Source organism: Variovorax sp. YR750, from assembly GCF_900109805.1.
GTDB lineage: Bacteria > Pseudomonadota > Gammaproteobacteria > Burkholderiales > Burkholderiaceae_C > Variovorax > Variovorax gossypii.
On sequence record NZ_FOBJ01000013.1, the window covers coordinates 113046 to 166983 of the forward strand.

Annotated in this window: 56 protein-coding genes and 1 riboswitch (2 of these 57 only partly in view); of the genes, 22 read left to right on the plus strand and 34 right to left on the minus strand. The window is 67.3% G+C overall.

All coding sequences use genetic code 11. The features are described 5' to 3' along the window. From BMY35_RS25060 to BMY35_RS25085, 6 genes are all read right to left on the minus strand, one after another. Positions 1 to 1105, minus strand: the 5' portion of a protein-coding gene (locus BMY35_RS25060; protein WP_093205199.1) for a M81 family metallopeptidase. The gene continues 398 nt to the left of window position 1, outside the view; only the first 1105 of its 1503 coding nucleotides appear in the window; its start codon is at positions 1103 to 1105; the stop codon falls past the left edge of the window. A 74-nt stretch (positions 1106 to 1179) separates the two neighbouring features. Beyond that, positions 1180 to 2796 carry a dipeptide ABC transporter ATP-binding protein gene (locus tag BMY35_RS25065; RefSeq protein WP_177213697.1) on the minus strand — a complete coding sequence of 539 codons (1617 nt, stop codon included), beginning with the start codon at positions 2794 to 2796 and terminating at the stop codon, positions 1180 to 1182. A gap of 2 nt (positions 2797 to 2798) precedes the next feature. Continuing rightward, positions 2799 to 3740: an ABC transporter permease gene (locus BMY35_RS25070; protein ID WP_093205204.1), complete on the minus strand. Its 942-nt coding sequence runs from the start codon at positions 3738 to 3740 to the stop codon at positions 2799 to 2801. 22 nt (positions 3741 to 3762) lie between these two features. Beyond that, positions 3763 to 4704 (minus strand): ABC transporter permease, encoded by a 942-nt coding sequence (locus tag BMY35_RS25075; protein WP_093205207.1) that lies wholly within the window; start codon positions 4702 to 4704, stop codon positions 3763 to 3765. Positions 4705 to 4706: 2 nt separating this feature from the next. Further along, positions 4707 to 6290: an ABC transporter substrate-binding protein gene (locus BMY35_RS25080; protein ID WP_093205209.1), complete on the minus strand. Its 1584-nt coding sequence runs from the start codon at positions 6288 to 6290 to the stop codon at positions 4707 to 4709. 145 nt (positions 6291 to 6435) lie between these two features. After that, a riboswitch (glycine riboswitch) is annotated at positions 6436 to 6559 on the minus strand. 166 nt (positions 6560 to 6725) lie between these two features. Continuing rightward, positions 6726 to 7517 (minus strand): hypothetical protein, encoded by a 792-nt coding sequence (locus BMY35_RS25085; RefSeq protein WP_093205212.1) that lies wholly within the window; start codon positions 7515 to 7517, stop codon positions 6726 to 6728. A 55-nt stretch (positions 7518 to 7572) separates the two neighbouring features. Between BMY35_RS25085 and BMY35_RS25090 the strand changes: the two genes are divergently transcribed. Next, entirely contained in the window at positions 7573 to 8211 is a 639-nt protein-coding gene (locus BMY35_RS25090) for an ABC transporter ATP-binding protein (protein WP_093205214.1), read from the plus strand. A 9-nt stretch (positions 8212 to 8220) separates the two neighbouring features. On the opposite strand, the gene BMY35_RS25095 is transcribed toward BMY35_RS25090, so the two are convergent. Beyond that, positions 8221 to 9090, minus strand: a complete 870-nt coding sequence (locus tag BMY35_RS25095; protein WP_093205217.1) for an oxidoreductase — start codon at positions 9088 to 9090, stop codon at positions 8221 to 8223. 117 nt (positions 9091 to 9207) lie between these two features. Here BMY35_RS25095 and BMY35_RS25100 point away from each other — a divergent pair, with 117 nt between their 5' ends. The 4 genes from BMY35_RS25100 (at position 9208) to BMY35_RS25115 (ending at position 13243) form a co-directional block, all read left to right on the plus strand. After that, positions 9208 to 10110 carry a LysR family transcriptional regulator gene (locus BMY35_RS25100; RefSeq protein ID WP_093205219.1) on the plus strand — a complete coding sequence of 301 codons (903 nt, stop codon included), beginning with the start codon at positions 9208 to 9210 and terminating at the stop codon, positions 10108 to 10110. A 175-nt stretch (positions 10111 to 10285) separates the two neighbouring features. Then, positions 10286 to 12517: an NADP-dependent isocitrate dehydrogenase gene (locus BMY35_RS25105; RefSeq protein ID WP_093205221.1), complete on the plus strand. Its 2232-nt coding sequence runs from the start codon at positions 10286 to 10288 to the stop codon at positions 12515 to 12517. 35 nt (positions 12518 to 12552) lie between these two features. Then, a complete protein-coding gene (locus BMY35_RS25110) occupies positions 12553 to 12894 on the plus strand; it encodes a DUF1161 domain-containing protein (RefSeq protein WP_093205224.1) in 342 nt (113 codons plus the stop codon). A 79-nt stretch (positions 12895 to 12973) separates the two neighbouring features. Continuing rightward, the gene (locus BMY35_RS25115; protein WP_093205226.1) at positions 12974 to 13243 is read left to right on the plus strand and encodes a hypothetical protein; all 270 of its coding nucleotides are present in this window, start codon (positions 12974 to 12976) and stop codon (positions 13241 to 13243) included. Positions 13244 to 13258: 15 nt separating this feature from the next. On the opposite strand, the gene BMY35_RS25120 is transcribed toward BMY35_RS25115, so the two are convergent. From BMY35_RS25120 to BMY35_RS25135, 4 genes are all read right to left on the minus strand, one after another. After that, on the minus strand, positions 13259 to 14140 hold the full coding sequence (locus BMY35_RS25120; RefSeq protein WP_093205229.1) for an alpha/beta hydrolase: 882 nt from the start codon (positions 14138 to 14140) through the stop codon (positions 13259 to 13261). A gap of 181 nt (positions 14141 to 14321) precedes the next feature. After that, positions 14322 to 14558: a hypothetical protein gene (locus tag BMY35_RS25125; RefSeq protein WP_093205230.1), complete on the minus strand. Its 237-nt coding sequence runs from the start codon at positions 14556 to 14558 to the stop codon at positions 14322 to 14324. 57 nt (positions 14559 to 14615) lie between these two features. Beyond that, on the minus strand, positions 14616 to 15650 hold the full coding sequence (locus BMY35_RS25130) for a DUF4034 domain-containing protein (RefSeq protein ID WP_093205233.1): 1035 nt from the start codon (positions 15648 to 15650) through the stop codon (positions 14616 to 14618). A 155-nt stretch (positions 15651 to 15805) separates the two neighbouring features. Continuing rightward, positions 15806 to 16354 carry a nucleoside 2-deoxyribosyltransferase gene (locus tag BMY35_RS25135; RefSeq protein ID WP_093205235.1) on the minus strand — a complete coding sequence of 183 codons (549 nt, stop codon included), beginning with the start codon at positions 16352 to 16354 and terminating at the stop codon, positions 15806 to 15808. A 198-nt stretch (positions 16355 to 16552) separates the two neighbouring features. Between BMY35_RS25135 and BMY35_RS25140 the strand changes: the two genes are divergently transcribed. Both BMY35_RS25140 and BMY35_RS25145 read left to right on the plus strand, forming a co-directional pair. Next, complete coding sequence (locus BMY35_RS25140) at positions 16553 to 16906, plus strand: Atu4866 domain-containing protein (RefSeq protein WP_256229506.1); 354 nt, start codon at positions 16553 to 16555, stop codon at positions 16904 to 16906. A gap of 163 nt (positions 16907 to 17069) precedes the next feature. After that, entirely contained in the window at positions 17070 to 17831 is a 762-nt protein-coding gene (locus BMY35_RS25145; protein WP_093205237.1) for an SDR family oxidoreductase, read from the plus strand. Here the strand turns inward: BMY35_RS25145 and cynS are convergent. From cynS to BMY35_RS25180, 7 genes are all read right to left on the minus strand, one after another. After that, entirely contained in the window at positions 17825 to 18268 is a 444-nt protein-coding gene (gene cynS, locus BMY35_RS25150) for a cyanase (RefSeq protein WP_093205239.1), read from the minus strand. The genes BMY35_RS25145 and cynS overlap by 7 nt on opposite strands. A gap of 50 nt (positions 18269 to 18318) precedes the next feature. Beyond that, a complete protein-coding gene (locus tag BMY35_RS25155; RefSeq protein ID WP_093205241.1) occupies positions 18319 to 19158 on the minus strand; it encodes an ABC transporter ATP-binding protein in 840 nt (279 codons plus the stop codon). Between the two features lie 31 nt (positions 19159 to 19189). Then, on the minus strand, positions 19190 to 20059 hold the full coding sequence (ntrB, locus tag BMY35_RS25160) for a nitrate ABC transporter permease (protein WP_093205244.1): 870 nt from the start codon (positions 20057 to 20059) through the stop codon (positions 19190 to 19192). 3 nt (positions 20060 to 20062) lie between these two features. Then, on the minus strand, positions 20063 to 21346 hold the full coding sequence (locus BMY35_RS25165) for a CmpA/NrtA family ABC transporter substrate-binding protein (RefSeq protein WP_371287193.1): 1284 nt from the start codon (positions 21344 to 21346) through the stop codon (positions 20063 to 20065). A gap of 227 nt (positions 21347 to 21573) precedes the next feature. Further along, a complete protein-coding gene (locus BMY35_RS25170) occupies positions 21574 to 22242 on the minus strand; it encodes a response regulator transcription factor (RefSeq protein ID WP_093205249.1) in 669 nt (222 codons plus the stop codon). Next, a complete protein-coding gene (locus BMY35_RS25175) occupies positions 22239 to 23441 on the minus strand; it encodes a sensor histidine kinase (RefSeq protein ID WP_093205252.1) in 1203 nt (400 codons plus the stop codon). Before BMY35_RS25175 ends, BMY35_RS25170 begins: the two co-directional genes overlap by 4 nt. 51 nt (positions 23442 to 23492) lie before the next feature. Continuing rightward, entirely contained in the window at positions 23493 to 23918 is a 426-nt protein-coding gene (locus BMY35_RS25180) for a nuclear transport factor 2 family protein (RefSeq protein WP_093205254.1), read from the minus strand. A gap of 86 nt (positions 23919 to 24004) precedes the next feature. Here BMY35_RS25180 and BMY35_RS25185 point away from each other — a divergent pair, with 86 nt between their 5' ends. Beyond that, positions 24005 to 24631 carry a TetR/AcrR family transcriptional regulator gene (locus tag BMY35_RS25185; RefSeq protein ID WP_093205256.1) on the plus strand — a complete coding sequence of 209 codons (627 nt, stop codon included), beginning with the start codon at positions 24005 to 24007 and terminating at the stop codon, positions 24629 to 24631. Here BMY35_RS25185 and BMY35_RS25190 read toward each other — a convergent pair. Then, on the minus strand, positions 24609 to 26270 hold the full coding sequence (locus BMY35_RS25190) for an L-lactate permease (protein WP_093205258.1): 1662 nt from the start codon (positions 26268 to 26270) through the stop codon (positions 24609 to 24611). The genes BMY35_RS25185 and BMY35_RS25190 overlap by 23 nt on opposite strands. 118 nt (positions 26271 to 26388) lie before the next feature. Here BMY35_RS25190 and BMY35_RS25195 point away from each other — a divergent pair, with 118 nt between their 5' ends. The 3 genes from BMY35_RS25195 (at position 26389) to BMY35_RS25205 (ending at position 30052) form a co-directional block, all read left to right on the plus strand. Continuing rightward, positions 26389 to 27273 (plus strand): LysR substrate-binding domain-containing protein, encoded by an 885-nt coding sequence (locus BMY35_RS25195; RefSeq protein WP_093205261.1) that lies wholly within the window; start codon positions 26389 to 26391, stop codon positions 27271 to 27273. A 151-nt stretch (positions 27274 to 27424) separates the two neighbouring features. Next, positions 27425 to 28582 (plus strand): alpha-hydroxy acid oxidase, encoded by a 1158-nt coding sequence (locus BMY35_RS25200; RefSeq protein WP_093205263.1) that lies wholly within the window; start codon positions 27425 to 27427, stop codon positions 28580 to 28582. A 132-nt stretch (positions 28583 to 28714) separates the two neighbouring features. Continuing rightward, positions 28715 to 30052 carry an MFS family transporter gene (locus tag BMY35_RS25205; protein ID WP_093205266.1) on the plus strand — a complete coding sequence of 446 codons (1338 nt, stop codon included), beginning with the start codon at positions 28715 to 28717 and terminating at the stop codon, positions 30050 to 30052. A gap of 35 nt (positions 30053 to 30087) precedes the next feature. Here the strand turns inward: BMY35_RS25205 and BMY35_RS25210 are convergent, their stop codons facing one another. The 8 genes from BMY35_RS25210 to BMY35_RS25245 all read right to left on the minus strand — a co-directional run bounded on the left by BMY35_RS25210 (position 30088) and on the right by BMY35_RS25245 (position 37541). After that, complete coding sequence (locus BMY35_RS25210; protein WP_093205269.1) at positions 30088 to 30528, minus strand: helix-turn-helix domain-containing protein; 441 nt, start codon at positions 30526 to 30528, stop codon at positions 30088 to 30090. A gap of 72 nt (positions 30529 to 30600) precedes the next feature. Next, a complete protein-coding gene (locus tag BMY35_RS25215; RefSeq protein ID WP_093205271.1) occupies positions 30601 to 30930 on the minus strand; it encodes an L-rhamnose mutarotase in 330 nt (109 codons plus the stop codon). Between the two features lie 29 nt (positions 30931 to 30959). Then, positions 30960 to 31736: an SDR family oxidoreductase gene (locus tag BMY35_RS25220; RefSeq protein WP_093205274.1), complete on the minus strand. Its 777-nt coding sequence runs from the start codon at positions 31734 to 31736 to the stop codon at positions 30960 to 30962. 26 nt (positions 31737 to 31762) lie between these two features. Next, on the minus strand, positions 31763 to 33040 hold the full coding sequence (locus BMY35_RS25225) for an L-fuconate dehydratase (protein ID WP_093205276.1): 1278 nt from the start codon (positions 33038 to 33040) through the stop codon (positions 31763 to 31765). A 26-nt stretch (positions 33041 to 33066) separates the two neighbouring features. Then, the gene (locus BMY35_RS25230; protein WP_093205279.1) at positions 33067 to 34023 is read right to left on the minus strand and encodes an ABC transporter substrate-binding protein; all 957 of its coding nucleotides are present in this window, start codon (positions 34021 to 34023) and stop codon (positions 33067 to 33069) included. Between the two features lie 47 nt (positions 34024 to 34070). Continuing rightward, complete coding sequence (locus tag BMY35_RS25235; RefSeq protein WP_093205281.1) at positions 34071 to 35108, minus strand: ABC transporter permease; 1038 nt, start codon at positions 35106 to 35108, stop codon at positions 34071 to 34073. Positions 35109 to 35127: 19 nt separating this feature from the next. Continuing rightward, positions 35128 to 36645 (minus strand): sugar ABC transporter ATP-binding protein, encoded by a 1518-nt coding sequence (locus tag BMY35_RS25240; RefSeq protein ID WP_093205284.1) that lies wholly within the window; start codon positions 36643 to 36645, stop codon positions 35128 to 35130. Further along, positions 36642 to 37541, minus strand: a complete 900-nt coding sequence (locus tag BMY35_RS25245; RefSeq protein ID WP_093205286.1) for an amidohydrolase family protein — start codon at positions 37539 to 37541, stop codon at positions 36642 to 36644. The genes BMY35_RS25240 and BMY35_RS25245 overlap by 4 nt, the downstream gene beginning before the upstream one ends. Positions 37542 to 37704: 163 nt before the next feature. On the opposite strand from BMY35_RS25245, the gene BMY35_RS25250 reads away from it, so the two are divergent. Further along, entirely contained in the window at positions 37705 to 38520 is an 816-nt protein-coding gene (locus tag BMY35_RS25250) for an IclR family transcriptional regulator (RefSeq protein WP_240652125.1), read from the plus strand. On the opposite strand, the gene BMY35_RS25255 is transcribed toward BMY35_RS25250, so the two are convergent. Further along, the gene (locus tag BMY35_RS25255; protein ID WP_093205289.1) at positions 38517 to 38957 is read right to left on the minus strand and encodes a helix-turn-helix domain-containing protein; all 441 of its coding nucleotides are present in this window, start codon (positions 38955 to 38957) and stop codon (positions 38517 to 38519) included. The two genes, BMY35_RS25250 and BMY35_RS25255, sit on opposite strands and share 4 nt — an antisense overlap. 75 nt (positions 38958 to 39032) lie before the next feature. Here BMY35_RS25255 and BMY35_RS25260 point away from each other — a divergent pair, with 75 nt between their 5' ends. Next, entirely contained in the window at positions 39033 to 39905 is an 873-nt protein-coding gene (locus BMY35_RS25260) for a class I SAM-dependent methyltransferase (protein WP_093205291.1), read from the plus strand. After that, entirely contained in the window at positions 39898 to 40401 is a 504-nt protein-coding gene (locus BMY35_RS25265) for a DUF2938 domain-containing protein (RefSeq protein WP_093205293.1), read from the plus strand. Before BMY35_RS25260 ends, BMY35_RS25265 begins: the two co-directional genes overlap by 8 nt. A 9-nt stretch (positions 40402 to 40410) precedes the next feature. Here BMY35_RS25265 and BMY35_RS25270 read toward each other — a convergent pair whose 3' ends face one another. Then, positions 40411 to 41406 (minus strand): SLAC1 anion channel family protein, encoded by a 996-nt coding sequence (locus BMY35_RS25270; protein ID WP_093205296.1) that lies wholly within the window; start codon positions 41404 to 41406, stop codon positions 40411 to 40413. 109 nt (positions 41407 to 41515) lie between these two features. Between BMY35_RS25270 and BMY35_RS25275 the strand changes: the two genes are divergently transcribed. Next, positions 41516 to 42469, plus strand: coding sequence for a GlxA family transcriptional regulator (locus BMY35_RS25275; RefSeq protein WP_093205298.1), 954 nt, complete (start codon positions 41516 to 41518; stop codon positions 42467 to 42469). Between the two features lie 20 nt (positions 42470 to 42489). Here BMY35_RS25275 and BMY35_RS25280 read toward each other — a convergent pair whose 3' ends face one another. Together BMY35_RS25280 and BMY35_RS25285 are read right to left on the minus strand one after the other, a co-directional pair. Beyond that, a complete protein-coding gene (locus tag BMY35_RS25280; protein WP_256229520.1) occupies positions 42490 to 42918 on the minus strand; it encodes an SgcJ/EcaC family oxidoreductase in 429 nt (142 codons plus the stop codon). 76 nt (positions 42919 to 42994) lie between these two features. Further along, entirely contained in the window at positions 42995 to 43966 is a 972-nt protein-coding gene (locus tag BMY35_RS25285) for a LysR substrate-binding domain-containing protein (RefSeq protein ID WP_093205303.1), read from the minus strand. Between the two features lie 182 nt (positions 43967 to 44148). Between BMY35_RS25285 and BMY35_RS25290 the strand changes: the two genes are divergently transcribed. The 5 genes from BMY35_RS25290 to BMY35_RS25310 all read left to right on the plus strand — a co-directional run bounded on the left by BMY35_RS25290 (position 44149) and on the right by BMY35_RS25310 (position 47554). Then, positions 44149 to 45495: an MFS transporter gene (locus tag BMY35_RS25290; RefSeq protein ID WP_093205306.1), complete on the plus strand. Its 1347-nt coding sequence runs from the start codon at positions 44149 to 44151 to the stop codon at positions 45493 to 45495. A gap of 35 nt (positions 45496 to 45530) precedes the next feature. Beyond that, positions 45531 to 46058, plus strand: a complete 528-nt coding sequence (gene uraD, locus BMY35_RS25295; RefSeq protein WP_093205309.1) for a 2-oxo-4-hydroxy-4-carboxy-5-ureidoimidazoline decarboxylase — start codon at positions 45531 to 45533, stop codon at positions 46056 to 46058. A 121-nt stretch (positions 46059 to 46179) separates the two neighbouring features. Then, the gene (locus tag BMY35_RS25300; RefSeq protein WP_093205311.1) at positions 46180 to 46689 is read left to right on the plus strand and encodes a hydroxyisourate hydrolase; all 510 of its coding nucleotides are present in this window, start codon (positions 46180 to 46182) and stop codon (positions 46687 to 46689) included. Positions 46690 to 46719: 30 nt separating this feature from the next. Further along, positions 46720 to 47055 (plus strand): hydroxyisourate hydrolase, encoded by a 336-nt coding sequence (gene uraH, locus BMY35_RS25305; protein WP_093205314.1) that lies wholly within the window; start codon positions 46720 to 46722, stop codon positions 47053 to 47055. A gap of 22 nt (positions 47056 to 47077) precedes the next feature. Beyond that, positions 47078 to 47554: a nucleoside deaminase gene (locus BMY35_RS25310; protein WP_093205316.1), complete on the plus strand. Its 477-nt coding sequence runs from the start codon at positions 47078 to 47080 to the stop codon at positions 47552 to 47554. A gap of 22 nt (positions 47555 to 47576) precedes the next feature. Here the strand turns inward: BMY35_RS25310 and BMY35_RS25315 are convergent, their stop codons facing one another. Genes BMY35_RS25315 through BMY35_RS25325 form a run of 3 tightly spaced genes read right to left on the minus strand, consistent with a single transcriptional unit; the run spans position 47577 to position 52683 of the window. Next, entirely contained in the window at positions 47577 to 48554 is a 978-nt protein-coding gene (locus BMY35_RS25315) for a tripartite tricarboxylate transporter substrate-binding protein (RefSeq protein WP_093205319.1), read from the minus strand. A 32-nt stretch (positions 48555 to 48586) separates the two neighbouring features. Further along, on the minus strand, positions 48587 to 49954 hold the full coding sequence (locus tag BMY35_RS25320; RefSeq protein ID WP_093205321.1) for an alpha/beta hydrolase: 1368 nt from the start codon (positions 49952 to 49954) through the stop codon (positions 48587 to 48589). Continuing rightward, positions 49951 to 52683, minus strand: a complete 2733-nt coding sequence (locus tag BMY35_RS25325) for a tannase/feruloyl esterase family alpha/beta hydrolase (RefSeq protein WP_256229526.1) — start codon at positions 52681 to 52683, stop codon at positions 49951 to 49953. The genes BMY35_RS25320 and BMY35_RS25325 overlap by 4 nt, the downstream gene beginning before the upstream one ends. 157 nt (positions 52684 to 52840) lie before the next feature. On the opposite strand from BMY35_RS25325, the gene BMY35_RS25330 reads away from it, so the two are divergent. Both BMY35_RS25330 and BMY35_RS25335 read left to right on the plus strand, forming a co-directional pair. Continuing rightward, positions 52841 to 53761 carry a LysR substrate-binding domain-containing protein gene (locus BMY35_RS25330; protein WP_093205326.1) on the plus strand — a complete coding sequence of 307 codons (921 nt, stop codon included), beginning with the start codon at positions 52841 to 52843 and terminating at the stop codon, positions 53759 to 53761. Further along, positions 53758 to 53938: the start of a Bug family tripartite tricarboxylate transporter substrate binding protein gene (locus tag BMY35_RS25335; RefSeq protein ID WP_093205329.1), read on the plus strand. It continues 812 nt past the right edge of the window; the window shows 181 of its 993 coding nt (coding positions 1-181); it begins with the start codon at positions 53758 to 53760; its stop codon lies off the right edge, out of view. The genes BMY35_RS25330 and BMY35_RS25335 overlap by 4 nt, the downstream gene beginning before the upstream one ends.

Here is a 53938-nt window from a genome sequence, read left to right on the forward strand (position 1 = left end):
CGCCGAGCGCGATGCGGATCCGCGCGCCCACGCCGGCCTCCTGCGCCGCCGCCGCGGCGGCCGGATCGAACATCAGGCCCAGCGCCACCTGCCCCGGGTAGCGTTTTCCCGCGCCTTCGGCCAGCAGCGCGTGCAGCATGCCCGTGGTGTTGCTGTCGGCGCCCGCGCCGGGGTTGTCCTGTGTGTCGGCGATCACGACCGGCCGGCTCTCGCCTTCCGCCAGTTCGAGCGCGCGCGCCACGGCCATGCGCGGCTCCAGCACGTCGAGCCGCCACTGCGAGCGCGGCTGGTCGATGCGTTCGTACAGCGCGGCCACCGCCGCGCCGGCGTCATCGCCATAGCCCCAGACCACCGGGCCGCATTCGGCGATGTCCGCGGCCGGGAAGCCGGTGGCAAAGCTCAGCACCGCTCCATGCTTCGCGTCGAGCTCCTTCAGCAGCCGGTACACCGAGGCCGCCGGCTCGATCATGGTCGACTGCACGTTCAGCGGCAGCAGGAAGCCGAGCCGGCGCGCATGCAGCGGCTCGCGCGAACCGCGCGCCATGCGGCGCTCCAGCAGCGTCGCGGCGAGCCGGCCGGTGTCGGCCATGTCCACGTGCGGGTAGGTGCGGTAGGTGGCCAGCGCGTCGGCCTCGGCCAGCATCTGCGCGGTGATGTTCCCGTGCAGGTCCAGGCTCGCGACGATCGGCACTTCCGGGCCCACCAGCTTGCGGATGCGCGCGATCAGCTCGCCCTCGGGGTCGTCGAGATGCTCGGTCACGGCAGCACCGTGCAGGTCGAGGTACACCGCGTCGACGCCGCCGCCGGCCAGCGCGGCCGCCAGGTCTTCGGTGATGGCCGCCGAAATGCGCTCGAAGGCGTCCTGCGTCACGTGGGCCGAGGGCGTGGCGCCGGCCCAGGCCGAAGGCAACAGCGACCAGCCCTTCTCGCGCGCGGCGTCGATGAACCCGCCCACCGGGATGTTGCGGCCGGCATAGGCCTCGACGATCGCCTCCCCGCGCCGGTACGGCGGGAAGCTCGACCCCGCATTGAACGCGGCCCAGTCGGCCTTGCTGGGCGCGAAGGTGTTGGTTTCGTGCTGGAAACCTGCGATGAAGACTTTCATGGATTCCTTGTCGTGGGTGAAGCGATGAGAGAAAGAAAGCAGCAAAGAAAGAAAAAGCAGTGAATTGCCCGGCCTCAGCTGCGCGCAAAGGCGAAGTCGCGGCCCGGCGCCGCAGCCAGCAGTTTGCGCGTGTACTCGTGCTGCGGTGCGAAGAACACATCCCTGACCTCGCCGCGCTCCACGATCTCGCCCTGGCTCATCACGATCACGCTGTCGCAGATCTGGCTGGCCACGCGCAGATCGTGGGTGATGAAGAGGATGCCGATCTTCAGCCGCTGCTGTATCTCGTCGAGCAGCCGCAGTATCTGCGCCTGCACCGACACGTCGAGTGCCGACACGGCCTCGTCGGCGATCAGCACCCTGGGCTCGCAGGCCAGCGCGCGGGCAATCGAGATGCGCTGGCGCTGGCCGCCCGAAAACTCGCTCGGGTAGCGGCGCAGCGCATCAGGCGACAGGCGCACCAGGCGCATCAGCTCCTCGGCGCGTGCCCAGGCCTCGCCATGCGGCACGCCGAAGTTGACCGGCCCTTCCACGATGGAAGCGCCCACGGTCTGTCGCGGGTTGAGCGAGCGGTACGGGTCCTGGAAGATCACCTGCACCGTGCGCCGGAACGGCGACAGCGCGCGCCCCATGGCATGCGCCACCGAGCGGCCGTCGGCGAAGATGTCGCCCGAGGTCGGATCGATCAGCCGCGCGATGCAGCGCGCCACGGTCGACTTGCCCGAACCCGACTCGCCGACGATGCCCACGGTCTCGCCGGGCCGCACCGCAAGCGAGACGTCGCGTGCGGCATTCACCGTGCGGCGCTTGCCCGGCCAGCTTCCGGTGACGTAGGTCTTGCAGATCTTCACCGCGTTGAGCAGCGGATAGGCATCCGCCACGGGCGGGCGCTGGTGCGCGCGGAGTTCGGGCACGGCGTCTAGCAGCATCTTCGTGTACGGCTCCTTCGGCGCAGTGAGCACCGCGGTCTTGTCGCCCTTCTCGATCATGGCGCCGAGCTGCAGCACCACCACCTCGTCGGCGATTTCGGCGACCACGCCGAAGTCGTGCGTGATGAAGAGCACCGCCGTGCCGTTCTCGGTCTGCAGCTCGAGGATGAGCTTCAGGATCTCGGCCTGCGTGGTCACGTCGAGCGCGGTGGTCGGCTCGTCGCAGATCAGCAGCGCGGGCTTCAGGATCAGCGCCATCGCGATCACGATGCGCTGCCGCTGCCCGCCCGAGAGCTGGTGCGGATACGAGGCATGGATGCGTTCGGGCTCGGGCAGCCGCACGCGCGCCATGATGTCCAGGATCTTGCGCCGCCGCTCGGCCGCGCCCATGGTCACGTGCTGCGCCAGCATCTCGTCGATCTGCGCGCCGCAGGTCATCACCGGGTTGAGCGCGGTCATCGGCTCCTGGAACACCATGGCCATCGACGGGCCGCGCAACTGGCGCAGCCGCCCCGGCGTTGCCTCGAGCAGGTTCTCGCCCTGCAGCGCGATGGTGCCACGCACGGGCGCGAGCCCCGAGGGCAACAGCCCCATCACCGCGTTGGCGATGACCGACTTGCCCGAGCCCGATTCGCCGAGCAGGCAGACGATCTTGCCGGGCGGCACGTCGAAGGAAATGCTTTCGACCGCATGCGCGCGGTCGCCGCCGCGCGGCAGCGCGATCGCAAGGTCGCGCACGGAAAGGACTGGTTCGTTCGCCATGCTCATCCTCCGCGCTTGTTGAACTTGGGGTCGAGCGTGTCGCGCAGCCCGTCGCCGAGGATGTTCACCGCCAGCACCGTGAGCGCCAGGAAGATCCCCGGGAACAGCACGTTGTGCGGGTACTGGTTGAACTGCGCACGGCCCTCCGCCATGATGTTTCCCCAGGTCGCCATGTCCGCCGGCAGGCCCACGCCGAGGAACGACAGGATGGCCTCCACCAGGATGGCCGAGGCGCACACATAGGTCGCCTGGATGATCAGCGGCGCGATCGCGTTGGGCAGTATGTGCCGCACCAGGATCTTCCAGGTCGGCGTGTCGAGCGCGATGGCAGCCTCCACGTAGGGCTCTTCGCGCACCGCGAGCACCACCGAGCGCACCAGCCGCGCCACGCGCGGTATCTCGGGCACCGCGATGGCCACCACCACCGTGGGCAGCGTGCCGCCGAAGAGCGCCACCAGGCTGATCGCGAACAGGATGCCCGGGATGGCCATGACGCCGTCCATCAGCCGCATCACCACGCTGTCGATGCGGCGGAAGTAACCGCCCATGAGCCCCACGAGCATGCCGAACACCACCGCCAGCGCTGCCACCGCGATGCCCACTGTGAGCGACACACGCGCTCCGTACAGCGTGCGGCTCCAGATGTCCCGCCCCAGGCTGTCGGTGCCCATCACGAAGAGGTGCTCGAAGGTGTCGCCGGCCAGGCTGTTGAACTCGCCGCGCGTGCCCGGAAGGATGTTGGCGCTGCCCGGATCGATCGCGGTCGGGTCGATGGTGCCCAGCCACGGCGCCAGCAGCGACGTGACCACCAGCAGCACCAGCACGCCGCCGCCCGCGCGCACCGACCAGTTGGCCAGGATGCGCCTGAACAGCGAGCGACGCCTCGGTGGCGGCAGAGCCTCGGCCCTCGCTTCGGGAGCAAGGGCAATGGATGAATCGGTCATGCTTTTCTTTCCTCCTTGCGGTTCAGTAGCGGATGCGCGGGTCGAACACCAGGTAGCTCAGGTCGATCAGGAGATTGACGAGCACATAGACGACCGAGAAGAACAGCGTGATGCCCTGGATCAGCGGAAAGTCGCGCGAAAGCACCGCGTCGACCGTGAGCTGGCCGAGCCCCGGAATGGCGAACACCGTCTCGGTGACCACCACGCCGCCGATGAGCAGCGCGATGCCGATACCGATCACCGTGACGATGGGGATCGCCGCGTTGGCAAGCGCGTGTCGCATCAGCAGGCGCTTCTCGGAGATGCCCTTGGCGCGCGCCGTTCGGATGTAGTCCTCGGTCATGGCCTCGGCCACCGCCGCGCGGGTCACGCGGGCGATCAGCGCCACGTAGATGATCGACAGCGTGATCGACGGCAGGATCAGGTGCTTCAGCCACAGCAGCGGCCCCTGGCTCAATCGGGCATAGCCCTGCACCGGCAGCCACTGCAGGTGCAGCGCGAAGATCCAGATGAGCACGTAGCCGATCACGAACGCGGGAATCGAGAAGCCCATGACCGAGAAGCCCATCAGCATGCGGTCGAGCCAGCCGCCGTGCCGCCATGCGGCGATCACGCCCAACGGCACCGCGATGAGGATGGTGACCACCAGCGTCACGGCCGCCAGCGACACCGTGGCCTCGATGCGCTGGCCGATCAGCTCCATCACCGTCTTCTTCATGAAGTACGACTCGCCCAGGTTGCCCTGCAGCAGTTGCACGCTCCAGTGGAAGAACTGCACCGGCAGCGACTGATTGAGCCCCAGCTGCTCGCGCACCCTGGCGATGTTCTCGGCGGTGCCGGCGTCGCCCACGATCGCGGCGGCCGGGTCGCCGGGCGCGAGCCGCAGCATCAGGAACACGATCAGCGCGACGATGACGAGCACCGGCACGGTCGAGAGAATGCGGCGTGCAAGAAAGAGCAGCATGCTCAGTTCTTCTTCAGGTTCCAGAACACGCCCACCGGCGAGCGCACCACGCCGCTCACCACGCCCTTGCTGTAGGCCGTGAGAGGCTTGTACTCGCCGATGGGGGCATAGATGCCGGTGTCGTACACGCGCTGCTGGATGGCCGTGGCCAGCTCCTTGCGCTTCGGCTCGTCGGCCGTCGCCAGGAACTGCGACTTGAGCTGCTCCAGCTTGTCGTCGGTGGCCCAGCCGAACCAGCCCTTCTCGCCGTTGCCCGTGAGCGGTGCGAAGAACATCGGGTTCATGTTGTCGGCGATGCCCCAGCCGGTGATGAAGAGGTTCCAGCCGCCGTTGGCGACCGGATCCTTCTTGGCACGGCGAGTGACCAGCGTGGGCCAGTCCATCGACTGCATGTCCACGTTGAAGCCGGCCTGCTTGAGCAGTTGCGCCATCACCGGCGGAAACTTGTTGAGCACCGCGAAGTCGGCCGGAAACATCAGCACCACGGGCTTGCCGTCATAGCCGGCTTCCTTCAGCAGCGCCTTGGCCTTCTCGAACTGCGGCTTGCCGGTGAAGTAGCCGGCCTTGTCCGACGCAAGGGCGGAGCCGCAGGGGTAGATCGACACGCAGCCGCTGTAGAGCTCCTTGTGCACCAGCTGGGCGCGCATCAGGGCGTCCTGGTTGATGGCCATGATGGCGGCCTGCGCGATCTTCGGGTTGTCGAAGGGCGGGATGAAGTGGTTCAGGTGCAGCGCGAACGAGCCCTTGGGCACCGGGCTGTCGAGCGTGATGGCGGGGTTGTTCTTCAGCGCGGTGTACTGCTCGGAAGGCACCCACTCGATCATGTCGACCTCGCCGTTGGCGAGCGCATTCGCCTGCGTCTGCGCGTCCTTCAGGATGATCCATTCCATGCGGTCGACGTACACGTTCTTTCCGCCGGCCGTGCCCGAGGGCGCCTCGGTGCGCGGCACGTATTTGGTGTTCTTCAGGTAGACGACCTTCTCGCCGGGGCGGTACTCGTCCTTCTTGAAGATGTAGGGGCCGGAGCCGGTGGCGTCGTCAATCTGCTTGTCGGCGGGCGTGGCGGCCACGCGCGCGGGCATGATGAAGGGCGGATTCGACGAAGGCTTGCTCAGCGCCTCGAGCACCATGCCGAAGGGGTCCTTGAACACCAGCCTGAAGCTGCCGGCGTCGACCGCCTCGGCCTTGTCGAGTGCGGCGAACATCTTCTGGCCGAGGCCATCGCGCTGGCCCCAGCGCTTGAGCGACGCGATGACGTCTTCCGAGGTGACGGGCTTGCCGTCATGGAAGGCCAGGCTCTTGCGCAGCGTGAAGGTCCAGGTCTTGCCGTCGGCGCTGGTCGTGTACTTGTCGACCATCTGCGGATGCACCTTGCCCTGCTCGTCCACGCCAAAGAGCGTGTCGTAGACCATGTAGCCGTGGTTGCGCGTGATGAAGGCTGTGGTCCAGATCGGGTCGAGGATCTTCAGGTCGGACTGCGGCACGAGGCGCAGCACCTTGCCGACGTCCTGCGCGAAGGCAGCAGCCGCGGCGGCGGCCAGCAGGACGCCCGCGAACAGGGCTTTCAGTTGTCGTCTCTTCAGCATGGGTCAGTTCTCCGGTTGAAAGAAAGGGAGGGACGCGGACACGCGCGACGCCAGAGCACACGGGGCTGCACGGCGTCCTTGGAAACAGGTCATGAAATGAAGCGGCTCCAGAAGCGAACAAGGCCACGCCGTGCACGAAGCACGGAGTGGCCCTGCTGTCCTTTAGCCTGAGAGATTCACCCCGCGCGCGAATCGCACGAGGCTTGCCCCTTCGGCGGCCGCCCTCGGATCCGCGAGGATTCCGGGCGGCGCTCTCCAGCGTTTGAAAAATCCAGTCTTGGTACCTGAGCGTTCTGGGCTATCGCCTTCGGTAATGCACTAACTCGAAGCATCGAGCCGGCATTTCTCCTGGATGCATCTGTCCAAGCAGTTTGCGTGCCATGCGGCGCCCGCGCACGGTGCTCTTCTTCTCTTCTTTCTTCTTACTGCGTCGTGTTACTGCGGCCCGCCGCAGAAACCCGCGCGCTCGGTGGTCTTCGCGGTGAACAGCACGCGCGTGGTGGTCGCGGCGCTGCGCGGCTCGTTCTGCGGCCACTCGGTCTGCACCCAGGTGTATTGCCAGTCGTAGGGCGCGCCGGGCTTGAATGTCTCGCCGTAGGCGATGCGCAGGCTGCCGAAGCTCTCGTCGTGGCAGTGCTTCGAGGTCTTGTATTCCTTCTCGCTGAAGCAGGCGCGGATCATCTTGGAGCACGAGAACGGGATGTCCTCCTGTACCGCCTTGCCGCCTTCGAGCGGCACGAAATCGGCGGTGTCGAACGAGGCGCCGCCGCCGGAGTAGCCCTCCGACACGGTCTGCAGCACCGCAACCGCCCACTTGCCTTCGGCCAGCGGATAGAGCGCCGGCGCGAGCGAGAGGCGCGCCTCGGACCGGCTGGCGTCGTTGTCCTTCTTCAGGGCCTGCGCATAGTCGGAGAAATCATGGAGACGATCGAGCTGCCAGCCCTTCGCGTCGCCGGCATCCCGCCTGACGCGCGCCATGGCCAGCGGCTCGGTGGAGAGCACCACGTAGTTGCCGGGCGCGGCGTTGCGCGGACGGTAAAGGCCCAGCTGCTGCGCGTTGCAGGGCTGCGGCAACAACGCGCACAGGCGCGTGCGCCATTGCGCGTCGAGCGAATCGGGCTTCTTCACCGCATCGAACACCTGCGCCGACGGCGCGGAAAGATCGGGAGCGGCAAGCACCGGGGCGGCGAACGACAGCAGGGCGAGCAGGCACGGCAGTTTTCTCATGGAGCCGGATGGTAGCCACCGGCGGGGCGCCTGGTTGATAAAGTCGCACGCGACCATGAATCCTTCTTCTCCCGCCCTTCTCCGGATCGACGCGCTGAGCTTCGCCTACCCCGACCAACCGCCGCTGGTGTCCGGCTGGAATGCATCCATCGGCCCGGGCGTCACGCTGCTCTACGGAGATACCGGCACCGGCAAGTCGGCGCTGCTCCGGGTGATCGCCGGCATGCTGCCCGCTTCTTCCGGCCGGTTGACGGTGGCGGGAGCGACCCTCGACACCGCGCCCGAGGCATACCGCCGCCAGGTGTTCTTCGTCGACCCCGTGACCGACCGCTTCGACCAGCTCACGGCCCGCGAATGCACCGCTTCGCTCGCCGAGGGCGACGCGGGTTTCGACGAAGCGAAGTGGCAGGCCATTGCCGAGGGCTTCTCGCTGGCTCCGCACCTCGACAAGAAGATGTTCATGCTCTCGACCGGCTCGAAGCGCAAGGTGTGGATGGCGGCCGGGCTCGCGTCGGGCCGGCCGCTCGTGCTGCTCGACGAGCCCACGGCCGGGCTCGACATGCCGTCGACGCGCTGCCTTTGGAGCACGCTTTCCGGCTTCGATGGGCAGCAGGGCCGGGCAGTCATCGTGGCCAGTGCGGCGCGCATCGACACCGTGCCGCTCGCGGCCACCATCGAACTGCCCCTCGCCTGAAGCCCGTCTTCAGGTCGCGTCGAAGTTCGTGCTGCGGCTCACGGACTCCCAGGCTTCCATGTCCTTGAGCATCGCCTGCGCATGGGCGCGCACCGCGTCGACCGAATCGTCGCCGAGCTGCAGGCGAAGCGGCGTGTGCTCGGCGTCCAGTGCCTTCTCGATGGCCACCGCGGCCTTGCGCGGATCGCCGGCCTGCGTGTTGTGCATGCTGTGCGCGAACTCGCGGGTGGCGCCCACCACCGGCTGGTAGGCCTCGATCACGGGCATGTGGCGCATGCCGCTGCCCGCGAGCTGGGTGCGGAACTGGCCCGGCTCGACGATCAGCACCTTGATGCCGAAGGACGCCACTTCCTGCGCCAGCGCTTCCGAAGCGCCCTCCAGCGCGAACTTGGAGGCCGAGTAGGCGCTGAAGCCCGAGAACGACAGCTGCCCGCCCAGGCTGGAGATGTTGACGATGGCGCCCGACTTCTGCGCGCGCAGCACCGGCAGCGCGGCGCGGGTAACGGCCATGGCGCCGAAGAAATTGGTGTTCATCAGCGCGCGCAGTTCGGCGTCGGGCGTCTCCTCGAGCGCGCCGACCACGCCGTAGCCCGCGTTGTTGACCAGCACGTCGATGCGGCCGAAGCGCTCGACCGCGGCCTGCACGGCGGCTTCGGCCGCGCCGGCCACGTCCACGTCGAGCGGCGTGGCCAGCACGCGGTCGGGCGCCAGCGCCACGAGGTCGGCGAGCCGGGCGGCGTCGCGGGCGGTGGCGACGACGTTGTGGCCCTGCGCCAGCGCATGTTCGGCGAAGGCGTGGCCGAAGCCGGAGGCGGCGCCGGTGATGAACCAGGTCTTGCGGGCCCGGGCTTGCGAAGCGTTGTTGGCGGTGGTGGTCATGAGGCTTGCTCCTTGAGGGTTGATGGGTTGCCGTGAAGCCATGGCGTGACTGTTCCATCAACCGCATTCATCGACTAGACGGTTCAAATCGAATGCACCTTGCGATACGATGCATGAATGGACCGCACCCTGCTCCCGCACCTGGCCATCGTGCTTGCGGTGCACCGGCGCGGCGGTTTCGCCGCCGCCGCGGCCGAACTGGGCATGAGCGCCTCGGCCGTGAGCCATGCAGTGCGCGCCGTCGAGGACCACCTGGGCCAGCCGCTTTTCGCGCGCACCACCCGCAGCGTGCGGCTCACCGAGGCCGGCGCCGGCTTCATCGCCATGCTGGCGCCCGCCATGGGCGAGATCGCCGACGCGGTCGACCGTTTCGGCGAATCGTCGGGACGCGTGGGCGGCGTGCTGCGCATCAACGCGCCGCACGTGGCGCTGCCGCTGGTCATGACGCCGCTGGTGGCCGAGATGTCGCGCCGCCACCCCGAATTGGTAATAGAGATCACCTGCGACGACGGCCTGGCCGACATCGTGGCCAGCGGCCATGACGCCGGCGTGCGGCTGGGCCACACCGTGGCCCAGGACATGGTCGCGGTGCGGCTCACCCCGCCCTTCCAGGCCATCATGGTGGCCACGCCGCGCTACCTGGAGCTGGCCGGCGAGCCGCGCGACATCGAGGCGCTGCAGCAGCACAACTGCATCGGCTTCCGCTTCGTCACCTCGGGCGGCGTGTACGCCTGGGACCTGCGCGACGAGGGCGGCGCCCACGTCTCGGTCGAGGTGCCGGGCACCGTGCGCGTCACCGATGCGCTCTACGCCCGGGAGCTGGCGCTGGCCGACGTGGGCATCGCCTACATCTTCGAGCCGCTGGTGCGCGCCGAGCTGCGCGAGGGCCGCCTTCGCCGGCTGCTGCCGCGCTCGGCCTTCGAGGAGCCGGGGCTGTTCCTGTACTTTCCGCGCCGCGCCGCCCAGGCGCCCAAGCTGCGCGCCTTCGTCGACCTGGCCCGGGAAATGCTCGAAAAATAGGCATCCGGCCAGCCGGAACCCCGTTAAGACGCGCTTCGCGCCGGGGGCTTCGCAACCCGCATGGCGAAACCCGGTCCCGGCCGGCGACAATCGGGGATTCCGGAAAAAAGCGGGCTACCGCCCGACAGCCGGAAGTTCCAGCCACCCCGACAACCAGGATCTACGGAAGAAGCGCATGAGCTCGAAGCAACCAACCATCGTCTACACCCTCACCGACGAGGCGCCCCTGCTGGCGACCTACGCGTTTCTGCCCATCATCCGCGCCTTCACGAACCCGGCCGGCATCAACGTGGCAACCAGCGACATCTCGGTGGCGGCGCGCATCCTGGGCGAGTTCCCCGAGCTGCTGAGCGACGACCAGAAAGTGCCGGACAACCTGGCCGAACTGGGCAAGCTCACGCTCAAGCCCGAAGCCAACATCATCAAGCTGCCCAACATCAGCGCCTCGGTGGCCCAACTCAAGGCTGCCATCAAGGAACTGCAGGGCAAGGGCTACAAGATCCCCGACTACCCCGAGAACCCGACCACGGACGAGGACAAGGACATCCGCGCGCGCTACAACAAGTGCACCGGCAGCGCCGTGAACCCCGTGCTGCGCGAAGGCAACTCCGACCGCCGCGCACCCAAGGCCGTCAAGGAATACGCCCGCAAGAACCCGCACAGCATGGCCGACTGGAGCCAGGCCTCGCGCTCGCACGTCTCGCACATGCACGGCGGCGACTTCTATCACGGCGAGAAGTCCATGACCCTGGACCGCGCGCGCAACGTCAAGATGGAACTGCTGACCAAGAGCGGCAAGACCATCGTGCTCAAGCCCAAGGTCGCCCTGCTCGACCGCGAGGTCATCGATTCCATGTTCATGAGCAAGAAGGCGCTGCTGGCCTTCTATGAAAAGGAAATCGAAGACGCGCGCAAGACCGGCGTGATGTTCTCGCTGCACGTCAAGGCCACCATGATGAAGGTCTCGCACCCCATCGTGTTCGGCCACTGCGTGAAGATCTTCTACAAGGAAGCCTTCGAGAAACACGGCAAGCTGTTCGACGAGCTGGGCATCAACGTCAACAACGGCATGGTCGACCTCTACAACAAGATCGCCACGCTGCCGCAGAGCACGCAGGACGAGATCAAGCGCGACCTGCACGCCTGCCACGAGAACCGCCCCGAGCTCGCCATGGTCGACTCGGCCAAGGGCATCACCAACTTCCACTCGCCCAACGACGTGATCGTGGACGCCTCCATGCCCGCGATGATCCGCAACGGCGGCAAGATGTGGGGCGCCGACGGTCGCCTGAAGGACGTGAAGGCCGTGATGCCCGAATCGACCTTCGCCCGCATCTACCAGGAGATGATCAACTTCTGCAAGTGGCACGGCGCCTTCGACCCCAAGACCATGGGCACCGTGCCCAACGTCGGCCTGATGGCGCAGAAGGCCGAGGAATACGGTTCGCACGACAAGACCTTCGAGATCCCCGAAGACGGCGTTGCCAACATCACCGACCTGGACACCGGCGAAGTGCTGATGAGCGAAGACGTGGAGAAGGGCGACATCTGGCGCATGTGCCAGGTCAAGGACGCTGCGATCCGCGACTGGGTGAAGCTGGCCGTCAACCGCGCGCGCAACTCCGGCATGCCGGTGGTCTTCTGGCTCGACGCGTACCGTCCGCACGAGGCACAGCTGATCACCAAGGTCAAGATGTACCTGCACGAGCACAACACCACGGGCCTGGACATCCAGATCATGAGCCAGGTGCGCGCCATGCGCTACACCCTGGAGCGCGTGGTCCGCGGCCTGGACACCATCAGCGCCACCGGCAACATCCTGCGCGACTACCTGACCGACCTGTTCCCCATCATGGAACTGGGCACCTCGGCCAAGATGCTGTCGATCGTTCCGCTGATGGCCGGCGGCGGCATGTACGAGACCGGCGCGGGCGGCTCGGCCCCCAAGCACGTGCAGCAACTGGTGGAAGAAAATCACCTGCGCTGGGACTCGCTGGGTGAATTCCTCGCGCTGGCCGTGAGCCTGGAAGACCTGGGCCTGAAGACGAACAACAAGAAGGCCGCCATCCTGGCGAAGACGCTGGACACCGCCACCGGCAAGCTGCTCGACAACAACAAGAACCCCTCGCCCAAGACCGGCCAGCTCGACAACCGCGGCAGCCAGTTCTACCTGGCGATGTACTGGGCGCAGGAACTGGCCGCGCAGACCGACGACAAGGAACTGCAGGCAGCCTTCGTGAAGCTGGCCGAGACGCTCACCGCCAACGAGCAGAAGATCGTCGACGAGCTCGCCGCCGTGCAGGGCAAGGCCGTGGACATCGGCGGCTACTACCTGGCCGACCCCGCCAAGTTCGAAGCCGTGATGCGTCCGAGCGCAACGCTCAACGCGGCGCTGGCTTCGGCATAAGAAGGCCGGTCGACATCGTGCGGGTGGCAGCCGTCATGAAGCCCTCCTGGCTCGCGATGCTTCCCGCCGTGCTGGCCCTGGCCGGCGCGGCGGGTACCGCGCATGCGGCTGCCGAGGACTGCGAGGCCCTGCGCACCCGCATCGAATCGAAGATCGCCGCGAGCGGCGTGGCGCGCTTCACCGTCACCGTCATCGATGCCAACGCGTCGGCGAACGGCCAGGTGGTGGGCAGCTGCGAGCTCGGCACGAAGAAGGTCGTTTATCTGAAGGACGCGGGGGCCGCAACGGCCCCCGCTGCCGCTCCTGCCCCCGGCGAGCCCATGCTCACCGAGTGCAAGGACGGCACCACGTCATACGGCGGCGACTGCAGGAAGTAGTAGCCGTCCGCTGGCGCCAACCTCTTTTTGGCGCATCGTCCGACGCACCCTTGCGCGGAATGCTCTTAGCGTCCGCCGCATGGACGAAGACCTTGAAACCCTGTCGCGCGATCAGCTGATCGCGGAAGCGAAGAAGCTGCGCACGGCCATCCGCGAGCACCGGGACTCGAGCGGACACGAGCTGTGCTGGCACCACCCTGCCCTCTGGGCCCTGCTGCCCGAGAAGGTCGAACCGGCCATCGCCGTTCCGGCCTGGCCGCAGTTCATGCGCGGCTGCATCAGGTACCGGCAGTCGCTCGACGAGCAAGCGCCGGATGCGGAGAGAACGAAGCGCGAGTTCGACGAGTAGGTGAATCGGCCGCGGCTAGTTGTTGCCGCCCACCACCCGCGCGATCCACGCCAGCAGCACCGCCTCGACCTCGTCGCGGTTGGTTTCGTTCAGCGTCTCATGGCGCGCACCGCCGAACACGTGGCACGACACGTCGCGCAGCCCCGCCTCGCGATAGCGCTGCACCAGCGGATAGAACCATTCGGCCCTGTTGCTCACCGGGTCCTCGTCGCCGATGAACAGATAAAGAGGCAGTTCAGGCCGGATGCTCTTGCGCATTGCATCGGGCGTGAGATCGGCCAGCTTCGCGAACATCGAACCCAGCCCCTCGGCCGAGACAGTGAACCCGCACAGCGGATCGGCGATGTACGCATCGACCTGCGCCGGGTCGCGGCTGAGCCAGTCGAAGGGCGTACGAACGTCGGGCAGCGCGGCGTTCATGTCTTCCAGCTTGAAGCCGGACTGCAATGCCGCCCCCAGCAGATCGAGCGCCGAGGTGCCCGAGAGCACCGCCCCCGCCAGCAGCGCGCTGTGCTCGACCAAGTAGTACTGCGTGGCGAACGAGCCCATGCTGTGGCCCAGGAGGATCAGCGGAAGGCCCGGATGCACGCCGCGCACGTGATGGCTCAGCAGCGCCATGTCGTCCACCAGCCCGGAGAACGCGCGCGGGCCGAACTCGCCCAATTCGCCGCGCGCTTCGGCACCCTTGCCGTGGCCGCGATGTTCGTTCGCATAGACCGCGTAGCCCGCCTGCACCAGCGATTCGGCCAGGTGCCGGTAGCGCAGCGAATGCTCACCCATGCCGTGCGCCAGCTGGACGATGGCTCGCGGCTTCGTCACCGTGCCCAGCCAGCAATGGACCTCCACCGTGACGCCGTCGTTGGCGGTCAGTTCGAAGTGGGTCTCGGTAGTGGGCATGCGCCGCTCCATCGGTAATGTTCAACACTGCAAGGCAGAATTCGGCCCATGCAGCTGCGGGTTTCATTGGATTCCGGGGGTGGTGATCGCAGTGGGAAGCACGTGGCGGCCACTGTCCGGAAAGCTCTCCTGTTTGTTCGCGGAACGCACGTAAATACGACTCCGGCACCTTGATTGCCTTCTACTGTTCTGCAGCTATCCGGGCTTGCGCTTCAGCTAGAGACGCCCGCGCACCGAAAACCTGGCTGTCGGCATTTGTCAGGAGATCGTTCAGGCGCTCCCATTCCGCCGATGCTTTCGAGTGCTTGTCGCGCTCTTTTATCGCCATCTCACGAATCATGATCGCAGACTTCAGCAATTCCTCGCATGCAACGAGAACATCGTTGTTGGCTTGATGTAGTTGTTCGGCAGTGGGCATTTCCTGCACCGTTCACAGCACTTTTCTTGCCGACGCTTGATTCTCAAGATTCGACGTCTATTGGCGCTCGCCTTTTCGTGGCGCAGACGCTGGTGCGAACGCCCAGTCAGTACAGGCCTTGAGCATTCCCTTCGGCCATGCCTTCGGCTCACCAGACACACCCACTCGCTTCAGCAACTGTGCTGTTGTTGCCCTGTCCTGGGCAAGGCAAGCAAACTTCGCGTAGCTGCTCATGTTCCAACTATCGGGATACTTGGCAATCACATCATCAAATCCAGCCTTCATTTGCGGCCATCTCGCAAGAGAGTTGGTGAACAGGTCGTTGCCGAACTGAGCCTCCGAAGCAAACCAATATATGCGCGCATACATCCCCTGCCCCTCGGTCTTCGATGTGCGTTTGACAGCATCGCGCGCGAATACTTCAATCTCTCTCAAGTCGCCGTGCCACTTGGGAAGCAAATACTCAAGGGCCGCAAAGTACGTTTGATAGAAAAGTGGCTCCCTGGTGAGGGCTTCGTTCAGGAGCCCATTGAATCGCTCATGCTCCCAGCCCTGGGCTTTTGCTACGAGGAGCATCATTTCATACCAATGAGGGTCAACTGATGCGGTCGCTTTGCCTTGCTCCAAAACAATGCGAGCCCGCTCGACAGACTGCGCAAAGGGCTTCCAGGCTTCAGGTTTGACATCCGACGCGTACCCGCTCCCTCTGATGCCCCAGGCACGGGAGATGTGAATGGCACTCATGGCGGTAATTGGTACTGGCGACTTGGGGTACAGGGCTGCCCACGCTTTGATCTCTGATTCAAGCTTGGTGGACGCCGCGTCTCCTTCTCTCGTCTTGTCGGCAATCGCGCCTCTGATGCCGGCATGGAACATCGTCAATTTCCATAAGCCGCTTGCCGTGCGCTGCCTCTCGATCCGGAATTTTTGAGACATGCGCTCCAGCACTTCGAAATCACGTGCTTCCAGTGCACTTCGCACAGCCGCAACAATCGAATCACGCTCTTCTTGGTCGGTTTGCTGTGCTGCCACAGCGCACGTAGCGCAGAGCAAGCCCGACATCAGCCATGACAACTGCCTTGAAAGATTCATATAGGCCTTTCGAAGGAGTGGGCCGCGGTTGTCTGCAGCACAGGCGTCTCCCCCTGGTGGATCGTAACTACTTCGTTGCGCCGCAATCAAGCATTCAATTCAAGCAAGAAGTACTCTTTGACTCGGCCTGATGGACAGGAGGCCCGCGCAGCGCTCTATCGTCCGCCAGCGGTGGCAAGCAGAGCAGCCATTCTTTGCAGGGCCGCTTCCGGCGTAGGCTCGATGCAGATCGAGCAGGCCAACATCAGGTTCAGCTGCTGGCCGAAGTCCTCGACGGCGATGCCGGTGCCGCGCTCGCGCAGCACGCCGCTCGCATCGACCTCGCACGGCAGCGCGGCACGCACGCGTCCGGCGTAGCTGCCCTCGGGCACTCCATAAGCCACGACCGGAATGCCGAGCGCAATCGCAGCACCGACCTCGAACACCGTGCCGGAGTCGGGCTCCATGCCCCTGAAGCTGGCGAGATTGGCGACGACGCCGTCCGCGCCGCGAAGGCGCCGCATGTTGGCTTCGTAGATCTGCTTCTCCGGCGCGTCGGAGGTCTGCTCTTCGTTGCCGTCGGCCGGCAGCAGTGCCGCGAGGCCGGCGGCATCGCAGGCAGCCGTCAGCCTGACGAAGTGCTCCCTTGCGTCGGGGCGAAAGACGTCCGGGCCCGCGAGGTAGATGCGCGGGCGGGCCGTGTTCCCGGGAGGCTTGTTGTCCATCGACGGAGCATCGGCGATTTCCGGCTCCTGCTCAATCCTTGCGACATGGTGCAAAGCGACTTACCGATGGATGCATTGGCCCATGGCTCCGACGAACCGGTCTTCGGGGAATCAGGCAAGAAACTCGCACGAAGCGACTAACGCTCCGGTCGCGCCTTTTTCAAGAATGGACGCTCCACTCACGAACCAAGGCGCACCATGAACACCGCAAGTCGCACCGGCGCACTCACCGCGCTCTCGCTGTCCCTCGCCATTGCATCGGGCCCTTCGCAGGCCCAGCCGCAGCGCCCCAGGCTGCTCGAAGACCCGAATCGCTTCGTGGGCATGTGGGTGACACAAGACGGTCACATCCGCCACGAACTGCTGCCTAATGGCCGCTACGACGAAGCGCGCGGCACGCGCCTCAGCGCCTATCAGGGGCGCTACATGCTCAGCGGCAACCACATCGACTACGTCGACGACACCGGCTTCACGGCCGATGGCGAATTCCGCGACGGCGTGCTGTATCACGCGGGCATGGTGCTCTACCGCGAAAGCACTACGCAACGCTGAGCGCCGGATGCGGTCGACCACGTGTTTTGCAGGATCAGGCAAAAACCGCGTTCGATTCGTCTACCGCTTCGGGCTTGCGAAAAAGCACACTTCTCTACATGCCCGGCTCACGCTCATTTCAGTGTGCGCCCCACGGCAGCCAGACCAGCACGAGGAGTTCTCCATGACCACAATCCAGGAAAAAGTCGTACTCATCACCGGCGCGAGCAGCGGCATCGGCGAAGCGACCGCCAGGCTGCTTGCGCGGCGCGGCGCCAAGGTGGTGCTCGGGGCGCGCCGTACGGACAGGCTCGCTGCACTTGCGGCCGAGATCGAGGCCACGGGCGGCACGGCGAGCTTCCAGCGGCTCGACGTGACGCACCGGCCCGACGTGGAAGCCTTTGCCGAATTCGCGCTCGAGACGCACGAGCAGATCGACGTGCTCGTCAACGCCGCCGGCGTGATGCCGATGTCGCCGCTGTGGAACCGCAAGATCGAGGAGTGGGAACTCACGATCGACGTGAACCTGCGCGGCGTGCTGCTCGGCATCGCGGCGGTGCTGCCGACGATGCAGGAGCAGGGCTGGGGCCACATCGTGAATGTGGCGCCAGTGGCGATGCATGGCTTGTCGCCGGGCTCGGCGGTGTACCACGGCACGCAGTACGCGGTGAACGCGATCTCCGAAGGCCTGCGGCAGGAACATGCCGGCCGGCTGCACGTGACGGTGGTGAGCCCCGACGTGCACGGCCCCATCGATCCGCTGGCCGAGCGCATCGCGGCCAGCTACGCGCGTGAACGCATGCGCACCAACCGTCGCATCGCGGTGCCGGTGGATGCGGTGGCGCGCTCGATCGCGGGGGCCATCGAGGGCTACGGCATCACGGCCGGTGCGATGCGCCCGCCTGCCAGGCAGCAGAGGCCGCGACCGACCGAATACGCTCAGTAGGTCTTGTAGGGCAGGAACTTGCCCGACAGCACCACGTTGACGCGGTCGCCCTTCGGGTCGGCCTCGCGCTGGATGTCCATGCTGAAGTCGATGGCGCTCATGATGCCGTCGCCGAATTCTTCATGGATCAGCTCCTTGATGGTCGTGCCGTACACGCTCACCACCTCGTACCAGCGGTAGATGAGCGGATCGGTGGGCACCGGCGTGGGCAGCGAGCCCTTGTAGGGCACCACCTTCAGCCACTTCTGCTCCTCGACAGTGAGGCCGAAGATCTTGCCGACGATCTTCGCCTGCCTGTCGTCGAGCGTCATCTGGCCGAGGCAGGCGGCGGTGGTCCATTCCTTCGAAAGGCCGACCTTCTTCGCCACGTCGGCCCACTGGATGCCCTTGCTCACCTTGACGGTGATGATCTTCTCGGTGACGTCGTTGCGGTTCATGCGGGTTTTCTCCTGATTGAAATGAAGGATGAAGAGGGGTGAAGGCGAGGTCACGCAGCCTTCGCGCGCGTGACGAGGAAGTCGACGATGTGGTTGCGCAGCGCGTAGTAGCCGTCGAGGTGGTGCAGCGACGCGCGCGTGCGCTCGCGCGGCAGCGGGTTGACCACCGTCTCTACGATGTTCCCCGCGCGCCAGCCACCCTGCGGCAGGTCGGCGCCGTTGCTCATCAGCAGGATGCGGTCGGCCAGCAGGATGGCCTCGTCCACGTCGTGCGTGATCATGAAGACGGTCTGCTGCGTCTGCCGCACGATGGCCATCAGCTCGTCCTGGATGGTGCCGCGCGTGAGCGCGTCGAGCGCCCCGAAGGGCTCGTCGAGCAGCAGCATCTTGGGGCTGATGGCGAAGGCGCGCGCAATGCCCACGCGCTGCTTCATGCCGCCCGAGAGCTGCGAGGGCTTCTTGTCGATGGCTGCCTGCAAGCCGACCATGGCGACGAAGCGCTCCACCTGTGCATCGACCTGCGCGGCCGACCACTGCGGCCAGCGCGAGACCACGGCGAAGGCGATGTTCCTTCGCACGGTGAGCCACGGCATGAGCGCGTGGCTCTGGAACACCACGCCGCGCTCCAGGCTGGGGCCCGCCACCTCACGCCCGTCCATGAAGACGTGGCCCGCGCTGGCCTGGTCGAGACCCGCCAGCACGTTGAGGATGGTGGTCTTGCCGCAGCCCGAGTGGCCGATGATGCAGACGAACTCGCCGCGATCGAGCGTGAACGACACGTCGGCAAACACGGGCCGCGCGGGCACGAAGGCCTTGACCAGCCCCTCGACGCGCAGGAAGCCGCGGGCGCCCGGCGCCTCCACGGCGGCGGAAACGACAGGCTGGGTCATGGCTTCACCTCGGGCCGGAAGACCGGCGCGCTCACTCCACATAGGTCACCTTTCGCTGCAGTCCCGCGAAGGCCTGGTCGAGCAGCATGCCCACGACGCCGATCAGCAGGATCGCGAAGATCACGTTGGTGAGCGACAGGTTGTTCCACTCGTTCCACACGAAGTAGCCGATGCCCGTGCCGCCCACCAGCATCTCGGCCGCCACGATGACCAGCCACGCGATGCTCATGCTGATGCGCATGCCGGTGAGGATGGTGGGCGCCGCCGCCGGCAGGATGACGCGGAACGCGCGGCGCAGCGGCTTCACCTCGAGCGTGCTGGCCACGTTGAGCCACTCGCGCTTGACCGAGGCCACGCCGAAGGCGGTGTTCAGCAGCATCGGCCACACCGAGCAGATGAAGATCACGAAGATGCCGCTGACCGACGAGTCCTTGATGGTGTAGAGCGCCAGCGGCATCCACGCCAGCGGAGAGATCGGCTTGAGCACCTGGATGAAAGGATCAAAGGCCTTGTGCAGCAGCGGCGACATGCCGATGACGAAGCCCAGCGGCACCGCCACCGCGCACGCCAGCGCGAAGCCCAGGCCCACGCGCGCCAGCGAATATGCCAGCTGGATGGCGATGCCCTTGTCGTTGGGCCCGTTGTCGTAGAACGGATTCGACAGGTGCTTCCACGCGGTGGCGGCCATCTCGGCGGGCGTGGGAAAGCCGGAACTCTTCACCTGGCCCTGCGTCGGGTCCTTGCCGAGCATCTTCTGGTATTCGATCTGCTCCGCGGTCATGCCTGCCGCGGCGGAAGCGCCGCCGGCCGGCGCGGTCGCGATCTGCCACACGCCCACCAGCAGCAGGAACATCAGCAGCGACACCAGCGCCGCCTTGAACGAAAGAGCCTTCTTCGGCATGGCTCAGGCCATCTTCGCGATGGCGAAGCTCTTGACGTAGTCGTCGGGCTTCGCGGGGTCGAACACCTTGCCCATGATGGTGAACTTGGGGTACGCGCCATCGGGCACGGCCTGGCCCAGGTCCTTCATGCGCTTCTTGGCATCGGTGAGCAGGAAGACCTTCTCGGCGATCTGCCTGTAGTTGATGTCGCCTTTCACGTAGCCCCAGCGCTTCATCTGCGTGAGCATCCATACGGCCATCGACTGCCACGGAATCGGGTCGAAGTCGGCGCGGTCGGGCACAGTGCGGATGTTGCCCAGCCCGTCGGCGAACTTGCCGGTGAGCACCTGCGTGAGCACGGTCTCGGGCTGGTTCAGGTACTGCGCGGGCGCGATCACCTTGGCGATGAGCTCGCGGTTCTTGGGCTCGCGCGCCATGGCCGAGGCGGTGAGCACCGAGCGCACGAGCGCGGCGAAGGTGTTGGGGTTCTTCTCGATGAACTCGGTCGAAGTGCCGAAGGCGCAGCACGGATGGCCGTTCCACAGCTCCCGGGTGAGCAGGTGGATGAAGCCGATCTCCTCGAACACGGCGCGCTGGTTGAACGGATCGGGGCCGAGGTAGCCGTCGATGTTGCCGGCGCGCAGGTTGGCCACCATCTCCGGCGGCGGCACCACGCGGATCTGGATGTCTGTGTCGGGGTTCAGGCCCGCTTCCGCCACGTAGTAGCGCAGCAGGAAGTTGTGCATGCTGTATTCGAAGGGCACGGCGAACTTCAGGCCCTTCCAGGTCTTGGGGTCGCGCCTGTCCTTGTGCTTGTTGGCCAGCGTGATGGCCTGCCCGTTGGTGTTCTGGATGGTCGCGACGTTCATGGGCACCGCGTTGGAACCCGCGCCCATCGAGATGGCCAGCGGCATCGGCGACAGGAAGTGCGTGGCGTCGTACTCCTTGTTGAGCATCTTGTCGCGGATGAGCGCCCAGCCCGCCGTCTTCACCACCTCCACGTCGAGGCCCTGCTTCTGATAGAAGCCCAGCGGGTGCGCCATGATGAGCGGCGTGGCGCAGGTGATGGGAATGAAGCCGATCTTCAGCTTCGTCTTCTCCAGCGGTGCCTTCTCCTGCGCCATGGCCTGCAGCGCACCGAGCGGAAACACCGAGGCGATGGCTGCGCGCGCGGTATTGGCACCCACAGCTCGCAGGAAGCCGCGCCGCACGCTGTCGACGGGGAACAGCGCCTTCATGAGACTGGCTTCGAGCTTGTCTTCGGGCAACACGCCGGCGCCGTGCACGCGCCCACAGGCGCAGCGCATGTTCAATGGCCGGTCGGCATCGTAGGGATCGCAGGCGGTCGGTTCGTGCGGGCTGGACATGGTGTGCACCTCGTTGGAAAGATGCAGCCGCCGTTGCAAGCGCCGGGCCGGAAAGGCTCTGCAGGAGCCCTTGCGGAGCTTGCGGCTTCAGATCGTGCCGCCGATGTCGAGGCCTTGTAGGGCTGGCACTACAAGCTGGTGCACGCCAGCGGTGTCTTCGGCCTTTTTCAGCCGTTCGCGCCCTGCTTGCCGTGGCGTTCGGCATACAGGGCCAGCTCCACGTCGTTCTTGGTGCCGGTCTTCTCGAGGATGCGCGCGCGGTATGTGCTGACGGTATTGGGCGCCAGGCCCAGCTGCGCACCGATTTCGCTCACGCTGTGCCCCGCGCTGAGCAGCCGGTACACCTGATGCTCGCGATGCGAGAGCATCTCGGCGCCCTGCCCGGCGCCCCGGCCCACGGCGGTGGCCAGCGCCTCGGCCGTGGCCGCCGACACGTAGAGCCCGCCGGCCGCGACTTTGCGCACCGCGCCGACCATGTCGTCGGCATCGGCGCTCTTGTTGAGATAGCCCGAGGCGCCCAGCTTGATGCAGCGCACCGCGTACTGCTTCTCCGGATAAGTGCTGAGCATCAGCACCGGGAGCGTGGGCCACTGCTTGCGCAGCGCCTGCAGCACGTCGAGGCCGTCGCGGCCGGGCAAGGCTATGTCGAGCAGCACCACGTCGAGGCCCTCGGGGCCGCCCAGCGCCTGCACGGCCTCCAGCACCTCGGGGCCGGTCTGCGCCTCGGCGCGCACGGCCATCGCGGGCAGGCCGTTGGAGAGGTCGCCCAGCATCTGCTTCAGGCCCTCGCGCACGATGCGGTGGTCGTCGCCGATGAGTACGCGGATGTCGCTCATCTCAGGCCTCCGCATGCATCCGCGGCAAGCGGCAAGTGCAGGCGGAAGGTGCTCCCCTCGCCCACGCGGCTCTCGATGTCGATGCGCCCGCCGAAGTGCCGCGCTCGTTCGCGCATGCCGAGCACGCCGTAGGAGGTGGCGGCCTCGAAGGCCTGCGCCGGCGCACCGACACCGTCGTCCCGCACGCTGATGCTCAGCCGCCCCTGCTCGGCACCGATGCGGATGCCGAGGCGGCTCGCCTTCGCATGGCGCCCGACATTGCTCAGCATCTCCTGGAAGATTCGGAACACCGCGATGGCCGCGGGCTCCGGCAGTTCCACGCCGGGCGGCACGTCGAAGCGCCAGTCCAGTTCCAGCTCGGCCGCCTGCACGAACTCGTGTGCCTGCCATTCGAGTGCGGCCCACAGGCCCTGGTGGTCGAGGATGCTGGGGCGCAGGTCGGTGATGATGCGACCCACGTTGTCCACCGCGCGCTCGATGAGCTGGCTCATGTTCGTGCACTTGCAGCGCATCTGCTCGCGCATGGCCTGCGCCGCGTCGGGCGTGCGTTCCTGCTGCTCGCCCAGGCGCTTGCCGATCCAGTTGACGTCCATCTTCAGCGCCACCAGCAGGCTGCCGAGCTCGTCGTGCACTTCGCGCGCGATGCGGGTGCGCTCGTCCTCGCGCACCTTGTCGAGCCATGCGGAAAGCTCGCGCAACTGCGCCAGCGCGTCGCTGAGCTCACGAGTGCGCTCCTGCACACGCTGGCCGAGCTCGTCCTTGGCCTGCTGCAGCGCCTCGGCCTGGCGGCGACGCTCCGTGATGTCGACGAAGGTGATGACGGCGCCGCGCACCTGCGTGCCGTCCATGATGGGGTGGCTCGAATACTCGACCGCGAAGGCGCTGCCGTCGCGGCGCCAGAACACTTCGGTGTCGATGCGGCAGGGCAGCCCGCGCCGGAAGGCGTTGAAGATGGGACAGTCGGTGTCGGCGTAGTGCGAGCCGTCGGGGTGCGAATGGTGCGTGAGCTCGTGCATGTTGGAGCCGAGCACGTCGCGCACCTCATGGCCCAGCATCTGCGCGCCGGCCCGGTTGATGAACATGCAATGGCCGTCGAGGTCGATGCCGAAGATGCCCTCGCCCGTCGACTCCAGCAGCAGGCCGAGCTGGTGCTGCCAGAGCGGGTGGCTGGCGGCGGGGTTCAGTACGGGCGTCTCCATGCACCAAAAGCAAGCAACAGCCGTGCCCGGGGGCGCCCGCCCCGCCGAGGCTCAGGTGCGAGCCCAGTGGAACTTTCGGTCCGATTCCTTGATGGGCTGGTCGTTGATGCTCGCGAAGCGCCGTTGCATCAGGCCGTTCTCCGCGAACTCCCAGTTCTCGTTGCCATGGCTGCGATACCACTGGCCGGCATCGTCGTGCCATTCGTACTCGAAGCGCACCGCGATGCGGTTGTCCATGAAGGCCCAGAGCTGCTTCTTCAACCGGTAGTCGAGCTCGCGCACCCACTTGCGCGACAGGAACTCGACCACCTGCTCGCGGCCGTTGACGAACTCGGCGCGATTGCGCCATTCGGTGTCGGGCGTGTAGGCCAGGCTCACGCGCACGGGGTCGCGCGAGTTCCAGGCGTCTTCGGCGGCCTGGACTTTCTTGGTGGCGGATTCAAGGGTGAAGGGCGGCAGCGGCGGGCGTGATTCCATGGCGGTTCTTTCGATTGATGTTGAAGGGGAATGCGCCGCAATGTGCCACATGTAGACAGACCTGTCTACATGCCTACAATCGCGCCATGGACATCTCCTCCATCTCCGAACTGCCTGCGCGCGAACGCATCCTCCGCACCGCGCACGACCTCTTCTACGCCGACGGCATCCGCGCGACCGGCATCGACCGCGTCATCGCAACATCGGGCGTCACCAAGGTCACCTTCTATCGGCACTTCCCGTCGAAGGACGACCTGGTGCGCGCTTTCCTCGACCACCGCCACAGCCTGTGGATGGCGTGGTTCGTCGATGCCCTGGGCCGGCTCGGCGCGCAGCAGCGCATCGGCGGCGGCCAGGCGCTCGAGGTGCTGGCCGACGCCATGGCCGAGTGGTTCGCCGACCCGGCCTTTCGCGGCTGCGCCTTCATCAACTCGGTGGTCGAGGTGGGTGGCAGCGTGGGCGGTGCGAGCGACATCTCGCGCGAACACAAGCGCGAGATGGTCGAAGTGATTGCCGGGCTGCTGCCCGAATCGATGGAGGGCTCGCGCCGCATGGCCGTTGCGCAGGCCGCCGCGCTGGGCGTCGACGGCGCCATCGTCAAGGCGCAGATGGGCGGCACCGAGCTTGCGCGCGAAGCGGTCGACGACCTGCGCCGGCTGCTTCAGGCGCTGGCGGCCACGCTGCCCGACATCACTTCACGACCATCAGCGTGAACGGCCACACATAGGCCTGCAGCGTCACGTACAGGCCCACGAGGCAGGCCAGCGCGATGGAGTGGAAGAACACGTAGCGCAGGATCTCGCCCTCGTGGTTGAACCAGCGCGTGGCGGTGGAGGCGACCACGATCGACTGCGCGTCGATCATCTTGCCCATCACGCCGCCCGAGCTGTTGGCCGCGCCCATCAGGTTCGGGCTCAGGCCGAGCTGGTCGGCCGCCACTTTCTGCATGCCGCCGAAGAGCACGTTCGATGCCGTGTCTGAGCCGGTGAGCGCCACGCCCAGCCAGCCCATCAGCGTGCCGAAGAAGGGATAGAGCACGCCGGTGTTGGCGAAGGCCAGGCCCAGCGTGGTGTCCAGCCCCGAATAGCGCGTGAGCGTGCCCAGCGCGAGCATCAGCACGATGGTGAGCAGCGAGAACTTCACCAGCCACAGCGTGCGGCCGTAGGCGGCCACGAGCTGGATCGGGTTGTACTTCATCACCAGCCCGCCCACGATGGCCGACGCCAGGATGCCCGTGCCCGTGGCGGAGAGCAGCAGCAGCTGGTAGACCGCGCCCTCCTTCGTGGGCTTGGGCACCACGGGCGCCACCTTCTCGACCATGTTGTGCAGCCCGTCGATGGGGAAGCTCGGCGCGAAGATGCCGTTGAGCCAGGTCTTCACCGCGGGCAGGCCCCAGATGAACACGAACACGGTGAGGATGAGCCACGGGGTCCATGCGCGGATCACGGCGGCGGTCGAGTGCTTCGTGGGCGCGACGGCCGCCGCGGCTTCTCCGCCGTCGGCCTCGTGCCCCTTGAGCGACACCGATGTCCAGACCTTCTTCGGCTTCCACACGCGCAGGAACGCGATCAGGCACGCCATCGACACGATGGCCGCGATGATGTCCACCAGCTCGGGGCCGATGTAGTTCGACACCAGGAACTGCGGAATGGCGAAGGACACGCCCGTCACCAGGATGGCCGGCCACACCTCCATCATTCCCTTGCGCCCCGCGAAGGCCCAGATGAGCCAGAACGGCACCAGCAGAGAGAAGAACGGCAGCTGCCGCCCGATCATCGCGGTGACCGCCATCAGGTCGTAGCCGTGCACCTTGGCCAGCGTGATGACCGGCGTGCCCAGCGCGCCGAAGGCCACCGGCGCGGTGTTGGCGATGAGCGAAAGCCCCGAGGCCGCGAGCGGCGAGAAGCCCAGCCCGATGAGGATGGCCGCCGTAACGGCCACCGGCGTGCCGAAGCCCGCCGCGCCCTCGAAGAAGGCGCCGAAGGCGAACGCGATGAGCAGCAGCTGCAGGCGCCTGTCTTCCGTGATGCCGGCGATGGAGTCCTGCAGTATCTGGAAGCTGCCGTTCTGCTGCGTGAGCTGCTGCAGGAAGATGATGTTCAGCACGATCCAGCCGATGGGCAGCAGGCCGGTGATGCCGCCCAGGAAGGCCGCCTTGCCCGCCATGTCGGCCGGCATGCCGAACGCGAACACCGCGATGACCACCGCGCTCAGCAGGCCCAGCCCCGCCGCGTAGTGCGCCTTGACGTGCAGCAGCCCCAGACACACCAGCATCACCACCACCGGTATCGCGGCCAGCGCCGTCGATACGATCATGTTGCCGAACGGGTTGTAAACCTGTTGCCAGACCATGCGCTTGCTCCTCTTTGTTGGAATCTTTTTGAGTCGGCAGCAAGAGGCGGAAAGGTTCCGCCGCGAGCGACCGAAAGCGTTCGCTACCATCCTACCCCGCTACCTCCCCCGACAAAAGATGGTTTCTCCGCGTCTCCCCTCGACACAGGGCCTGCAGGCCTTCGAGGCCGTCGCGCGGCTGCGCAGCGTGAACCTCGCCGCCGAAGAGCTCAGCGTGACGCCCAGCGCGGTGAGCCACCGCATCCGCCAGCTCGAGCTGCTGCTGGGGCTCAAGTTCTTCGTGGGCAGCGACTTCAGCCTCAGCGCCGACGGCATGGCCTACCTGGCGCGCGTGCGCGAGGCCATCGCTGCGCTGCAGCAGGTGCCGGGCCGCGAGCCCGAATCGCAGCTGCGGCGGCTGCGCGTGGCCGTCACGCCTACCTTCTCGCGGCAGATGCTGCTGCCGAGGCTGGCCCGCTTTCGCGACGCATACCCGAACATCGAGCTGGTGCTGCAGGTGACCACGCCGATGCGCAACACCACGGTGGAAGAAACCGACCTCGAACTGCGCTTCGGCACCGGCCCCTTCCACGACCGCGAGTTCTTCCAGCTGCTGGCCGACGAGGTCTCGCCGGTGTGCAGCCCCGCCTACCTCGAGCGCCACGGCCCCTTCGACGGCTTCGCCACCGACGCCGAGGTGTCGCGCGCGCAGCTGCTGCGCACGCCGCTGGAGTCGTGGCGCACCTGGTTCAAGGCCTGCGGCGTGGGCCTGCCCGAGCCGGCCACGGGGCATCAGTTCAACGACCTCGGGCTGGCGCTCGACGCCGCGGCCGAGGACTTCGGCGTGGTGCTGATGCACCTGCGCCTGGGCAGCGCCTGGCTGGACAACGGGCGGCTGGTGCGGCTGTCGGCCCGCAGCGTGCCCTCGCCCAACGCCTATTTCCTGTGCTGGCGGCCCGGCACCATGGAGCGCTGGGAATGCGCGACCTTCGCCGAGTGGCTGCGCGACACGCTGCGGGACTGAAGCCCGACGCCCGGTGCCTGACGCTTGAAAAGGCCCATCTGAATTCTTTTCAATCGCGGGCCCGTCATTTTTCAGATGGCGCGCCGCGGCGCCTGCAGATAATGGCCGGTTAGCTTCCGCCGATCCACAAGAACCTGCCAGGAGACAGCCCGTGTCCGACCTTTCCAAGATCACCAACATCGAAGACCTGCGGGTGATCGCCAAGCGGCGCGTGCCGAAGATGTTCTACGACTACGCCGACTCCGGCGCGTGGACCGAGGGCACCTACCGCGCCAACGAGAGCGACTTCCAGAAGATCAAGCTGCGCCAGCGCGTGGCCGTGAACATGGAAGGCCGATCGCTGCGCACCACCATGGTCGGCCAGGAAACCGCGATGCCCGTGGCCATCGCGCCCACCGGACTCACCGGCATGCAGCACGCCGACGGCGAGATCCTCGGCGCGCGCGCGGCCAAGGCCTTCGGCATTCCGTTCACGCTGTCGACCATGAGCATCTGCTCGCTGGAAGACATCGCCGAGAACACCGACCGCCATCCGTTCTGGTTCCAGCTCTACGTGATGAAGGACCGCGACTTCATCGAGCGCCTGATCGAGCGCGCCAAGGCCGCCAACGTGACCGCGCTGCAGCTCACGCTGGACCTGCAGATCCTCGGCCAGCGCCACAAGGACATCAAGAACGGCCTGACGGCGCCGCCCAAGCCCACGCTGAAGAACCTCATCAACCTCGCCACCAAGCCGCGCTGGTGCATGGGCATGCTGGGCACGAAGCGCCGCACCTTCGGCAACATCGCGGGCCACGCCAAGGGCGTGAAAGACCTGTCGTCGCTGTCGTCGTGGACCTCCGAGCAGTTCGACCCCGCCCTGAGCTGGGCCGACGTGGAATGGATCAAGAAGCTCTGGGGTGGCAAGCTCATCCTCAAGGGCGTGATGGACGTGGAAGATGCGCGCCTCGCGGCTTCGAGCGGCGCCGACGCGCTCATCGTGTCGAACCACGGCGGCCGCCAGCTCGACGGCGCGCCTTCGTCCATCGCGGCACTGCCGGCCATCGTCGACGCAGTGGGCAACGAGATCGAGGTGTGGATGGACGGCGGCATCCGCAGCGGACAGGACGTGCTCAAGGCACGCGCGCTGGGCGCCCGCGGCACGCTCATCGGCCGCAGCTTCCTCTACGGCCTGGGCGCCTTCGGGCAGGAGGGCGTGACGCGCGCGCTGCAGATCATCCAGAAGGAACTCGACATCACGATGGCCTTCTGCGGCCGCACGCGCATCGACGACGTCGATTCGAGCATCCTGCTGCCCGGTACTTTCTGATCGTGCCCGAGCGCCCCCGGAAGGCCATTCCGGGGGTAGGCCGATGCGGCATCGGCCGACACGCCACAGCCTCTTGGCGGCGCAGAATGTTTTGGAAACAACAACATTGCCCGCGCGGCACAAGAAGGCACCATGAGCGCAGTCACGCCTACCTCGGGAGGCCCAGCAGCGGCCTCTACCTCATCACCCCCGCACTACACAGCCGAAGAAAAGCGCCACCGCGTCTTCGCCATCATGGCGGCCTCTTCGGGAAACCTGGTCGAGTGGTTCGACTTCTACGTGTATGCCTTCTCGGCGCTGTACTTCGCGCCGGCCTTCTTCCCCAAGTCCGACCCCACCGCGCAGCTGCTGAACACCGCGGGCGTGTTCGCGGCAGGCTTCCTCATGCGGCCGATCGGCGGCTGGCTCTTCGGCCGGCTGGCCGACCGGCTCGGGCGCAAGACCTCGATGCTGATCTCGGTGACGATGATGTGCGGCGGCTCGCTGGTCATCGCCTGCCTGCCGACCTACGCGCAGATCGGCGCATGGGCGCCCTTCCTGCTGCTGGTCTGCCGGCTGTTCCAGGGGCTCTCGGTGGGCGGCGAATACGGCACCACGGCCACCTACATGAGCGAGGTGGCGCTGCGCGGCCAGCGCGGCTTCTTCTCGTCGTTCCAGTACGTCACGCTGATCGGCGGCCAGCTGCTCGCCGTGCTCGTCATCGTGGTGCTCGAACAGCTGCTGGACGAGGCCGAGCTCAAGTCGTGGGGCTGGCGCATTCCCTTCGTGATCGGTGCCATCGCGGCGGTGGTCGCGCTGCTGCTGCGCCGCACGCTGCACGAGACGCAGACCGACGAGGCGAAGAAGAACAAGGAAGCCGGCAGCATCGCCGGCCTCTTCAGGCACCACACGCCGGCCTTCCTCACGGTGCTGGGCTACACGGCCGGCGGCTCGCTGATCTTCTACACATTCACCACCTACATGCAGAAGTACCTGGTGAACACGGTGCACCTGCCGATCAAGACGGCGAGCTACGTGATGACGGGGGCGCTGTTCGTCTACATGTGCATGCAGCCGGTTTTCGGTGCTCTGTCGGACCGCATCGGGCGGCGCAACAACATGCTGCTGTTCGGCGGGCTCGGCGCGCTGACGACGGTGCCCGTCCTCACGGCCCTGCAGCACACGACGAGCCCCGTGCTGGCCTTCGTGCTCATCATCGCGGCGCTGGCCGTGGTGAGCTTCTACACCTCGATCAGCGGCATCGTGAAGGCGGAGATGTTCCCGCCCGAAGTGCGTGCGCTCGGCGTGGGCCTGGCCTATGCGGTGGCGAACGCGATCTTCGGCGGCTCGGCGGAATACGTGGCGCTGGGACTCAAGTCACTGGGACATGAGTCGGCCTTCTTCTGGTATGTGAGCGCGATGATGGTCGTCGCCTTCCTGGTGAGCCTGCGGCTGCCGAGGCAGGCGAGCTACCTGCATCACGACCACTGACCCGGAAGAGGAAGGAACGACCGAGCGAAGGATGGCTACTCGGCCCCCAGCCGCTCGGCCACCTGCTGCTTGCCCAGCCCGCGCACGGCAGCGAGGCTTTCGAGCTGCGCAGCCCTGGGGCGTGCCTTGCCCTGTTCCCAGTGATAGATCGTCTGGCCCGATACGCCCACCAGCTTTCCGTAGGAAGCGGCGGAAATACCCAGCTTCTCGCGATGGGCAGCCAACCGGCCCGCGCTGAAACGGCGCTTGGGGCTGTCGTCTCCGTCCTCTTCCGACGCGCTCGCGCGCGAACTGCGGGCCGTGCCCTTGGCAACGTTGCGCAGCTCCTTCTCCAGCGAACTCACCTGGCGGCGCAGCGCCGCGATGGCTGCGCGATGGTGAACGGATGCCTTCTTGAGGGTTTCCATTTCCGCGCGCACTTCCTTGCGGGCTACGCGCGAAATCTCGGATTTAAGAATGGATGCAATATTTGGCATCCCGGCATTTTGCCCAGCAAATGTAAATACAAGGCAAGAATCTCAAATTTGGATCAAAGATGAATCTTTTGATTACAACTGGAAGATCCGCGTCATTTCGACCCACTTTTCCCCTTCGGGCGTCCATGGCGTGGGCGCCTGGAATTTCCACATCAGCTCTTCCCATTGCCTGATCTTCGGATCGTTGCGCGTGGCAAGGGCCATCGCACCGGCGTCGTAGCGCGCATCGTCCGTTTCCATCAGCATCACCATCCGCGTACCGAGGCGATGGATTTCCATGCCGGTCACGCCGTGCGCCTTCAGATGCGCGCGCACATCGGGCCAGATATCGCGGTGATAAGCCTCGTATTCGGCGATGAGGGCCGGGTCGTCCTTCAAATCCAGAGCCAGGAAATGGCGCATGGGCAATTCCGATCGGAAAGTGGAAAGGATCAGGTCAGCGCCCGGTCGAGATGCGTATAGCCGCCGTCGACGAACACCCATTGCCCGGTCGTGTGCGAGGCGCGCTCCGACAGGAGGAACACGACGCTGTCGGCGATCTCCTCGGGCGTCGTCATGCGGCGCCCGAGCGGGATCTTGTCGGTGATGTCGGCCAGCTTGCGGTCGGGCTCGTCGAATGCGGAAATCCAGCGCTGGTAGAGCGGCGTCATCACTTCGGCCGGGATCACCGCGTTCACGCGAACGCCATCTTCCAGCAGCGAAGCGGCCCACTCGCGCGTGAGCGACAACTGCGCGCCCTTGGCCGCCGTGTAGCCGCTGGTGTTGCCCTGCCCCGTTACCGCCGTCTTCGACGAGATGTTCACGATGGCGCCGCGGCTCGCCTTCAGGTGCGGCAGGCAGTGATGTGCCATCACGTAGCAGTGGATCAGGTTGCGTTCGAGCGAGGAGACGAAGGCATCGCGCCCCGCCTCCAGCCCCACGCTGTCGTTCACGCCCGCGTTGTTGACCAGTCCGTCGATGCGCCCGAACTCGGCGACTGTGTCGGCGATGGCCTTGACGCAGGCGGCCTCCTCCATCAGCTCGAGCTGGAAGAAGCGCGTGCGCGGCTGCAGCGTGCGCAGCGCTTCCTCGAAAGGCGCATCGAGCGGGTTCTTGCCGAAGATCACCGGCACCGCGCCTTCTTGCGCCAGCGCCATCGAGATGGCCGCGCCGATGCCGCTGCCGCCTCCGGTGACGATCACCACCTTGTCTTTCAGATGCAGGTCCATGGTGTGCGATGCCTTTCCTTGTCCACTTATCCGCGAAAGCGGTACTGCTCCAGCGACTGCGGCTTCATCGTGATCGAGAAGCCCGGCCCCTTCGGCGGCATGTAGGCCGCGTTGCGAATCTCGCAGGGTTCGACGAAGTGTTCGTGCAGGTGGTCGACATATTCGGCCACGCGGCCCTCGCGCGTGCCCGAGATGCAAAGGTAGTCGATCATCGACAGGTGCTGCACGTACTCGCACAGCCCCACGCCGCCCGCATGAGGGCACACGGGCAGCCTGTACTTCGCGGCCATCAGCATCACCGCCAGGATCTCGTTCACGCCGCCGAGCCGGCAGGCGTCGATCTGCACCACGTCGATGCCGCCGCGCATGATGAACTGCTTGAACATGATGCGGTTCTGGCACATCTCGCCGGTAGCCACCTTCACCGGCGCGACGCCCTCGCGGATCTTGCGGTGGCCCTCCACGTCGTCCGGGCTGGTGGGCTCCTCGATGAACCACGGCCTGGCAAAGGCAAGCTGCCGTGCCCAGTCGATGGCCTGCCCCACCTCCCACACCTGGTTGGCGTCGATCATCAGGTGCCGGTCGGGCCCGAGCACCTCGCGCGCCACGGTCAGGCGGCGGATGTCGTCCTGCAGGTCGCGTCCCACCTTGAGCTTGATGTGGCTGAAGCCCGCGTCGATCGCCTCCTGCGCGAGGCGCCGCAGCTTGTCGTCGGAGTAGCCGAGCCAGCCGGCCGAGGTGGTGTAGCAGGGGTAGCCTTCGGCCTTCAGCGTGGCGATGCGCTCTTCCTTGCCGCGCGATGCTTCGCGCAGCAGAGCCAGCGCCTCGTCGGGCGCGACGCAGTCGGTGATGTAGCGAAAGTCGATGCAGCGCACCAGCTCCTCGGGCGTCATGTCGGCCACGAGCTGCCACACGGGCTTGCCTTCGGACTTGGCCCACAGGTCCCACATCGCGTTGACCACCGCGCCCGTCGCGAGATGGATCGCCCCCTTGTCGGGGCCGATCCAGCGCAGCTGGCTGTCGGAAGTCACGTGCCGCCAGAAGCGCCCCATGTCCTCGGCCACCCATGCCAGGTCGAGCCCCACGACCAGGTGCCGCATCGCCTCGATGGCCGCGCAGCAGATCTCGTTGCCGCGGCCGATGGTGAACGTGAGGCCGTGGCCTTCCAGCCCCGGCCGGTCGGTCTCGAGAACGACGTACGCCGCCGAGTAGTCCGGATCGGGGTTCATCGCATCGGAGCCGTCCAGATGCTGCGAGGTGGGAAAGCGCACGTCGAGCACGCGCATGGAGCGGACGATGGTCATGGGGTCTTCCTTCGTTCGCCTGCGGATCAGTCGTACAGCACAGCCGCGATCTTGGGATCGGCGATGTTGGTCTTGTCGTACCAGAAGAAGCCGGTGTCGACGATCTTCGGCAGCTTCTCGCCCTTGACGGCCTTCACCGCCATCTCGACGGTCTTGTAGCCCATGCCCACCGGGTTCTGCGTGATGGCGCCGGCCATGCTGCCGTCCATGATCGCGTTCTTCTGCTGCTTGCCCGAGTCGTAGCCGATGATCACGACCTTGCCGGTGCGCTTCATCTCCTTCACGCCGTTGACCACGCCGATGGCCGAACCCTCGTTGGCGCCGAAGATGCCCTTCAGATTGGGCGATGCCTGCAGTATCGACTTGGTGATCTCGGTCGACTTCAGCTGGTCGCCGCCGCCGTACTGCACGCTCACGATCTTGATGTTCGGGTAGGCCGACTTCATGCGGTTGACGAAGCCATCGCGCCGGTCGACGCCGGTGCGGCTGGTCTGGTCGTGCACCACCAGCGCGACCTCGCCGCTCTTGCCGATGAGCTCGGCCATCTTGTCGGCGGCCAGCGCGGCTGCGGCCTTGTTGTCGGTGGTGGTCGTGGTCACCGGAATGTCGCTGTCCACGCCCGAGTCGAAGGCCACCACGGGAATCTTCGCGGCCTGCGCCTTCTTCAGCAGCGGAATCGCGGCCTGACTGTCGAGCGCCGCGAAGCCGATGGCCTGCGGCTTCTTGGCGAGGGCGGCCGAGAGCATGTCGATCTGCTTGTCGACCATGGCCTCGGTCTCGGGGCCCTCGAAGCTCACCTTCACCTTCAGGTCCTTGCCGGCCTGCTCGGCGCCCGACTTCACGGCCTGCCAGAACTGGTGCTGGAAGCCCTTGGACACGAGCGGGATGTAGATCTCCTGCGCCTGCTGCGCCTGCGCGAGGCCCGACAGACTGACGAGGGCCGCGCCCAGCGTGCACGCGACGACTGCTCTTCTCTGGATCATGCGAAGTCTCCTGTGGTTGTATGGAACGGATCGGGAACGCGGGGAGTTCAGTGCGTCTTGCTGCCGCTGCGGCGGCGCAGGATGTCGGCGTACACGGCCAGGATGATGATCACGCCCGTGACCACCGTCTGCCATTCCTGCGCGACCGAGAGAATGCGCAGGCCGTTGGTGAGCACGCTCATGATGAAGGCGCCGATGATGGTGCCCACGATGGTGCCGGTGCCGCCGCTGAGCGATGTGCCGCCGATGACCACCGCCGCGATGGCGTCGAGCTCGTAGCCCTGCCCCAGCGCGGGCTGCGCCGAGTTCAGGCGCGAGGCGATCAGCAGCCCCGCGATGCCGCAGATGCCGCCGCTCACCGTGTAGACCACGATCTTCCAGAAGTCTGTGTTCACGCCCGACAGGCGTACCGCCTCCTCGTTGCTGCCGAGCGCGAAGGTGTAGCGCCCGAGGATGGTCCGGTTGAGCACGATGCTCGCGGCCACCGCCACCAGGAACAGGATCAGCACCGCGTTGGGAATGGGCAGCGAGGGCACGATGTCGCCGATCAGCGAATCCTGCGAGATGGCGGTGAAGCCCGGCGTGTCGTTGAAGTAGATCGGCTTGGTGCCCGAGATCACCAGCGACAGCCCCTTGAGCAGCATCATCATGCCCAGCGTCGCGATGAAGGGCGGGATCTTGAGCTTGGCGATCAGCACGCCCGAGACAAAGCCGCTGAACGCCCCGAAGAAGATCGCCGCGCAGATGCCCAGCCACAGCGGCATGCCCATGTAGGTGAGCACCACGCCGGTCATGACGGCGCAGAAAGTCATCAGCGTGCCCACTGACAGGTCGATGCCCGAGGTGATGATGACGAAGGTACAGGCGATGGCGAGCACGCCGTTCACCGCCGTCGACTGCAGGATGCCCACGAGGTTGTCGGCCTGCAGGAACTGCGGCGACGCGAAGCTGAAGAACACCATCAGCGCGACGAGGCTGGCGAAGGCCAGCAGCTTCTGCCGCGTGGCGGGGCGGAAGAGCCTGTCCTTCAGCGTCTTCGGCGAGAAGCCCTGTGCGGAGGCGGTGGTCACGGTCGGGGTCGTCAAGGGGAGTCTCCAGTCGTGGTCAGGGGGCGGCGGTCGCAGCTTCACGCCGGGTGGCGAGCTGCATGATCTTTTCCTGCGAGGCCTCGCGCGCCGAGAGCTCGCCAGTGATGCGGCCTTCACACATCACGAGCACGCGGTGGCTCATGCGCAACACCTCGGTCAGCTCCGAGGAAATGATGACGATGGCCTTGCCCTGCGCGGCCAGTTCGTTGAGCAGGCGGTAGATCTCGGCCTTGGCGCCCACGTCGATCCCGCGCGTGGGCTCGTCGAAGAAGAGCACGCTGCAGTCGCGCAGCAGCCATTTGGCGATGACGATCTTCTGCTGGTTGCCGCCCGACAGCAGCCGCACCTGCTGGCGCACCGAAGGCGTCTTGATGCCCAGCTGCCGCACGTAGCGCTCGCCGGCCGACTCGACGGCGGCCTGGTCGATGAAGAAGCCCGTCGACAGGAAGCGCTTCATGCTCGCGAGCGCGATATTGGTTTCCACGTCCATGCCGGTGGCCAGGCCGAAGTGCTTGCGGTCTTCCGACAGGTAGCCGATGCCGTGGGCCACCGCGTCCTCAGGGGAGCGGATCGACACCTTCTTGCCATGCACGAAGACCTCGCCCGCCTCGATGCGGTCGGCGCCGAACACGGCGCGCGCCAGCTCGGTGCGGCCCGCGCCCATCAGCCCCGCGAAGCCGAGGATCTCGCCGCGACGCAGCACGAAGCTCGCGTCGCGCACCATCGAGCCGCGGCGGATGCCCCTGGCCTCGAGCACGACCTCGTTGCCCGAGGTGTCGGGCATCTCGTGCTCGGCCTCGGCGAGCTGGCGGCCCACCATCATCGCGATGAGCGTGTCCATCGGCGTGCTCTCCATCGGCACGGTGGCGATGTACTGGCCATCGCGCATCACGGTCACGCGGTCTGCGATGCGCTTCAGCTCATCCATCTTGTGCGAGATGTAGACGATGGCCACACCGCGCGACTTCAGCCGCGCGATGATGCGGAACAGGTCGGCCACCTCCTCGTTGTTCAGCGCGGCGGTGGGCTCGTCCATGATGAGCACGCGCGAGTCGAACGAGAGCGCCTTGGCGATCTCCACCATCTGCTGCCTGGCCACCGTGAGCTCGCCCACCGGCGTGCGCGGGTCGAGCTTCAGGTTCATGCGCTCGAAGATGCGCTGCGCCTCGCTGCACATGGCTTCCTCGTCGATGAAGACGCCGAAGCGCCCGCGCGGCTCGCGGCCGATGAAGATGTTCTGCGCGGCGCTCAGGTGGTTCATCAGGTTGAGCTCCTGATGGATGATTCCGATGCCCAGCGCCTGCGCGGCGCGCGGGCTCTCGATGTCCACGGGCCGGCCGTCGAGCAGCACCTCGCCCGAGTCCTTGCGGTAGACGCCCGCCAGCACCTTCATCAGCGTGGACTTGCCCGCGCCGTTCTCGCCCATGAGCGCATGCACCTCGCCGGGCAGCAACTCGAACTGCGCCCTGTCGAGCGCGCGCACGCCGGCGAAGGCCTTGCTCAGGTCGCGGATGGCTACGACGGGTTGCGTCATGGGCTTTCCTGGTGACTTTCCTGGTGGGATGGCAGGCCGTAGAAGCGCCGGGCGGTGCCGCTCCAGACACTGGCCTGCTCCTGCGGCGAAAGGCCGCCGATGCAGCCTTCGCTCACGGCGATCCAGCCCGCGTAGTCGCCGGCCAGCGTGAGCACAGGCCAGTCGCTGCCCCACATCAGGCGCGCGGGGCCGAACACCTCGAGCAGGTGCTCCCACACGGGACGCACCGCGTGGGTGACGACATCCGCATCGCGCTGCATCGCGGACGGCGCCTCGGTCCACAGCCCCGAGAACTTGCAGCACACCTGCGGCAGTGCCGCCACGGCGGCGATGTCCTCGCGCCATCGGACAAAGTCGTCGCTGCCGTGCGCGCCCACCGGCGGCTTGGCCGCGTGGTCGATCACCACCGGCAGCTGCGGCCACTGCTTCAGGAACTGCAGCAGCGGCGAAAGATGCCTCGGCTTCACCAGCGCGTCGAAGCGCAGGCCCAGGCGCAGCATGGCGTGCAGTGCGTCGGGACGCGGGCGGCGCGCGATCCAGTCGTCGTCGGGCAGGTCCTGCAGCATCGGCCGCACGCCCTTGAACTTGCGATTGCGCGCCAGGCGCTCCAGTGAGTCAGTCGCGCCCGGCCGGCTCAGGTCGACCCAGCCGACCACGCCGCCGATCTCTTCATGGGCGTCGGCGATGTCGAGCAGGAATTCGGTCTCGGCCCCGGACTCGGCGGCCTGCACCAGCACGGTCCGGCTCACGCCGTGGGCACGCAGCAGCGGCGCCAGGTCTTCGGGCATGAAGTTGCGCAGCAGCGGCGCCAGCGCGGGCTCGTCGGCGCGCAACCACGTGTAGTCGCCGCGCGAGGGCCGCCAGAAGTGCTGATGCGAGTCGATGCGCTGGATCATTTCGGGTCGCGGGCAGCGGTGGGTACTGCCGAACACCTTGCCTCTCTAGTCCATTCGTGAACAGAGTATTTACATACGAACTTTCAGCGTCAAGCTCGCTTCATGGGTGCTTTCCCGTAAAACGAAACTTGCAAACAGCAGTTCTTGCTGTTGAAATTCATTGGTGAACAAATCGATTCAACCCGACATCCTCGGCAAGCCGGCCGAAGACCAGGAGCCTCAGGATCGCTACCGCGCGCCCGCGCTGGACAAGGGCCTGGACATCCTCGAACTGCTCGCCGACCAGCCCGAGGGCCTGACGCGCGGCGAGATCGTGAAGGCGCTCGACCGCGGCCCGAGCGAGATCTACCGCATGCTCGAACGGCTGGTGGCGCGCCAGTACGTGCTGCGCTCGCTCGCAGGCGACCGCTACAGCCTGAGCCTGAAGATGTTCGACCTGGCGCACCGCTATCCGCCGAACCACCGGCTGGTGACGCAGGCCCTGCCCGTGATGGACCGCTACGTGAAGGAAGCCGAGCAGTCGTGCCACCTGGGCGTGTACGACCGGGGCAACGTGCAGATCGTGGCGCAGGTCAGCAGCCCCGCCACCTGCGGCATGACGGTGCGGCCCGGCACGCGCGTGAACCTGCTCGACACCGGTTCGGGCCAGGTGCTGCTGGCCTGCGAATCGGACGAGCGGCGCCGGCAGATGGTGGCCGAGCACGTCGCGCTCGACGGCGAGGTGCAGATTCCGCCCGACGAGCTGGAGCACATGCTCGAAGCCGTGCGCGCCACCGGCTACCGGCAGCGCGAGAGCCTGCAGTACTTCGGCGTGATCGACATCTCCTGCCCCATCCTCGGCCCGCACGGGCATGCGCTGGCGGTGCTCACCACGCCGTACATCCGGCGCATCGACCGCCATGCGATCCCGTCGCTGGACCGCGCGCGCGAGCTCATGCTGCAGGCGGCGCGCGATCTCTCGCTGCTGGCGAACGCCTAGGGCGGCGTCGGGACCTTCTTCTTTTTCTCCTTCCGCCCGCCGATGGCGCCCGATGCAGCGGCGCCGAGGATGCGCCGGAAGGTCGGGCACTCCATGTGGCTGGGCGCACGGCAGACGGCCGCATGCCGCAGGCCGTCGCGCATCGCGCTCAGGTTGCGGATCGTGCGGTCGAGCTCGTCCGCCTTGGCGGTGAGCATCAGCCGGTCGATGCGCGGCTGTCCGTTGGGTCCGAACATGCGCGCGATCTCGTCCAGCGAAAAACCGGCCGCGCGGCCCAGCGCGATGAGCGCCAGGCGCTCCAGCACGTTGGCGTCGAACACGCGGCGCAGGCCCTGCCGCCCGATGGGGGCGATCAGCCCCTTCTCGTCGTAATAGCGCAGCGTCGAGGCAGGCACGCCGGAGCGCTGCGCCACCTCGGCAATATCCAGTTGCTTCATCCTCTTGACCTCAAGCCGGCTTGAGTTTGCATAGTGCGGTTTCCGCCTCCCGAAGGCAAGCAAGAGGAAACCATCATGGAAAGAACCGCACAGCAGCCCAGTAGCGAACAGGCCAGGCTCTGGAACGGCCCGGCCGGGAACGCCTGGGTCGACGCGCAGACGACGCTCGACCATCTGTTCCGTCCCCTGGAGAAGCTGCTCGTGAAAGCCGCATGCGCCAGCAGCCCGCCGACGGGCCGCGTGCTCGACGTGGGCTGCGGCACCGGCGGCACCACTCTGGCCATCGCACGGGTGCTCGGCCCCGGCGCGAATTGCACCGGCATCGACATCTCGGAGCCGATGATCGCCGCCGCCCAAGGTCGCGCCGTGCGCGAAGGCGCGGCGGCACGCTTCGTCTGCGCCGATGCCCAGACGCATGCATTCGAGCCCGCGAGCTTCGACAGCATCGTCTCGCGCCTCGGAGTGATGTTCTTCGACGACCCGGTTCGCGCCTTCTCCAACCTGCGGCGTGCCGCGAAGGACGGTGCCGCACTGCACTTCATCGCTTGGCGCGGCGCGGCCGAGAACCCCTTCATGACTACCGCCGAGCGCGCTGCCGCTCCGCTGCTGCCGGATCTTCCGCCTCGACAGCCGAACGCGCCGGGCCAGTTCGGCTTTGCGGACAGGCATCGTGTGGAAGCCATCCTCGAGGAAAGCGGCTGGCGCGGCATCGACATCCGGCCCGTCGACCTGCCCTGCACCCTGCCGGAGAAAGATCTCGTCGGCTACCTGAGCCGGCTGGGCCCCGTCGGCCTGGCGCTGCGGCAGGTGGACGAGCGCACGCGCGAACGGGTCATCGGCACGGTCCGCGCCGCCTTCGAGCCTTTCGTGCACGGAGACGAAGTCCGCCTGGTCGCGGCCTGCTGGATGGTCGCCGCGCACGCGCCGGGGAGAAACCGGAATGACTGAAGGCACGAAGCTGCTCGCGAGCATGCTGCTGACCGGCGTGGGCGCGACGGCGGCGATGGACCTCTGGGCCATCGCCCGCAGGCGGCTGCTCGGCGTTCCCTTGCTCGACTACGCACTGGTGGGCCGCTGGCTCGCCTACCTGCCGCAGGGCCGCTTTCGCCACCACCCCATCGCCGCATCGCCACCCGTGCGCGGCGAGCGGGCGCTCGGATGGGCGGCGCACTACGGCATCGGCATCGCCTTCGCAGCCTTGCTGTTCGCCGGCTGGGGGCCGGCGTGGGCCGGCAACCCCACGCTGGGCCCGGCCATGATCGTCGGCATCGGCAGCGTGGCGGCGCCCTTCCTGGTGATGCAGCCGGGCATGGGCGCAGGCATCGCAGCAAGCCGCACACCACGGCCCATGGTCGCGCGGCTGCACAGCCTGGTCACGCACGCTGTCTTCGGGCTGGGTCTCTATGCGGCCGGCTGGTTGGCCGAGCTTGCCCTCGCAGCCTGACCCGCAGGCTTACGCGAACAGCTTCCCGTTGAGCGCGATCCGAACGGTCTTCACCGTGAGAACAGCCAGCGCGACGTTCAGCGCGGCCAGCAGCACCAGAGCGACGACCCAGAGCGCGACGCTCGCGCGCAGCTCCGCGTACTTCAGCGCCGCGTTGGCGAGAGCGGCCATCGGGAAACCGATCGCCCACCAGTTCGGCGAGAACGTCGCGCCCTTGCGGAACACCTTCGGCGCGACCACCGCGAAGATGAAGAGGCCGAAGTAGAAGAGCATCGCGGCGAAGCGGTCGATCTCGCCGACGACGTTGGTGTACGCGAGGAAGCCCACCGCGAAGGGCGCCACCAGGATCATCAGCGAAGGCTCCATGGCGGGAGCGAGCGGATCGCGATGCACGAGCCGGCCGATGATCATCGTGAAGAGCACGAGCGCCAGCACGGCACCGATCGCGCTCGCGGCCAGGTTGACTTCGCCGGCCCAAGCCATCGGCATGTGGGCGCCGGTGACGGGAATGTCGAGCGTGGCCACGCCGGGGATGATCCAGGCCGGCACGGCGAGCGACGCATCCACCTGCCCCTTCAGCAGCCGGGACAGCACGACGAAGCTCAGCGCGATGGTCGCGATCAGGCCCACGGTCCAGGCGAAGTGCGCGACGGGCGCGCTGTAGGGCGCAATGACGACCGACAGCAGCAGCACCGAGATCGCGATGGTGCCGAAGAAGTTGCCCGCCACCGGGTGCCTGAACTCCGCCTGCACCGCCTGCGGGTGCCTCGCGAGCTTCGTCAGGTAGCCCGCCGAGATGAGCACGAAGACGACCAGCGCGAACGCCCCCACGGCCTCGCCGACGAATGCAGGCACACCCAGGCTTTCGTGCACGAGCCGCCACGCGAGGGCCAGGCCCGACAGGCCCATCACGGAGGCGAAGAGGTTGACTGGAAGGTTGCGCACGGAGACTTCGGCGCGCGGCGCAACGACGGATGAGGAAGGGTTCAGTGACTGGCTTTGCATGGCTGGCACCTTTGGCTGAATTTGCATTAGTTGATATTTTCCGCCAGACTCCAGTCGTCGCCGTCCCCGGTTCACGGCGTTTTCAGCCAATCCCCGGACCTTGTCAGCCATGCGTATCGCCATCCTCGCCTTTCCCCGTTTCCAGCTGCTCGACATCGCCGGGCCCGCCGACGTCTTCGCCGAGGCCTCGCACCAGCTCGGCAATCCGCGCGCCTACCAGGTGCAGGTGATCGGCACCAAGGCAGGCGTGCTCAAGAGCAGCGGCGGCCTCAAGCTGGCCGTCGACGCCACCGTGGAAACGCATCGCGGCGCCATCGACACCCTGCTGGTCGCGGGCAGCCCGCGCATCGAGGACATGGAAAGCGACACGCAGCTGCAGGACTGGCTCCGGCGGCAGGCGGGCAGCGTGCGGCGCTACGGCTCGGTGTGCTCCGGAGCCTTCGTGCTGGCGGCCTCGGGGCTGCTCGACGGCAAGCGCGTCGCGACCCACTGGAACGTCGCCTCCGGCCTCGCGGCCGCGTACCCGCGTGCACGCGTCGAGGCGGACGCCATCTACGTGAAGGACGGCAACCTCTTCACCTCGGCCGGGGTCACCGCCGGCATGGACCTCGCGCTCGCGATGGTGGAAGAGGACCACGGCCGCGAACTGGCGCTGCGCGTGGCGCGCCAGCTGGTGATGTTCCTCAAGCGCCCTGGGGGCCAGAGCCAGTTCAGCGCGCACCTGGCGGCGCAGACCTCCGAGCGCTCCGGCGTGCGCGCGGTGCAGGACCACGTGCTCGCGAACCTGAAGGACGACCTGTCCGTGCCCGCCCTCGCCGCGCGCGCGGGCATGAGCGAAAGAAGCTTCGCGCGCATCTTCCGCAGCGAGACGGGAACGACGCCCGCCGAGTTCGTGGAGAACGCGCGAATCGACGCCGCCCGCCGCCTGGCCGAGGAGTCGGACGCGCCTGCCAAGCGCCTGGCCGACGCGGTGGGCTATGCGAACGTGGACGGCTTCCGGCGCGCGTTCTCACGTCGCCTGGGGGTCAGCCTCGTGGAGTACCGCCGGCGCTTCGCGACCTGACGCGGCGGGCGGCCGCTCGTTCAGGCCGTCTTCTTGTCGTCCCTGAGCACGGTTTCCCCGGTGCGGGGATTCGTCAGCGTGACATTCTCCAGCGCCTTGATCCGCCACTCGCCGGACTCCCGCGTCAGCACGGCAAGGATCAGCGTGTCGACGGCATGCGGTCCCGCCGGGTGCGCCGGGCCACTCGAGAGGCGGCTCCAGAAGTGCACGACCGCGGCGTCGTCGCCGATCGGGGTGGCGTCGATCAGCTCGTTGTCGAGCGTGGAGTCGCTGTAGATGGTCGCGTGGATGGGAGCATGCAGGTCGACGATTTCCTCGACGCCGCGCACGTAGTGTCCGAACCGGTTCACGAAGCTCGCGTTGGCGTGGAACAGCGCCGCGAGCGCCTTCATGTCGTGGCTGTTCCAGGCGGCCTGGAACGCTTCGGGTGCATCTTCAGGATGGTTCATCTGGTTCATCTGGCTCGCTTCACCTGGGTTCTTGCCGGCGTCCGCGCATCGGGGATCCGTTGCACGGACGGGCCCTCTACACGTCCTCGTCGGCGGGCGGCCCGCTCGCCGATCCCGGCGCCGCCTGCGCCAGGTGGCCACCCACCGTCGAGAGCAGGCCTCGCAGCCAGCGATGGGCGCCCTGGTGCTGCGAGCGCTCGTGCCACAGCTGATAGAAGCGCATGCGCGGAAAGCCCTCCGGGGCCGCCACGCACACCACCGGCAGGCTGCGCGTGAACTGCTCGGCGAAGTGGCGCGCGGTGGTGAACACGAGGTCGCTCTGGGCCACGAGGTAGGGCGCCATCGCGTAGTAAGGCACGAAGACGCGCGCGTCGCGGGTCTGCCGCAGCCCGGCCAGGTGGCTGTCGACCACCGCGCGGTGCGACTTGGCGAACGGCGTGGGCACCACGTGCACGGCCGCGAGGTAGCGCGGCAGCGTCATGGCGTCGGGCGCGGCCAGCGGGTTGCGCGGGCTCATCATGCACACCAGCTCGTCCTCGATCAGCAGCGACAGGTGCATGCGCTCGGGCGGCAGCGGCCAGTTGCCGATCACGATGTCGAGCTCGCCCTGCGCCAGCGCGCGCTCGTAGTCGTAGCCGGGCGTCAGCGGGTGGACCAGCAGGCGTGCCTGCGGCGCCTCGGCGCGGAAGCGCGCCACCACCTCGGCCATGAAGCTGGCCGCCAGGTAGTCCGGCGTGGCGATGGTGAACGTCATGGTGCTGGAGGCGGGCTCGAAGCGCTCGGGGCCGGCCAGCATGCGGTCGATCTCGCCGAGCACTTCGCGCGCGCTGTCGCGCAGCTGCAGCGCCCGTGCGGTGGGCACCATGCCGCCGCGCTCGCGCACCAGGATCGGATCGCCGAAGGCGTCGCGCAGGCGCCGCAGCGCCGCGCTGACGGCCGGCTGCGTCTGGTTCATGCGCACCGCCGCGCGCGAGACGCTGCGCTCGGCCACCAGCACCGCCAGCACGCGCAGCAGGTGGATGTCGACAAGGTCCTGGCTTCTGGTCATGTGTCTAGGGGTTCGACCGGATGGCGCGCCTTTGCGGGGCGCGACCTATCGCTCTGGTTTATGCCGCACATTCCGCGCGCCGTGCGCGCGGCCGGACCATTGTGCCTACAGTGCCCACGCAGGCGGCGCTCCTTTTGCCGGTCCGGATCGCAGCGCCCCACATCAAGGACCTGGAGACAAGCATGACATCAACCACAGCGGCCGCATCGGTCCGGCCTTCATCCACCCCGTCCGAGCTGGACGGGGTCTACCGCAAGATCATCTGGCGGCTCATTCCCTTCCTGATGCTGCTGTGGGTGCTGGCCTGGATCGACCGGGTCAACATCGGCTTCATCAAGCTCACCATGCTCGACGAGCTCAAGTGGAGCGAGGCGATGTACGGCCTGGGCGCGGGCATCTTCTTCCTGGGCTACTTCTTCTTCGAGGTGCCGAGCAACCTGCTGCTGCAGCGCATCGGGGCCAAGAAGACCATCATGCGCATCACCATCGGCTGGGGGCTGACCTCCATCGCCACGATGTTCGTGAAGACGCCGGAGATGTTCTATTTCCTGCGCTTCCTGCTGGGCGTGTTCGAGGCCGGCTTCTACCCCGGCATCATCCTGTACCTGACCTACTGGTTCCCCAACGACCGGCGCGCCAAGGCCTTCGGCATGTTCATGTCGGCCTCGGCCTTCGCAGGCGTGATCGGCGGGCCGCTGGCCGGCACCATCATGACCGGCATGCACGGCGTGAACGGCTGGTCGGGCTGGCAGTGGGTGCTGCTGCTGGAGGGCATTCCCTCGGTCATCGCCGGCTTCGTCACGTACTTCTACCTGACCGACAGGCCCGAGCAGGCCGACTGGCTCACGGCACGCGAGCGCCAGCTGGTGCACGAGGACCTCGAGCGCGACGGCCGCTCGCTGGGCCAGCGCGAGCACAGCATGCTGGCCTCGCTCAGGAGCGGGCGCATCTGGCTGCTGATCCTGATCTTCTTCTGCATCATCGCGGCCAATTCCTCGCTGACCTTCTACGGCCCGACGCTGGTCAAGGAAGTGGGCTTCGCCAGCCCGGTGGCGGTGGGCTGGATCATGGCCGTGGCCTACCTGTGCGGCGCCGTCGGCATGATCTGGAACGGCTTCCATTCCGACAAGCACCAGGAATCGCGCTGGCACTGCGGCCTGGCCGCTGCGCTGGGGGCGGTGTCGCTGCTGGCCGTCGCGCTCTTCCTTGGGCACAGCGCGCTGGCGGTGCTGGTGGGCCTGACCCTGGCCATCGTCGGCACCATGAGCGCCATCCCGGTGTTCTGGCAGATGCCAAACCGCTTCCTGGCCGGCACCGCGGCCGCCGGCGGCGTGGCGCTGATCAACTCCATCGCCAACCTGGCAGGCTTCGGCGCGCCCTGGATGCTGGGCCTGATCAAGACCTCCACCGGCAGCCTCTCGCCCGGCCTGTACGTGGTGGCGGCGGTCGAGATCTGCGCCACCCTGCTGATCCTGGCCTGCGTGCCCTCGCACCGCAAGCAATCCGTTGCTGCCGCCGCCGCGCGCTGAGCGGCAGGCCCCGTCACCGAAGAAATGAACGACCGATGATCCTCACCACCACCCGCCTGAACCTGGCCGCGCTCAACGAGATGGACCGCGACGCCTTCGTCGCTGCCGTCGGGCCGACCTTCGAGAACTCCCCCTGGGTCGCGCAGGCCGCGTGGGCGCGCCGCCCCTTCGCCGACGTCGACGCGCTGCATGCCGCGATGCTCGACGTGGTGCGGCAGGCGCCGCAGGAGCGCCGCATCGCCTTCCTCTGCGGCCACCCGGAGCTGGCGGGCCGCGAAGCCCAGGCCGGCACGATGACTGCCGAGTCCGTCGGCGAGCAGCGCAGCGCCGGGCTCGACGCGCTCAGCCGCGACGAGCTGGACGAGATGCAGTACCTGAACCGCGCCTACCGCGAGCGCCACGGCTTCCCCTTCATCATCGCCGTGCGCCGCAACACCAAGCAGCAGATCTTCGAGGCGATGCGCACGCGCGCGGCGGCGAGCACGGAGACCGAGCAGCGTGCCGCGCTCGACCAGATCGGCTTCATCACCCGCGGGCGCATCAACGCCCTGCTGGACGGCTGAAGCCGCCGGCGCTCCCCTTCCCCACGACACGTTCCCGTTCCCGCCAGCCGGTGTGCCCTCGCACCGGCCAGGCGTTCCATCGCCCGGAAAAAGGGCAGACAACGACAGGAGACAAGCAAAGATGGCGAATCAAGTCGTATCCCACCATCCCGCGCGCAGGCAGTTTGCGCTCTCGGGACTGGCGCTCGGCGCCGCGGCGCTGACCGCGCGCGGGGCGCTGGCACAGCAGCCGGCCGCCCCCGCCCGGGCCAGCGGCCCCATCGTGCTGCACGGCGTGAGCCCGCGGCTCACGGTGCACGCGCTGGACACCTTCCACGGCGCGGCCGCCACCGGCCTGCGCATCGACTTCTCCCGGCTGGAAGGCGGCAGCTACAGGCAGCTGCGCAGCGTCGTCATGAACGGCAACGGGCGCTCCGACGACCCGCTGCTGATCGGAGACAGCTACCAGCCCGGCGACTACGAACTGCTGCTGCACATCGACGACTACTTCGCCGGCAGGAAGGCCGTGCTGCCCATGCCGCCCTTCCTGACGAAGCTGCCGGTGCGCATCCGCGTCGCCAACGTCGCCGAGCGCATCCACCTGCCGATCCAGTTCGGCCCGTGGAGCTACACCTACTCGCGCGGCAGCTGAGCCCATTGCACTGACGAAAGAGGAAACGACATGACCGGCATCTCGACGCACGTGCTCGACATCACCAACGGGCGGCCCCTGGCGGGCCTGCAGGTGGAGCTCTACGACGTGGCGACCAACCCGCCCACGCGCATCAACGGCACCCGCACCAACGCCGACGGCCGCACCGATGCGCCCATGCTCGCGGCCAAGGACGCGCGCACCGGCCACTTCGAGCTGCGCTTCCACGTCGGCGACCACTTCAAGGCGGCCGACGGGCTCTCGGACGTGGTGCCCGTGCGCTTCTCCATCTTCGACGCAGCGCAGCACTACCACGTGCCGATGCTGTGCGCACCCTGGTTCTTTTCAACCTATCGCGGCAGCTGATTCGCCGCAGGAGTTTCCACAGATGCCCCATCCCGATCAAGACTCGGAGAAGTACATGGTCGACGCCATCCGGCTGGCCATGCGGAACGTGCGCGAGCGCAGGACCTGGCCCTTCGGCGCCGTGCTGGTGCGCGACGGCAAGGTGCTGGCCCGGGCGGTCAACGAGGTCGACGCCCTGTGCGACCCCACGGCCCACGCCGAGATGCAGGCGGTGCGCATCGCCGCCAAGGCCCAGGGCGGCACCGACCTGTCGGGCAGCGTCGTGTACGCCAGCGGCTACCCGTGCCCCATGTGCCTCACGGCCATGTACCTGGCCGGCGTGAAGGAGGTGTACTACGCCTACTCCAACGAGGACGGAGAGCCGCACGACCTCTCGGCCGAACGCGGCTACCTGGAGATCGCGCGGCCGCTGGAGCAGCGCGAGATGCCCGTGCGATCGCTGCCCGTGCGCGACGAGGGCGAGGACCTGTACGAGGCCTGGTCGCGCTCGATGCGCTGAACACAGGCCCCGGGGCGCGGCCTCAGTCCGCGTAGACCCCGGCCGCCTTGATCACCGGCGTCCACTTCGCGATCTCGTCGATCACGAACTTCTTGTGGCCCGCGGGCTCGATGCGCCCGTCGGTCGCCACCACGGCGCCCAGCAGCTCCTCGCGATGGATGAAGTCCGGGTCCTTCAGCGCGACCTTCACCGCGTCGTTGAGCTTCTTCAGCACCGGCGCGGGCGTGCCCTTGGGCGCATAGAGGCCGTGCCAGATCGTGACCTGGAAGTTCTTCAGCCCCGCCTCGTCGAGCGTGGGCAGGTCCTTCAGCGTCGGCAACGCCAGCCGCTTGGAAGTGGTGACGGCGAAGGCCTTCACCTTGCCCGCCTGGATGTGCGGCGTGGTGTTGGTGGTCTGGTCGCACAGCAGGTCGATCTGGCCGCCGATCAGGTCGGTAATGGCCGGCGCTGTGCCCTTGTAGGGCACGGGCGTCATCTCGGTCTTGGTGGCGCTCTGGTACAGCAGGCCGCACAGGTGCGACGCCGAGCCCACGCCCGCGTTGCCGATGTTGATCTTGCCCTTGTTGGCGGCGATCCAGCCGCTCAGCTCCTTGTAGTTGCTGGCGGGAATGCCGGGCTTGGAGATGAGCGTCATCGGCACGTCGTTGACGATGCCCAGGTACTCGAAGTCGCTCTCGACCTTGAACGGCACGTTGCGCACCAGGCTCGGCACGGTCGCCATCGCAATGTGGTTGAGCAGCAGCGTGTAGCCGTCGGGCGTGGCGCGCGCCACCTTGGCGGCGCCGATGGAGCTGCCGGCGCCGGGCACGTTGTCGATGATCACGCTGGCGCCGCCGAGCGGCTTGCGCAGCGCCTCGGCCAGGTCGCGCGCGACGCGGTCGGTGGGGCCGCCGGCCGCGAAGGGCACGACGATGGTGACGGGCTTGCCGCCCGGGAAGTCCTGCGCGTGGGCAGCGACGGCGGCGGCGGCGATCGCCGCGAGGGCGAACAGTTTCTTCATGGAGTCTCCGTGACGTTGGATTGAAAAATGATTCAGGGCGCGCGCGACGGCACGCGGCTCTCGAGCGCGGGCGGCTGCCATGCGGGCTGGATGTGGCAGCCGTTCTTGCCGTCGGTGTCGTAGTGCGGCATCAGCGCCTTGCAGCGCTGCGCGAGGCCTTCTGGCGTGGGCTTCTCGCCCTTGTCGATCCAGTCGAGCAGCGCGGCGAAGAGCGCGGGGTATTCCGAATCGCTCAGGTAGCTGTGCTCGCGCTCGCTGCTGAAGCTCTGCACCAGAAGGTTGCCGGTGCCCGCGGCATCGCGGATGCGGCGGTAGGAGCTTTCCAGCTCGACGAAGGCCGTCGGGTCATCGATCGCATGCAGGCCCACGGTGGGCAGCGCGGTGCGGCCGGTGGGCTGGCTGTCGGCCGCCAGCGCGCCCTTGGCCTGCGGATCGGCCGCGTAGCGCAGCACGCCGGCATTGAGCACCGCGTCGTCGGCCGAGCCGCTGTAGACCACGCCGATGTTGCCGAAGGGGTTGCGGCCCTCGAGCCGTTTCTGCACTAGGTCCTGGAAGAGCCATGTCGCCCAGGTGAGATGGCCCAGCAGCGAGCGCTCCTGGATCTTCACGACCGAGAGGATGGTCTTCAGCCGAGCCGCCTGCTCGGGCGTGCGCTGCGCGGCCGGCAGGCCGACACCAGTGCACTCCTTCACGCGGGCGGCGAGATCGGCGCGCGTGAGCTTGGAGTCAAGAGGAAGGCCCATCCACAGCGGGTATTGCGGCTCGTCGGGACGCGGATGGTTGCGGCAGACGTACTGGTAAACCACGCGCAGGTCGAGCCGGAAGTCGTAGGCGCTGTTGCCGCCGCCGAGCACGCCACTCGTGAGCAGCAGGCCGTCGTAGGGAGACTTCGCCCCGCCGGCCGGTGCATAGAGCTCCGCCGCCTTTGCCGCCACGCCCGCGCCGTAGCTCTGCCCGTGCAGCAGCGTGCGGTACGGCTGGCCGAAATGGCGCACGAAGATCTGGCGCAGGCGCTCGGTGTCTTCCGCCGCCATGGTCACGCCGTAGCCGCCGCGCCGGTAGGTGGAGGCGGCCCATGCGTAGCCGGCCTTCACGGTGACTGCCCAGCGCTTCAGGTCTTCCTCGCTGCGCTCCAGCTTGGGCGGTCCGGTCTCGGGGCCGCCATGGGCGTGCATCACGAGAACGCGGCCGGCGTTCTTCGCCCAGTCCTTGGGCATGGCGATCCAGTAGAAGGAGCCCGCGCCATCCTCACCGGTGTAGCAGCGCGCCGACTCTGGCACCAGCGCCGGGCAGGCGGCCGCCTTGGGCCCTGAGGGCGCCGCATGCGCGGGCAGCGTCGATGCCGCGCCGATCAGCGCGAAGGCCATGGAAGCCGCAAGGCTGGACAGTCGTTTTTTCAATGACGTACTCCGAGTTCTAGCGCCGCCTTCGCCGCATCGGTGGAGACGAATGCGAGGACGCCGCTGTTGAAGATGAAATTGCCCGACCGGCCGGCATCGGCCTGCGCCACGCCGAGCACCGGCGTGTCGTAGCTCAGCCCCGCGGCCGCGCCGCCGAGGTTAAGGCCGCTGCCGGCCACCGTGGCATCGTGGTTCTCGCCCTTGACGCTGAGCAGCGCATAGCTGCCGTCGGCAGTGCCGGAGACCAGGCTCTGCTGTAGGCCGAAGAGGCGCATGCCCGCGTTGGCGGCCGATTCGCGCACCAGGTGCATCGGCACCGCCGTGCCGCTGACGAGGCCGATCACCATAGAGCCGGTGAGCGTGCCGCCGCTGGTCACGGCACCGCCGGTGGGCGAGGTCGTGAACAGGTCGAAGGAGCCGCGCGTGCCGTTGTAGGTGATGTAGCCCTTCTCGGTCTGCGTGCAGCTCGCGTCGTAGATCATGAAGCCGCCGCTGACCGGATCGCGGCAGTACTGGAAGGAGCCCAGGTTGCGCAGCCGCACCGCCAGCGCCTGCGCGGTCGTGCCGCCCGTACCCTGCTGCACACCCACCGCATTGAAGACGTTCGCCACCGGGTTGAACACCATCGGCGTCGCCGCGTTCTGGAAGGTGTTCTGGAAGGCCAGCAGAGGCGCGAAGCCGCCGCCGCTCGGCGCATTCACGCCGCCCGACAGCACGCCGCCGGCACCGAAGCTGAACACCGCCCCGCTCTCTCCGCTGCCGTAGCTGCAGTTGCCCTCCGACACCAGCGTGCCGGTACGCACCGTGCCGGCCGCGCGCTGCAGGCTCGCGTCGATGGTCACGGTGTAGGCCATGGTGGCCGGGTCGATCTGCACGCGCAGCTCTTCGCCGAAGCTGTTGCCGCCCTTGTAGCTGGTAACGGCCGCGGGCAGGTTCGGGCAGGCCAGCGGGTCGCCGACCTCGGTGACGCAGCTGTAGTTGACGGCCGCGTCCAGGCTGCCGCTGCCGCGGTACTTGGGCCAGGCCGGGAACAGGCACAGCGGGCGCGTGCGGCCGTAAGTGCCGGCCACCGCGTCCACCGCGACGCCGGTGGCGGGAGCCAGGCCGTTTTCCACCCAGCCTTCGAGCGCGGCCAGCGAGTCCCAGTTGGGGATGAAGCTGCCGGTGCCGTGGCCCATGCCGGGCACGGTGTAGAAGCGCACGTTCTGGTCGACCGAGGCCTGGCCCACCGTGGCGATGAGCTGCTTGTAGTAGTCGATGGTCGAGTTCGGGCTGATCACCTCGTCGGCCAGGCCGTGCAGCATGATGAGCCGGCCGCCGTGCGCGAAGAAGGGCGCGAGGTTCGGGTTGGTGGCGTCGGTGATGTTCGACACCTCGGTCACCCGCGCGGCATAGCTGCCCGGGTTCAGAGGGTCGAAGGTCAGCGTGTTGAAGTTGGCGTCGCGCGTGACGAAGAACTTCACCCACTGGTCGCCAGTGACGTACATGTTGGCGTCGGCCGAGGTGGCGGGGTTGGCCGGCACGTTGCGCGTACCGAGGTCGCGCGTGGTGAACGGGCCCGCCACCAGCGCGCCTTCGAGCAGGTTGTAGCCGCCCGCGCGCTTCACGCCGTTGGCCAGCGAATAGGTCGTGAAATCGAGCGGCGACTCGATGGCCTTCACGGTGGCGATCTGCGCGTCCGACAGGCAGGTCTTGGCAGTCTTCGTGCCGCCGGGGCAGCGCAGCGAGGCCAGCAGCTGTGTGTTGAGCTGGCGGCAGCTCTCGACGTTGCTCACGATGCTGTCGGCCGCGCCGTCGAGCTTGTCGCAGGCCTGCATCGCGGCCTTCTGCACCATCAGCGTCTCGCTCAGGTCCATCCAGCCGTCGGTGCCGTTGTTGTAGTAGAGCGCGCGGCCCACGGCCACGTTCGACAGCCGCGTGCCGGTGTAGTTGAGCGCGGGCTCGTTGGCGATCACGCCGTCGTAGTCGAACGGCCAGCGCTGGATGTAGCTCAGCGCGTCGCGACCGCCCGTGGAGGTGCCGAGGAAGTAGGCGTGCTTCGGCGCCACTCCATAGCGCGCGAGCACCAGCGCCTGCGCCACGTCGCGCGTCTTCTTGAGCGAGTTGCCGCCGTAGTTGGCGAGCTGCTCGTCGTTGGCCGCGAACTTGCCGTCGGTGATGCTGCCCGACTGGTGGCCCGAGTCGTCGCCGTAGGTGGCGTAGCCCAGCGCGAGCGGCGCGGGCTTGCCGGCGGGGCCGAAGCGGATGACCTCGGTGCCGTCGATCAGCACGCCGTCGAAGCCGCCGCCGCCGAAGTGGATGGTCTTCTGGTTCCACTTCTCCGGCAGGTTGACCGCGAAGTTGATGGACTGCGAACTGGGGTCGACCGGCTGGATGGTGCCGCGCACGCGGCAGTAGTCGCCGAGCGTGTTGCCGGCGTCGCTCGCGGCCACGGGCGTGGCGCTGGTGACGGTGGCGCCCTGCGTGGGCAGGCTGATCAGCGAGGCGGGCAGGCTCTTGCCGTTGAGGTCCGCGCATGAAACGGCCGGCTGCACGGGCGGGGGCGGCGGGTTGTCCGGCGGATCGTCCGCGGGCGGGTTGGTGGCGGGCGGATTGCTGCCGCCGCTGGCTGGCGGGGTGGTCGGCAGGAAGCCGATGCCGCCGCCTCCACCTCCGCCGCCACCACCGCAGGCGGCAAGGATCAGCGAGACCAGCGAAAGGCCGACCGCGTGGCGGACGGCTCGAAACATCGAGGCAGGGATCGAGGCAGGGCGCGTTGTGCGCATGGGTTTGTCTCCGGCATGCGGCCTCGTTGGGCCGCTTGTTCTTGAATGGGCGGCCGGACGATAGATTCGGTGTGACCTAGGGTCAAATAAAATAACAAGGCACTTTTCATACAAAAAACATATGGACATACGGGCACTGCGCTACTTCGCCGCCGTTGCGGAGACCGGCCACATGACGCGCGCGGCCGAGCAACTGGGCATCCAGCAGCCGCCTTTGAGCCTGCAGATCAAGGCGCTCGAACGCGAGTTGGGCGTGCTGCTGTTCCGCCGCCATCCGCGCGGCGTGGCGCTGACCGACGCGGGCCGGCTGTTCCAGGCCGAGGCGCTGCGCATGCTGCAGGACATGGAGGCCATGAAGCAGCGCATGACGCGCGTGGCCAAGGGGCAGTCCGGCACGCTCGCGGTGGGCTTCACCAGCTCGGCGGCGGCGCACCGATTCATGCCCGAGGCGCTGCGCGAGTTCCGCCGCGAGTACCCTGAAGTGGAGCTGCAGCTGCGCGAGGACAACGCGGCCGAGCTCACCGAGGCGCTGGCCGCGGGCCGCCTGCACTGCGGCCTGCTGCGCGTGCCGGTGGCACGGCCCGAGGGGCTGCTGTTCGAGACGCTGCTGCGCGAGCCGGTGCTGGTCGCCATGCCCAGCGATCACCGCCTTGCCCTCGGCCGCGACAAGGACTCGCGCCCGCTGCCGCTCGCGAAGCTCTGCGAGGAAGGCATCATCCTCGTGCGGCGCCCGGGCGCGCCCGGCCTCTATGCCGACCTGCTCGCGCTGTGCCACGCCAAGGGACTGCGCCCGCGCGTGGTGGCCGAAGTCGATCGAATGATGACCAACCTGAATCTCGTGGCCGCGGGTGTCGGCCTCTCGGTGGTGCCGGCCTCGATGCACGGCGTGCACGCACATGCCATCGCCTACGCGCGGCTGGCCGACGGCGGCCAGCTCGACGCGCCGCTCACGCTGGTGTCGCGCGCCGAGGAAGACAACCTGCCCGCGCTGAACTTCGCCGCGATGCTGCGCCGGCTGGCGCTGGAGAACCCGGGCTCATGAACCGGCTTCGCCGCCGACTGCTGCAGGGCACGGGCACGCTGCTCGCGGCCGCCTACGCGCTGCCGCGCGTGCTTCATGCCGCACCGGCGCAGTGGCCGAACAAGCCGGTACGCCTGATCGTGGTCTATCCACCCGGCGGTGTCAGCGACGGCATGGCGCGCGTGCTGGCCGAGCCGC

Bases quoted from the DNA above. Each gene is read 5' to 3' on its own strand.
- BMY35_RS25065 (WP_177213697.1), bottom strand. From the start codon at position 2,796: ATGGCGAACGAACCAGTCCTTTCCGTGCGCGACCTTGCGATCGCGCTG.
- BMY35_RS25070 (WP_093205204.1), bottom strand. From the start codon at position 3,740: ATGACCGATTCATCCATTGCCCTTGCTCCCGAAGCGAGGGCCGAGGCT.
- BMY35_RS25075 (WP_093205207.1), bottom strand. From the start codon at position 4,704: ATGCTGCTCTTTCTTGCACGCCGCATTCTCTCGACCGTGCCGGTGCTC.
- BMY35_RS25080 (WP_093205209.1), bottom strand. From the start codon at position 6,290: ATGCTGAAGAGACGACAACTGAAAGCCCTGTTCGCGGGCGTCCTGCTG.
- BMY35_RS25085 (WP_093205212.1), bottom strand. From the start codon at position 7,517: ATGAGAAAACTGCCGTGCCTGCTCGCCCTGCTGTCGTTCGCCGCCCCG.
- BMY35_RS25090 (WP_093205214.1), top strand. From the start codon at position 7,573: ATGAATCCTTCTTCTCCCGCCCTTCTCCGGATCGACGCGCTGAGCTTC.
- BMY35_RS25095 (WP_093205217.1), bottom strand. From the start codon at position 9,090: ATGACCACCACCGCCAACAACGCTTCGCAAGCCCGGGCCCGCAAGACC.
- BMY35_RS25100 (WP_093205219.1), top strand. From the start codon at position 9,208: ATGGACCGCACCCTGCTCCCGCACCTGGCCATCGTGCTTGCGGTGCAC.
- BMY35_RS25105 (WP_093205221.1), top strand. From the start codon at position 10,286: ATGAGCTCGAAGCAACCAACCATCGTCTACACCCTCACCGACGAGGCG.
- BMY35_RS25110 (WP_093205224.1), top strand. From the start codon at position 12,553: ATGAAGCCCTCCTGGCTCGCGATGCTTCCCGCCGTGCTGGCCCTGGCC.
- BMY35_RS25115 (WP_093205226.1), top strand. From the start codon at position 12,974: ATGGACGAAGACCTTGAAACCCTGTCGCGCGATCAGCTGATCGCGGAA.
- BMY35_RS25120 (WP_093205229.1), bottom strand. From the start codon at position 14,140: ATGCCCACTACCGAGACCCACTTCGAACTGACCGCCAACGACGGCGTC.
- BMY35_RS25125 (WP_093205230.1), bottom strand. From the start codon at position 14,558: ATGCCCACTGCCGAACAACTACATCAAGCCAACAACGATGTTCTCGTT.
- BMY35_RS25130 (WP_093205233.1), bottom strand. From the start codon at position 15,650: ATGAATCTTTCAAGGCAGTTGTCATGGCTGATGTCGGGCTTGCTCTGC.
- BMY35_RS25135 (WP_093205235.1), bottom strand. From the start codon at position 16,354: ATGGACAACAAGCCTCCCGGGAACACGGCCCGCCCGCGCATCTACCTC.
- BMY35_RS25140 (WP_256229506.1), top strand. From the start codon at position 16,553: ATGAACACCGCAAGTCGCACCGGCGCACTCACCGCGCTCTCGCTGTCC.
- BMY35_RS25145 (WP_093205237.1), top strand. From the start codon at position 17,070: ATGACCACAATCCAGGAAAAAGTCGTACTCATCACCGGCGCGAGCAGC.
- cynS (WP_093205239.1), bottom strand. From the start codon at position 18,268: ATGAACCGCAACGACGTCACCGAGAAGATCATCACCGTCAAGGTGAGC.
- BMY35_RS25155 (WP_093205241.1), bottom strand. From the start codon at position 19,158: ATGACCCAGCCTGTCGTTTCCGCCGCCGTGGAGGCGCCGGGCGCCCGC.
- ntrB (WP_093205244.1), bottom strand. From the start codon at position 20,059: ATGCCGAAGAAGGCTCTTTCGTTCAAGGCGGCGCTGGTGTCGCTGCTG.
- BMY35_RS25165 (WP_371287193.1), bottom strand. From the start codon at position 21,346: ATGCGCTGCGCCTGTGGGCGCGTGCACGGCGCCGGCGTGTTGCCCGAA.
- BMY35_RS25170 (WP_093205249.1), bottom strand. From the start codon at position 22,242: ATGAGCGACATCCGCGTACTCATCGGCGACGACCACCGCATCGTGCGC.
- BMY35_RS25175 (WP_093205252.1), bottom strand. From the start codon at position 23,441: ATGGAGACGCCCGTACTGAACCCCGCCGCCAGCCACCCGCTCTGGCAG.
- BMY35_RS25180 (WP_093205254.1), bottom strand. From the start codon at position 23,918: ATGGAATCACGCCCGCCGCTGCCGCCCTTCACCCTTGAATCCGCCACC.
- BMY35_RS25185 (WP_093205256.1), top strand. From the start codon at position 24,005: ATGGACATCTCCTCCATCTCCGAACTGCCTGCGCGCGAACGCATCCTC.
- BMY35_RS25190 (WP_093205258.1), bottom strand. From the start codon at position 26,270: ATGGTCTGGCAACAGGTTTACAACCCGTTCGGCAACATGATCGTATCG.
- BMY35_RS25195 (WP_093205261.1), top strand. From the start codon at position 26,389: ATGGTTTCTCCGCGTCTCCCCTCGACACAGGGCCTGCAGGCCTTCGAG.
- BMY35_RS25205 (WP_093205266.1), top strand. From the start codon at position 28,715: ATGAGCGCAGTCACGCCTACCTCGGGAGGCCCAGCAGCGGCCTCTACC.
- BMY35_RS25210 (WP_093205269.1), bottom strand. From the start codon at position 30,528: ATGCCAAATATTGCATCCATTCTTAAATCCGAGATTTCGCGCGTAGCC.
- BMY35_RS25215 (WP_093205271.1), bottom strand. From the start codon at position 30,930: ATGCGCCATTTCCTGGCTCTGGATTTGAAGGACGACCCGGCCCTCATC.
- BMY35_RS25220 (WP_093205274.1), bottom strand. From the start codon at position 31,736: ATGGACCTGCATCTGAAAGACAAGGTGGTGATCGTCACCGGAGGCGGC.
- BMY35_RS25225 (WP_093205276.1), bottom strand. From the start codon at position 33,040: ATGACCATCGTCCGCTCCATGCGCGTGCTCGACGTGCGCTTTCCCACC.
- BMY35_RS25230 (WP_093205279.1), bottom strand. From the start codon at position 34,023: ATGATCCAGAGAAGAGCAGTCGTCGCGTGCACGCTGGGCGCGGCCCTC.
- BMY35_RS25240 (WP_093205284.1), bottom strand. From the start codon at position 36,645: ATGACGCAACCCGTCGTAGCCATCCGCGACCTGAGCAAGGCCTTCGCC.
- BMY35_RS25245 (WP_093205286.1), bottom strand. From the start codon at position 37,541: ATGATCCAGCGCATCGACTCGCATCAGCACTTCTGGCGGCCCTCGCGC.
- BMY35_RS25255 (WP_093205289.1), bottom strand. From the start codon at position 38,957: ATGAAGCAACTGGATATTGCCGAGGTGGCGCAGCGCTCCGGCGTGCCT.
- BMY35_RS25260 (WP_093205291.1), top strand. From the start codon at position 39,033: ATGGAAAGAACCGCACAGCAGCCCAGTAGCGAACAGGCCAGGCTCTGG.
- BMY35_RS25265 (WP_093205293.1), top strand. From the start codon at position 39,898: ATGACTGAAGGCACGAAGCTGCTCGCGAGCATGCTGCTGACCGGCGTG.
- BMY35_RS25270 (WP_093205296.1), bottom strand. From the start codon at position 41,406: ATGCAAAGCCAGTCACTGAACCCTTCCTCATCCGTCGTTGCGCCGCGC.
- BMY35_RS25275 (WP_093205298.1), top strand. From the start codon at position 41,516: ATGCGTATCGCCATCCTCGCCTTTCCCCGTTTCCAGCTGCTCGACATC.
- BMY35_RS25280 (WP_256229520.1), bottom strand. From the start codon at position 42,918: ATGAACCATCCTGAAGATGCACCCGAAGCGTTCCAGGCCGCCTGGAAC.
- BMY35_RS25285 (WP_093205303.1), bottom strand. From the start codon at position 43,966: ATGACCAGAAGCCAGGACCTTGTCGACATCCACCTGCTGCGCGTGCTG.
- BMY35_RS25290 (WP_093205306.1), top strand. From the start codon at position 44,149: ATGACATCAACCACAGCGGCCGCATCGGTCCGGCCTTCATCCACCCCG.
- uraD (WP_093205309.1), top strand. From the start codon at position 45,531: ATGATCCTCACCACCACCCGCCTGAACCTGGCCGCGCTCAACGAGATG.
- BMY35_RS25300 (WP_093205311.1), top strand. From the start codon at position 46,180: ATGGCGAATCAAGTCGTATCCCACCATCCCGCGCGCAGGCAGTTTGCG.
- uraH (WP_093205314.1), top strand. From the start codon at position 46,720: ATGACCGGCATCTCGACGCACGTGCTCGACATCACCAACGGGCGGCCC.
- BMY35_RS25310 (WP_093205316.1), top strand. From the start codon at position 47,078: ATGCCCCATCCCGATCAAGACTCGGAGAAGTACATGGTCGACGCCATC.
- BMY35_RS25315 (WP_093205319.1), bottom strand. From the start codon at position 48,554: ATGAAGAAACTGTTCGCCCTCGCGGCGATCGCCGCCGCCGCCGTCGCT.
- BMY35_RS25325 (WP_256229526.1), bottom strand. From the start codon at position 52,683: ATGTTTCGAGCCGTCCGCCACGCGGTCGGCCTTTCGCTGGTCTCGCTG.
- BMY35_RS25330 (WP_093205326.1), top strand. From the start codon at position 52,841: ATGGACATACGGGCACTGCGCTACTTCGCCGCCGTTGCGGAGACCGGC.